At 45.9% G+C, this 51,921-nt stretch carries 47 protein-coding genes and 2 pseudogenes (1 of these 49 cut by a window edge); 11 read left to right on the top strand and 38 right to left on the bottom strand.

Translation table 11 applies throughout. The features are described 5' to 3' along the window. Positions 1-89 precede the first annotated feature (89 nt). From B5F77_RS05395 to B5F77_RS05305, 19 genes and pseudogenes are all read right to left on the bottom strand, one after another. A complete protein-coding gene (locus tag B5F77_RS05395) occupies positions 90-752 on the bottom strand; it encodes an outer membrane beta-barrel protein (RefSeq protein ID WP_162607958.1) in 663 nt (220 codons plus the stop codon). A 174-nt stretch (positions 753-926) separates the two neighbouring features. Beyond that, the gene (locus tag B5F77_RS15975) at positions 927-1,259 is read right to left on the bottom strand and encodes a DUF4469 domain-containing protein (protein WP_255377031.1); all 333 of its coding nucleotides are present in this window, start codon (positions 1,257-1,259) and stop codon (positions 927-929) included. A 12-nt stretch (positions 1,260-1,271) separates the two neighbouring features. Next, positions 1,272-1,679 (bottom strand): annotated as a pseudogene (locus B5F77_RS15970) (HU family DNA-binding protein); the annotation flags it as partial. Between the two features lie 164 nt (positions 1,680-1,843). Next, positions 1,844-2,272 carry a hypothetical protein gene (locus B5F77_RS05380; RefSeq protein WP_087328719.1) on the bottom strand — a complete coding sequence of 143 codons (429 nt, stop codon included), beginning with the start codon at positions 2,270-2,272 and terminating at the stop codon, positions 1,844-1,846. A 77-nt stretch (positions 2,273-2,349) separates the two neighbouring features. Then, positions 2,350-3,705 (bottom strand): Vps62-related protein, encoded by a 1,356-nt coding sequence (locus B5F77_RS05375; RefSeq protein ID WP_162607957.1) that lies wholly within the window; start codon positions 3,703-3,705, stop codon positions 2,350-2,352. Between the two features lie 187 nt (positions 3,706-3,892). Next, on the bottom strand, positions 3,893-4,216 hold the full coding sequence (locus tag B5F77_RS05370) for a hypothetical protein (protein ID WP_087328714.1): 324 nt from the start codon (positions 4,214-4,216) through the stop codon (positions 3,893-3,895). Then, positions 4,213-4,878, bottom strand: coding sequence for a hypothetical protein (locus tag B5F77_RS05365; RefSeq protein WP_087328712.1), 666 nt, complete (start codon positions 4,876-4,878; stop codon positions 4,213-4,215). Before B5F77_RS05365 ends, B5F77_RS05370 begins: the two co-directional genes overlap by 4 nt. 10 nt (positions 4,879-4,888) lie before the next feature. After that, on the bottom strand, positions 4,889-5,251 hold the full coding sequence (locus B5F77_RS05360; protein ID WP_087328710.1) for a DUF3244 domain-containing protein: 363 nt from the start codon (positions 5,249-5,251) through the stop codon (positions 4,889-4,891). Positions 5,252-5,399: 148 nt separating this feature from the next. Continuing rightward, entirely contained in the window at positions 5,400-6,947 is a 1,548-nt protein-coding gene (locus B5F77_RS05355; protein ID WP_162607956.1) for a tetratricopeptide repeat protein, read from the bottom strand. Between the two features lie 334 nt (positions 6,948-7,281). Continuing rightward, positions 7,282-8,175, bottom strand: coding sequence for a WD40 repeat domain-containing protein (locus tag B5F77_RS05350; RefSeq protein WP_087328706.1), 894 nt, complete (start codon positions 8,173-8,175; stop codon positions 7,282-7,284). A gap of 2 nt (positions 8,176-8,177) precedes the next feature. Then, positions 8,178-9,050 carry a 3-hydroxy-5-phosphonooxypentane-2,4-dione thiolase gene (gene lsrF, locus B5F77_RS05345; RefSeq protein WP_087328704.1) on the bottom strand — a complete coding sequence of 291 codons (873 nt, stop codon included), beginning with the start codon at positions 9,048-9,050 and terminating at the stop codon, positions 8,178-8,180. A gap of 30 nt (positions 9,051-9,080) precedes the next feature. Beyond that, positions 9,081-9,698 carry a DAK2 domain-containing protein gene (locus tag B5F77_RS05340; protein ID WP_087328703.1) on the bottom strand — a complete coding sequence of 206 codons (618 nt, stop codon included), beginning with the start codon at positions 9,696-9,698 and terminating at the stop codon, positions 9,081-9,083. Positions 9,699-9,701: 3 nt separating this feature from the next. After that, complete coding sequence (locus B5F77_RS05335) at positions 9,702-10,712, bottom strand: dihydroxyacetone kinase subunit DhaK (protein WP_087328738.1); 1,011 nt, start codon at positions 10,710-10,712, stop codon at positions 9,702-9,704. A gap of 22 nt (positions 10,713-10,734) precedes the next feature. Next, positions 10,735-11,052 carry a hypothetical protein gene (locus B5F77_RS05330; protein WP_087328701.1) on the bottom strand — a complete coding sequence of 106 codons (318 nt, stop codon included), beginning with the start codon at positions 11,050-11,052 and terminating at the stop codon, positions 10,735-10,737. A gap of 37 nt (positions 11,053-11,089) precedes the next feature. Then, positions 11,090-13,543, bottom strand: coding sequence for a cytochrome c biogenesis protein CcsA (gene ccsA / locus B5F77_RS05325; protein WP_087328699.1), 2,454 nt, complete (start codon positions 13,541-13,543; stop codon positions 11,090-11,092). Between the two features lie 402 nt (positions 13,544-13,945). Then, positions 13,946-17,947 (bottom strand): SUMF1/EgtB/PvdO family nonheme iron enzyme, encoded by a 4,002-nt coding sequence (locus B5F77_RS05320; RefSeq protein WP_087328697.1) that lies wholly within the window; start codon positions 17,945-17,947, stop codon positions 13,946-13,948. Between the two features lie 123 nt (positions 17,948-18,070). Continuing rightward, positions 18,071-18,784, bottom strand: a complete 714-nt coding sequence (locus tag B5F77_RS05315) for a hypothetical protein (protein ID WP_087328695.1) — start codon at positions 18,782-18,784, stop codon at positions 18,071-18,073. A 23-nt stretch (positions 18,785-18,807) separates the two neighbouring features. After that, a complete protein-coding gene (locus tag B5F77_RS05310; RefSeq protein WP_087328693.1) occupies positions 18,808-20,580 on the bottom strand; it encodes a YVTN family beta-propeller repeat-containing protein in 1,773 nt (590 codons plus the stop codon). Between the two features lie 10 nt (positions 20,581-20,590). Further along, the gene (locus B5F77_RS05305; protein WP_087328691.1) at positions 20,591-21,412 is read right to left on the bottom strand and encodes an IclR family transcriptional regulator; all 822 of its coding nucleotides are present in this window, start codon (positions 21,410-21,412) and stop codon (positions 20,591-20,593) included. 279 nt (positions 21,413-21,691) lie between these two features. Between B5F77_RS05305 and B5F77_RS05300 the strand changes: the two genes are divergently transcribed. Genes B5F77_RS05300 through B5F77_RS05285 form a run of 4 tightly spaced genes read left to right on the top strand, consistent with a single transcriptional unit; the run spans position 21,692 to position 25,396 of the window. Beyond that, a complete protein-coding gene (locus B5F77_RS05300; protein ID WP_087328689.1) occupies positions 21,692-22,075 on the top strand; it encodes a GntR family transcriptional regulator in 384 nt (127 codons plus the stop codon). Positions 22,076-22,077: 2 nt separating this feature from the next. Beyond that, positions 22,078-22,965: a slipin family protein gene (locus B5F77_RS05295; protein ID WP_087328687.1), complete on the top strand. Its 888-nt coding sequence runs from the start codon at positions 22,078-22,080 to the stop codon at positions 22,963-22,965. A gap of 33 nt (positions 22,966-22,998) precedes the next feature. Beyond that, the gene (locus tag B5F77_RS05290; protein ID WP_087328685.1) at positions 22,999-24,246 is read left to right on the top strand and encodes a DUF4934 domain-containing protein; all 1,248 of its coding nucleotides are present in this window, start codon (positions 22,999-23,001) and stop codon (positions 24,244-24,246) included. Positions 24,247-24,286: 40 nt separating this feature from the next. After that, entirely contained in the window at positions 24,287-25,396 is a 1,110-nt protein-coding gene (locus B5F77_RS05285; protein WP_087328684.1) for a hypothetical protein, read from the top strand. 94 nt (positions 25,397-25,490) lie between these two features. On the opposite strand, the gene B5F77_RS05280 is transcribed toward B5F77_RS05285, so the two are convergent. Then, complete coding sequence (locus B5F77_RS05280) at positions 25,491-26,045, bottom strand: hypothetical protein (RefSeq protein WP_140392817.1); 555 nt, start codon at positions 26,043-26,045, stop codon at positions 25,491-25,493. Positions 26,046-26,186: 141 nt separating this feature from the next. Here B5F77_RS05280 and B5F77_RS05275 point away from each other — a divergent pair, with 141 nt between their 5' ends. Beyond that, positions 26,187-27,017 carry a DUF6261 family protein gene (locus B5F77_RS05275; protein WP_087328680.1) on the top strand — a complete coding sequence of 277 codons (831 nt, stop codon included), beginning with the start codon at positions 26,187-26,189 and terminating at the stop codon, positions 27,015-27,017. Between the two features lie 239 nt (positions 27,018-27,256). On the opposite strand, the gene groL is transcribed toward B5F77_RS05275, so the two are convergent. The 8 genes from groL to B5F77_RS05230 all read right to left on the bottom strand — a co-directional run bounded on the left by groL (position 27,257) and on the right by B5F77_RS05230 (position 36,703). Beyond that, positions 27,257-28,894, bottom strand: a complete 1,638-nt coding sequence (gene groL, locus B5F77_RS05270) for a chaperonin GroEL (RefSeq protein ID WP_087328679.1) — start codon at positions 28,892-28,894, stop codon at positions 27,257-27,259. 50 nt (positions 28,895-28,944) lie between these two features. Then, on the bottom strand, positions 28,945-29,214 hold the full coding sequence (locus B5F77_RS05265; protein WP_087328678.1) for a co-chaperone GroES: 270 nt from the start codon (positions 29,212-29,214) through the stop codon (positions 28,945-28,947). A gap of 190 nt (positions 29,215-29,404) precedes the next feature. Then, positions 29,405-29,929, bottom strand: a complete 525-nt coding sequence (locus B5F77_RS05260; protein ID WP_087328676.1) for a nitroreductase — start codon at positions 29,927-29,929, stop codon at positions 29,405-29,407. 27 nt (positions 29,930-29,956) lie between these two features. After that, the gene (locus tag B5F77_RS05255) at positions 29,957-31,150 is read right to left on the bottom strand and encodes a sugar transporter (RefSeq protein ID WP_087328674.1); all 1,194 of its coding nucleotides are present in this window, start codon (positions 31,148-31,150) and stop codon (positions 29,957-29,959) included. Between the two features lie 16 nt (positions 31,151-31,166). Continuing rightward, positions 31,167-31,727 carry a crossover junction endodeoxyribonuclease RuvC gene (gene ruvC / locus B5F77_RS05250; RefSeq protein ID WP_087328671.1) on the bottom strand — a complete coding sequence of 187 codons (561 nt, stop codon included), beginning with the start codon at positions 31,725-31,727 and terminating at the stop codon, positions 31,167-31,169. Positions 31,728-31,956: 229 nt separating this feature from the next. Further along, positions 31,957-32,274, bottom strand: coding sequence for a DUF4286 family protein (locus tag B5F77_RS05240; RefSeq protein WP_087328667.1), 318 nt, complete (start codon positions 32,272-32,274; stop codon positions 31,957-31,959). A 102-nt stretch (positions 32,275-32,376) separates the two neighbouring features. Then, positions 32,377-34,938 (bottom strand): alpha-glucan family phosphorylase, encoded by a 2,562-nt coding sequence (gene glgP / locus B5F77_RS05235; RefSeq protein WP_087328665.1) that lies wholly within the window; start codon positions 34,936-34,938, stop codon positions 32,377-32,379. A gap of 103 nt (positions 34,939-35,041) precedes the next feature. Then, positions 35,042-36,703, bottom strand: a complete 1,662-nt coding sequence (locus B5F77_RS05230) for a glycosyltransferase (protein WP_087328663.1) — start codon at positions 36,701-36,703, stop codon at positions 35,042-35,044. Between the two features lie 128 nt (positions 36,704-36,831). Here B5F77_RS05230 and B5F77_RS05225 point away from each other — a divergent pair, with 128 nt between their 5' ends. From B5F77_RS05225 to B5F77_RS05210, 4 genes are all read left to right on the top strand, one after another. Further along, a complete protein-coding gene (locus tag B5F77_RS05225) occupies positions 36,832-37,116 on the top strand; it encodes a hypothetical protein (protein WP_087328661.1) in 285 nt (94 codons plus the stop codon). A 297-nt stretch (positions 37,117-37,413) separates the two neighbouring features. Then, complete coding sequence (locus tag B5F77_RS05220) at positions 37,414-37,956, top strand: 1-acyl-sn-glycerol-3-phosphate acyltransferase (protein ID WP_087328659.1); 543 nt, start codon at positions 37,414-37,416, stop codon at positions 37,954-37,956. Between the two features lie 29 nt (positions 37,957-37,985). Beyond that, positions 37,986-38,642, top strand: coding sequence for an N-acetyltransferase (locus tag B5F77_RS05215; RefSeq protein ID WP_239445737.1), 657 nt, complete (start codon positions 37,986-37,988; stop codon positions 38,640-38,642). A 16-nt stretch (positions 38,643-38,658) separates the two neighbouring features. Continuing rightward, positions 38,659-39,444, top strand: coding sequence for an amidohydrolase (locus B5F77_RS05210; RefSeq protein WP_087328654.1), 786 nt, complete (start codon positions 38,659-38,661; stop codon positions 39,442-39,444). Here the strand turns inward: B5F77_RS05210 and B5F77_RS05205 are convergent. Further along, positions 39,433-40,035: a ribonuclease HII gene (locus B5F77_RS05205; protein WP_087328652.1), complete on the bottom strand. Its 603-nt coding sequence runs from the start codon at positions 40,033-40,035 to the stop codon at positions 39,433-39,435. The two genes, B5F77_RS05210 and B5F77_RS05205, sit on opposite strands and share 12 nt — an antisense overlap. A 5-nt stretch (positions 40,036-40,040) precedes the next feature. Next, entirely contained in the window at positions 40,041-40,658 is a 618-nt protein-coding gene (locus B5F77_RS05200; protein WP_087328650.1) for a DUF4923 family protein, read from the bottom strand. Positions 40,659-40,882: 224 nt separating this feature from the next. Between B5F77_RS05200 and B5F77_RS05195 the strand changes: the two genes are divergently transcribed. Continuing rightward, complete coding sequence (locus tag B5F77_RS05195) at positions 40,883-42,298, top strand: alpha-L-fucosidase (RefSeq protein ID WP_087328648.1); 1,416 nt, start codon at positions 40,883-40,885, stop codon at positions 42,296-42,298. Positions 42,299-42,372: 74 nt separating this feature from the next. Here the strand turns inward: B5F77_RS05195 and B5F77_RS05190 are convergent, their stop codons facing one another. The 5 genes and pseudogenes from B5F77_RS05190 to B5F77_RS05170 form a co-directional block, all read right to left on the bottom strand. Next, a complete protein-coding gene (locus B5F77_RS05190; RefSeq protein WP_087328646.1) occupies positions 42,373-45,435 on the bottom strand; it encodes a ubiquitin-like protein in 3,063 nt (1,020 codons plus the stop codon). A 373-nt stretch (positions 45,436-45,808) separates the two neighbouring features. Then, positions 45,809-46,009, bottom strand: a pseudogene (locus B5F77_RS05185) (KilA-N domain-containing protein); the annotation flags it as partial. A 240-nt stretch (positions 46,010-46,249) separates the two neighbouring features. After that, positions 46,250-46,963, bottom strand: coding sequence for a DNA-binding domain-containing protein (locus tag B5F77_RS05180; protein ID WP_087328644.1), 714 nt, complete (start codon positions 46,961-46,963; stop codon positions 46,250-46,252). Positions 46,964-46,968: 5 nt separating this feature from the next. After that, the gene (locus B5F77_RS15690) at positions 46,969-47,154 is read right to left on the bottom strand and encodes a hypothetical protein (RefSeq protein WP_162607955.1); all 186 of its coding nucleotides are present in this window, start codon (positions 47,152-47,154) and stop codon (positions 46,969-46,971) included. Between the two features lie 222 nt (positions 47,155-47,376). Then, entirely contained in the window at positions 47,377-48,375 is a 999-nt protein-coding gene (locus tag B5F77_RS05170; RefSeq protein ID WP_087328640.1) for a class II fructose-bisphosphate aldolase, read from the bottom strand. 219 nt (positions 48,376-48,594) lie between these two features. On the opposite strand from B5F77_RS05170, the gene B5F77_RS05165 reads away from it, so the two are divergent. Then, on the top strand, positions 48,595-48,849 hold the full coding sequence (locus B5F77_RS05165; protein ID WP_087328638.1) for a type B 50S ribosomal protein L31: 255 nt from the start codon (positions 48,595-48,597) through the stop codon (positions 48,847-48,849). Between the two features lie 94 nt (positions 48,850-48,943). Here B5F77_RS05165 and B5F77_RS05160 read toward each other — a convergent pair whose 3' ends face one another. The 3 genes from B5F77_RS05160 to B5F77_RS05150 all read right to left on the bottom strand — a co-directional run. Further along, positions 48,944-50,230 (bottom strand): MFS transporter, encoded by a 1,287-nt coding sequence (locus B5F77_RS05160; protein WP_087328636.1) that lies wholly within the window; start codon positions 50,228-50,230, stop codon positions 48,944-48,946. Positions 50,231-50,237: 7 nt separating this feature from the next. Continuing rightward, positions 50,238-51,335: an aminoglycoside phosphotransferase family protein gene (locus B5F77_RS05155; RefSeq protein ID WP_087328634.1), complete on the bottom strand. Its 1,098-nt coding sequence runs from the start codon at positions 51,333-51,335 to the stop codon at positions 50,238-50,240. Between the two features lie 218 nt (positions 51,336-51,553). Beyond that, positions 51,554-51,921: the 3' portion of an HU family DNA-binding protein gene (locus B5F77_RS05150; protein WP_087328632.1), read on the bottom strand. It continues 226 nt past the right edge of the window; the window shows 368 of its 594 coding nt (coding positions 227-594); its start codon lies beyond the right edge, outside the window; its stop codon occupies positions 51,554-51,556.

Raw genomic sequence — 51,921 nt, 5'->3', positions numbered from 1 at the left:
GCAGTACTATACTGGCCAACATGTTCAAATAATCGTTTTCTATACTGCAAAATAAAGGTTTGTTCTTCAAACTAACAAATTTATCCCCACTAAATTTCTACTGAGCCCGACACTTGCTTCACTTGAAGCGAAAGGCGGCTCGTGAAGCCCCAGTCGAAACGCTCGTAATAATAGTTGTCGTATGGGTCACTCTTCAGGGTGCTCGTTTTTCCCTCCTCGTCTCCCTTTTCATAATCGGAGAACTGGGCATGATAACTGCCGCCCACGCCCACCGCCACATACAGGCCGGCTGCCGCCGAGAGGGCATAATCCTCGTTGATTTGCCATTTATATTTCGCCATCACAGGCAGTTGAAGGAAGTCCCGACGGATGTCGGCATCTACAAATTCTACCCCCTTCAAGTCCGTCAAATTCCCCATAGACGACATATAAGGATATTTCGGGAGAGGAAATGAGATCCAATCCTCCTTTCCGTCCTCGTTCTCGACCATCGCACTCCCATACGAATAGGATTCCCGCTTATAATAATAGTAGAGCCCGGAAGTAATCGCCCAGCCGTCCTCCTGTTTGTTAAAGAAATAGTCCACGCCCACGCCGAGCCGCGGAGAAACCGTCGCCCGCCGGTTTTCATATCCCTCTTTCATCATCGTAATACCCACCTCCGGCGTCACTTTGAACTGGGCTTGAGCCGCCGGAATCGCCCCAAACAGAGTGGACACAGCCACTGCCGATACACACAAAATCTTTCTCATATCACTTTTCATTTAAATGTTTCTGCCCCTAAGACACGAAACAAGGGAAAAACCCTTACTCGGGAGGAGGATTTTTTTCTATTTTTTCGAGAGATTGTGATTCACTCCATGCCACACAAAGGGCAGACCCGCAAGCCTGCCCTCTATTTTTCATTCTTAATTTTTCATTATTAATTAGACCAGCGTCACTTCCGGGCATTCTATCACGCGCGGCTCCTCGAGTGGCGTCTCCGTTCCGCTGTAGTAGGTAGTCAATGTCACCTGGTATTTGCCTTCCGTCAGGTCAATAGGAACTACAAAGACCACCTCTGTATCAGTATTATGTCCGAATATTGTGACCGTTTCTACGGACGTATCCGGCGAATCAGACTGGTAGAAGTCGATGGCTCCCGGGCTGGTTCCGTCCGAACCTACCAGGAGAAGTCCGTTGCCAGTGAACTTGGTTAGCTGACCGCGCGTCAGTGTTCCGTCCATTTTCTGCGTCTTCAGGTCCAAGACGCCCGTCACTTCAGATTCTACCTCCTCGGCTTCTGGAGTGATTCGAATCCATTCCAGCTGCTCGCTGTCCACGAGGGCACGGCTATACGTCCCGCTCGTAATCTTCTCCCGTTCAGGGATAAATTCGACGCGGACGGCCTGTACCTGTTTCTCGAAGTCGAAATCTTCGAGCTTCTTCACGCCCTTGGCGGTGAGCGTGTAGCGGAAATAGCCCAATCCTTTAATATGCACAGACTTGCCCATCGCCATACGTGCGTGCATCACGCCTGCAATGTCGCCCAGCACAGCCTGTACATCGGAATTACTCACTGTGGAAATCTTCGCCAAATCTTTGGCAATCGTTTCCGTCTCAACAGGTTTCCCCTGCACCACCGCACGAGGATAATACACCTCCTGCTGCTTGTTATACGCAATCTTGTAATACGGCATAACGATACTGTTTATATATTAATAATTCTGTTAATTTCTCGATACGGCGGAAAGAGCGTGTCAATACGCCGTATTGAGGATGTCTTTCCGCCGTATTGAGCGCGCCAATACGGCGGATTGAGAAAATACCTATTTTACTGCCTCCCGTAAACATCTCCTATGGATTAAAAACAAAAACGAACCGCCAACGCGGGTTGCTGCTCCATTTGCATCGGAGTGTGGATGATTTGGTTCGTCGCCCCAATCGCCAATGCTTTCCGTCTGTTCTTGTATGCGAAGACGAGAGTTGGGACGCTAGCAACGGTGAGAGCTCCACCGATGCAAGCCATCACTAAAAAACGATGATTTGTATCTGGGGTTTCCATATTATCCGCCACATAAGCAATAGAGCCTACTGTCATCAATGTACCTCCTATAGCAAATGCTGACCAACCACATGCACAGAGTGTTTTGAATTTCTGCCATTCTGGAGTTTGTTTGTAAAAGAACACATTTTCACTAACTGTGAATTTCCTTACTGCTATCGGATTTTCGCTTTGTACATCAAAAGGAAGAATAAGAAATATACATAAAATGATATATACTATTTTCATCTTTTGGAAAAAGTCTATTTTTCAATATATCTATATCATGGCACACTAAATAGTGCGCCATGAAGTAAAAAAAACATTTAGAATCCAGATTTATTAGGAAAGTCTAATCGTTTATACCAAGGACCTAGAGGGCCTGTGGTGTCTACAAACATACCAACTTCTCCCCATGCACCAGCATATTTGACCCATGGTTGAACAACCAAATGTTTGGCATTCTTTGTGATTTCCCACGTTTTACCATTTCCTGTAACATCATCAGCAACCCCTGTCTTATTAAAACTTCCAACTTTTTCATATGTTGCATGAGTTCCTTTTGCGCTATAAACTTTTAAAGTTTGAACACCATTAGATTTTGTCAATTCCAATTCACTAGCTTTATAGTATTTTGTAGTTCCATGTTGATCTAAATATGCACCAACAATTTCTCCCTCATAAATATCTAAAGTTACTCTTTCCCAATCACCTTGATGAGAAGCAATTCTTACTTTATTATAACCATAGAATAACCAATATTCTCTACGTTCTTTATGTAAACCATCTCTTTCATCGTCATAGTATGAAGAATAAACAAATGCTGCTACATTTCCCGTAGGATTGGCATCTCCTTTGACTTCTTCAGTTTGTGGTTGTAAAAAGACTTCAGATAAAGACGCATTGTGTTTAGGATCTCCGGGTCTTCGATTTAATATCATATCAGGTGAGTAAAACTCATTAATGACACTTACAGGAATATTGTAAAATTCATCCGCATGACTATCACTTCCTATAACAAAATCTCCTTCAATTTTACTGTAACCATCATCTTTATCCCCTTTATTATGCCGACGGAAGCGAGACTTTTCTATAAAATCTAATGGATCCATTGGAAAATATTCTTCGTCTGGATGCAAAGAAACAATCACCTTGATTTCTCTTATTGGTTCTTCCTTTGTTGTAATGATACCACTATAATAAGTAGTTGGCTGATTTTCGTCTCCACTATGACGACGACCTGTCATTACACGATTACCATCTGTCTTAAACCAAATACCTGCAGACTCTGTAATTGGATTAGACATAATGATATCTTCTACAAAAGTAGCTTGACCGTTGAATTTAACAGAAGCCGTAGCATATTGGGTATCCCCGTTTTCATCATCTTTATGCTGTCGACCTACAATCACACGGTTCGAAGGTACATTGAAATTACTGGAAGATTCCGCAACCGGACTACTCCATTGTACATCTTCAACCGTGATAGTTCCAGAAACCGCCTTTCCGTTCTCATCTACGGCTCTTAAAGTAGCATACTCATATTGAGTTTGACCATTTTCGTCGTCTTTATGATAACGACCCGTCATCACTGTGTTTGTAGGACATAAATAATAACTCTCGCTTTCTTTCATACTGGAAGAAAGACCTCTTACGTTTGGAATAATAATAATTTTTGCCATAATCATTAATTTATTTAATTAAACGAATTTCAAAATCTACATTTAATCGTATTTCTTTATTATTAGTAGAGACAGCATATATCCAGTTCCTTCCTTCTCCGTAACATTTGAAATGAAATATTGAATCATCTATCATATAGTAATCTATATTGCCAAAAGAAAAGTTACTATCTGAATTTGTACTTATTCATTTCAAACTATCATTTACAAATGTCATAGTCAAATCATCAAGCATGATCTTACTTTTTACAAAGTATCTATTTATATTCTCAACCTGGATTCTATACTCATTCAATTCAGGAAAACAAATAGCATTCCCCCAAAGAATGGTATCATTTTCAAATATCAAATTCTCAGTAGAATCACCCAATTGAGTGTATAAAGTAAACGTCGATCCACTTTTTATCTTCATTTGGCACGTTGAAGCAATATAATCTATTTTGCCGTCTGAACAAGATAACCCAATAGCTATTATACTAAGAAACAGACCATATTTATACAGAAATTTCATAACTCCAGTATATTTACATTCCATTTTAAATTTTCAGGATTACATGGATACCATATTTTCGGATCATCTGTATAGTCTAAAAAATAAACAAGATCGGTATACATTGAAAATTTTGATGGAGAAGTTGATGTTTCAGGAGTATAAAATCCATTATATCCTCTTGGGGCATTTACAAAATCATCTGTCCTCGGATTATCTAATAATAAACCACATTCTAATGATTCCGCACTACTAGGATGTTGGTTATTTTGAAGCTGGAATGTATATCCAACTTGTCCAATAGTTATAAAATAAGTTTTATGAGCTATCAGACCTAACTTATCTGCTGTTTGAAAATCCGAAAAATAAATTTCCAGATTCTCGCAATCTTCAAAAATCATAAACTTCTCTGTATAACCTACCTTAGTTACTGTAGTAATACTAGCATTGGGTATGGAGTATTTTGGGGTATAGTCTCTTTGCAAAGAATTCAAGTTTACCTTTTCTGCCAAAAAAGCATAAAAATCTTCCATAGACGAAATAATAGTGACATTTCTCATAGAATCTACAGAATTCATATTCAAACTTCTCGTAGATTCTATCCCAATGTTATTTAAAGCATCATTAGAACAAGAAAGAACTAATAAGGCAAATAACATTAAACTTAAAAATCCCTTATTCATAATGATAATTTCAAAGATTAATACTACCAAATACTAAATTCTCCCCATCCGTTATCGAAATCGTACCATCGTCAACATCCAAGCCATCTAAGGAAATAGTTACGCTTGGTGTCACATCTGTTTGTACCGATTCCTGATAAATAAGGTTACCACTCGCGTCCATAATAGAAACTATTACGTCGCCTAAGCCACATGGAAATTCGAATGTCAACGTCTTCGTCTTTTCATCTATATTACCACAAATAGATGTAAGAAGCTCCTCTGATGTTGGCAAAGAAAGCCATTCACCTTTCCAAAATATCTTCTCGCCAAAAGCGGGAAGAACTACCAATAGGGCAATTGCCACTGCAAACAATTTTACGACTCTCATCATAACTCTAAAAATTAAATTCTGAATGCAAAGGTATAGTCCTTCCAGAAAGCCTGCAAGAAAATATACCGTTTAGAACCGGACAAACTATTATTGTAAATCAACTATTTACATATCCAAAACCGGACAAGGTACATATAAAAGCGAAAATTCAATCACTCAAGCCTATTTCAGCCAAGCGTTGGGCAATTCTTTTGTCTGTAGCTTTTATTTCTAACTTGGTGCAGATACGAGTATAAGCCCGTGCAGGCGTATCACTGTTCACATGCATAAGAACAGATACATCTTTAGGTGAAAAACCAAATAAGGCAAGGTAGCAATATTGTTGTTCTTTCTCTGATAACTTGGCTTGCAAAAAACGGAAATGCAACCGAGGATAGATTATATCCATGAACGTATAAACTTCCTGCCAATCATCCGAAGATAAAGAATGTACTTCTTTCTTATCTGCTTTTTTATGCGTTGCTTTATATAAGTACTCCTGCATTTTCTGATAAATAGATGTTTTTTGTAACAGCAAAGTAATTTGTTTGATAAATTCCTCTCTCAGATTACTCATTTCCTTCCGAGCTTGCAAAGTTCGTTCGCTTAAACGTTGTTGCAAGTTCGTTATTTCATTCTCCTTACTTTTATATTTCTCCACAACCTTTGCCAAATAGGCTAAAAAATCTTTTTGCTGCGATTTTATTTGATTGGACTGAAATTGTAGCTCTTCGTTTTTTTCCGAGACCGATTTCTCTAACTTTTCTATTTGCTGCTCTTGCTGTTTATTTTTCGCTTTCTGCTTACCTATCTGATATTGATAGCATACGACAAATGTCAACAAAAGTACTATCGAACTTAATGCAATAATGGCTCTCCTATCCGCTTGGTGCTGTAAACGTGCGTTTTCTGTCACCATCCGTGTACGGTTGAATATTGCTTCAGCTTCGGCTAAATCTACCTGTCTTAGTTCCATTATATTATTATCCCATATATCCACATACTTTCTCATAGTATCCAATGCGGCCTTCAAATTTCCTTTTTTCTCTTCCAAAGTAGCATAATGATATAACAATTCCATATGTGTATAAGGATTTGAGCTCGGTTGCTTGGCCTCATTCAGGAAATATTCTGCTTTTTCCAGACTATCTTCTTTTAAATAAAGTCTTCCCAATGCAGAGCAAGTCGGTGCAGAATTATTCGGGTCAAAAGCGATAGACTTATATAAATAAGCTTTAGCCTTTGGCAAATTTCCCATCATGTGGTAGACATTACCTATACCATTATATATAATAGACATATCTGTAGAATCACCCAATTGACTAATAATAGAATCGGCTTGATACATACACTTCAAAGCCAAGTCTAATTTTCCTAATGCAGCATATTCTTTGCCCCAAAGTCTCCAAGTCAGTCCTAAATTTCGTTTATCATTTGTTTGTTGATAAAGTTTTACAGATTTTTCCATCCAGTTTCGAGCAGAATCATAGTCATCTTGCTCTTCGTATAAAATTCCTATTTCCTTACAAACACGCGCTGCCAAGTGCCAATCCTCCGCCTCGTGGCTTTGAGCTTCCGCTTCCAAGAAAGCATTCAATGCTGGGCGATGCAATCCCTCTTCCTGCAGCGCACGTCCCCAATAAAAACCCATGCGGGCTTGCTCTGTCAAATCGCCATGCTGCTCCATGTAATAAAGGGCACGCTCCAAATCATCCATATACGGAAGGGGAGACCCGATAGAATCCGCCAACTGGCACGCCAAGACGCAATAGCGCGTCAGCCACTCGTCCGACAACAATACCGGATATTCGACACTATCCAACCAAGCACGCGCCTCTTCGGGAGCAGCCGGCCATGCGGCTTCCGCCTGCTTTACCCACTGTTTGTACTCTGGTTTGTTGGGCATACACCCCACTAAATAGATGCTTAACAACAAAAATATAAAACTATGCTTCATTCTATTCTCTTTTTTATATGGTGCAAATATAATAAAAAAAGGGGCGCCCAGGCAAACACCCAGACAGCCCCTTCAGCGTATTCAGACAATTAACTTATTTCACGACTGAAATAGACGAAATCATGCCGAAGTTCTGATTATCGTTCACGTCCCATACGATTTTGCCGCTCTTATCTATTTCGATAAGTTGCGGGATGTGCTTGTCGGCCACCGTGGGGTCGTGTCCCTGCCAATTGCAGATATACAAGCCGCCGTCGGCCGTCGGGAGCAACTGCGCTACGAAGCAGAATTCCGTTCCTTCGATGTCGCCCGACTTCACAGTACGCAAGATTTCACCCGATTCGAGGTTGAACTCCACGTAGCAATGCGAATCGCCGCACGCCGCGAGGTAGTTTCCGTTCGGAAGCGGAATGACGCAATAGCCATTGCCCGGCAATTTCACCGTGCGCACGACTTCGCCCTTCGGACTAATCTCACGTATTTCCGCTGTTTGGAACAAAGGTATCATGTAATTACCCTGCGCATTCTTATAAATCTGGCGGAATTGCGCGTGCGGGTCTTCGATACCCGTCTCGTAGTTCAGCTCAAACAAGATATCGCCGGCTTGGTTCACCTCTAAAATACGGGTGGGATGCCCACAAGAAGCGACCAAGTAGTTGCCGTCTGGGAGCACGCGCGCCGTCTGGAACTCCGAACCTTCCGAAGCAGGGATATCCCAAAGGATGTTTCCATCCTGGTCCATCAAGCGGGCCCCTTTCTTATACGAGAAAAGAATTTTCCCGTCGGGAGTCCATACAGCCGAGTTGCATTCCCAACCCGCTTCCAAGGGATATTCCCATTGCACCTGTTTGGAAGCCTTGTCGATGATCACCATCTTGTTCCAACCCGAACCCGCCAGCAAAAGCTTCTCGGAAGCAGGCGACGAGCTACAAGCGGAAAAGAGGAAACCCACGATAGCCAACGCTACCGATAAAAACAATGTTTTCATCTTTATTTGCTCAAATCTTGATACATTTCATAACCTTGTTCCGCCGTGATACCGTCGTGAACAACCGCATGGACAGCCTGAATCATCGCAGCCGGATGCTCGCTCTGGAACACATTACGGCCCATATCCACACCGGCAGCCCCGTCTTGGATTGCGTTATAGCAAAGCTTAAGGGCATCCAGTTCGGGCACCTTCTTGCCGCCTGCAATCACGATAGGCACCGGACAAGTAGCTGCTACCCGTTCGAAACCTTCGCAATAGTAAGTCTTCACAATGCTGGCACCGTTCTCGGCACACATACGAGAAGCCAACGCGAAGTAACGCGCATCACGAGCCATCTGCTTGCCGACAGCCGTCACACCCATAACGGGAATGCCGTAACGATTGCCCAAATCGACCGCCTTCACCAAATTAGCTGCTGTAATCGCTTCACGTTCCTCGTCGCCTGCGGCAAACATAACCGCCATAGCCGACGCATTGTAACGGATAGCGTCCTCTACGTCGATAAGCACGTTGCGGTTCAACTCCGTCAAGATAGACGAACCTGCATCCGAACGCAAACAAACTGGCTTGTTTGTAGCCGCAGGGATAGACGATTGCAGAATCCCGCGCGTACACATCAAGCAATCCGCATATTCAAGCAACGGAACGATACTCAAATCAATGCGTTCAAGACCGGAAGTCGGTCCCATAATAAAACCATGGTCGAACGCAAGCAATACCGCTTTTCCCGACTTGGGGTTAAAAATACGAGACAAACGGTCTTTCATTCCCCATGGGAGATTGGACGCACCTTTCACATGAAAATTATCCACCGCTTGCGCTTGACCTAATCCAAAGTTATTGGCTTCTCTGAAGCCTTCCATATCTGGCATATTATTCAAAAATTAAAAGTTAAACATATCTTATTTCAACGCTTCGGCGAAAGAAGCAAACAGGCAACTCCAAGAAGCCGCACCGCTATCCATATAACCTACCGAACGCTCGCCATAATTGCGCGCACGGCCAAAGTTCGCCTTCATCGGAATAGTAGCTTCCGCACCGGCTAAAGCAGCCTTGGCTCCCGCTTCCAGGATTTCCCGAATGTCTGAAGAAGCACAAGCCTTCATCGCTTCGACTGCCGGAACCAACGCATCCATCATCGTCTTGTCGCCCACTTTGGCAGCCGTCTGTTGTTGCACATTGGCCAAGCCGCCGGCAAACATCTTCCGAACGCCGTCGGCATCCAATTCCGTTCCTTCCGCACAATCACTCATGCCCAAGAACAAAGCGCCCAGCAACGTACTTGTCGAGCCGCTCACTTCCAGCATCACATTCATGCCCATATCGCTCAACATCGATTTAAATTCAGTTCCCTGCTGAGCCGAACGAACTACACACGACAAGGCCGTAACGATAGCCGTACCATGATCGCCATCTCCTATAACAGCATCCAACTTAGAGAATTCCTCCTCTTTGGCTTTGATATTCTTCAAAGCCATGTCGAGCATGGCTTTGAAATCAGCAATTGTCAATTTATCCATAGCTTATCCTATTGTTGCCCAATACGGAGCGTTAGACATCTTGTTCAAATAAGCAATATGGTCATCATCCAAGACAGCCATAATCATCTGGAATCCGGCCTGTTCCTGAACCGTCAGAATCTCCTGAATGCGGCTGCAAGCCACTTCAAGACCGCGCGCCTTCAATTCCATATACGCTTTGCGGAAGACGATATTCAACTCCATGTGAGTAGTCGCGCCGACGCCATTGATAATCAACAGCATCTTGCTCCCTGCTGCGGGCTTTAATTGCTGGCAAAGCAAATCAACCATCTCGGCAGCCGTATCATCGGCCGATACAAGCGGTTTCTGGCCGCCACCGCCTTCGCCATGCTGACCCATACCGATTTCCATAATGCCTTCAGGCAGGTCGGAAATCGTTTCGCCATTCTGCGGATGCGTGCAAGAACGCATAGCCACGGCCAACGTCGCGCAATGCTTCGTATAACGTTCGCCGATTTCTACCAATTCGTCCAAGCTCTTGCCCTCTTCCGAAGCGGCGCCCAAAATCTTGAACAAAGGCACGCAACCCGCCAAACCGCGGCGGTCCTTATCGTCTGCGCCAATACCCGCGCTGATATCATCATGCGTCAAGATTTGCTTTACTTTGATGCCTACACGAGCCGCCAACTGACAAGCCATGTTCGCGCTCATCACGTCGCCCGAGTGATTCAATACCACTAACAAGATGCCGGCTTCACGCTTCATCAATTGCAACGCCTGGAATACACGCTGCGCACCCGGAGCGGCAAAGATATCGCCTACTACGGAGCAATCCAACATACCTTCGCCCACGAAGCCACTCAAAGCAGGTTCATGCCCCGAGCCGCCCAAAGTCACAATAGCCACTTTGTCTTCGCTCTTCGGGTTGGCACGTACGACAATGTTTTCACCACCCAATTTCACCTGATTCGGATACGCCAATACATATCCTTCCAATAATTCCGGCGTAATATGTTGCGGATCGTTGATAAATTTTGTTTTTACTTCAGCCATAATTTCTACCATTTAAAAGTTATTACTTGATTTCCATTAATTCGAGGGCAATACCTTCTTCTTCGATGAAGGCAATCGTCAGATGTTCATCGCACACAGCTGGCCCGAAGATAACCTTCTGCCCCTTCAAGGCTTCTTCCAAAGAGGGCACTTGATACGCGATATGGGCGGTTTTCAATACCAATTCAGGCAATGGGCTTTCGCCGCCTTCCCAATAAATAAACTCGATGCGGTTCGCACTTTTGCTATAGTCCGTCAACCAGACATTCAACCCTGCATTGTACATTGCTCCTTCCGGTTTATAGTTTACCGGAATGCCAAAATGATTCAATGTTCTCATAGCATTACTACTTTTTTATATTTATAAATGAAACAAATTATATCTCTAATTCTGCTGTTTTATGCCTATATTTCCATCGCGCCATAATACCCAATGCCACTACGACGACGATGCTTCCGATCAGATACGCAAAGATAGCATGAATTTGGTCATTCTCGCCATACGAATGCATCCCGCTTAGGAAATAATTTACCCCAAAGAAGGTCATCAGTACGGAACTAAAGGCCAATACGGACAAAAAATTGAACGACCAAAGGCTATACCATTTCCGCATCAGGCGGAGATGCGCCACCAAGGCATAGACCACCATCGTGATCAACGCCCACGTCTCTTTCGGGTCCCAGCCCCAATAGCGGCCCCACGATTCGTTCGCCCAAATCGCGCCCAAGAACGTCCCGATGCTCATCAGCGCCAGGCCTAACAGGAGCGCCATTTCGTTTACGACGGTCAGCTCCTCCATCCGCGTCGTCAGCATCGCCCGGTTCTTGGGCGTCACGAACGACATGATGGCCAAATTGGTAATGCCCAGCAAACCGCAAATGCCGAAGAAACCATAGGCCGCCACAATAACCGCGACATGGAACATCAACCAAGGCGACTTCAACACCGGCACCAAGGGACTTATCTGCGGATCCATCCAGCTCAAACCAGAAACAAACAGGATGATGCCGCCAAACAATGCCGCCAACGCCAACGTAATCCGGCTTCCCTTCACAAAGAGGAAACCCGCCAAGACCGTCGCCCACGAAACATACACCATCGTCTCATACGAATTGCTCCAGGGCGCATAACCTCCGATATACCAACGCATCCCCATCCCATACGTGTGGAAAAGGAACACGGCCAAAGCGCCCGCTATCAATAGCCACGACACATACCGTAATCCTGAAACAGGATAAAACATACGCAGGAAAGAAACAATAAGCAGCAATCCGCCCAACACCAGATAACCCACCTTGCATTGACCGAACACATTCATTTCATTGTAACGAATCTCTGCCTGCATTTTCTTCGGGCTGATGTCGACGCCTTTCGCTTTAGCTTGCTGGTAAGTACTGATCATGCCCAATACTTCGTCCGCCTTGCTCCAATCTTGGCTCTGCAAAGCCGTTTGCACTTCGCCTATATACCAAAGGAATACATGCGAGACAAACATCGAATCCTTCCCGCTATAAACCGACAGGTCGTCGCCCGGCGCATACCAACGATGGTTGGCATCATTTTCATCCGGGAAGATGCGGACCAATTGGTAATTAAACAAAAGATGCAGGATATTCACCTGCTCGTCCAGCTTCATCAAATCCTTATCAAAGCGCGTACGTTCGTTGGGTACTTTTCCATACGCCTCTTCTACTTGGGCTTGGAATTTATAATTCCCCGCTTCGTCGAACACTTGCAAATAGGCGCATGCCTTTTCGGGCAAACCAAACTTCTGCGCGATTTCTTCGTCGGAATAACTAATCAACGGGACGCGCATCCACATGTCGGGCATCGAAAACAACCCCAGCAGGAATTGGTCCGAATTCAAATCGCCCAGCTTGTCTTCTTTATGTATTTTACGCAAGATTTCCGACGAGAACGTATTCAATGGCACCATGCGCCCATTTTCCAATTGCACAGGCAAAGCGCCAAACTTCGCCGCATGGGCTTTATCCACGGCATATTTTTGCACGATAGCCTGCAGGTCGGCAGGCATCTCGTCCGCCTTCATATTCATAGGAAATAAGAAAGAAAAGAGGACAAGCGCCGCCACCTTTTCGGCCGCATGAATCTGCTTTAACCGGCGCTTCAAGTACATGAAACGCGAATGCTTGTCCACCAAACTCAGGATAAATCCGACCAACAGGAGGAAATACCCCGTATACGTTATATTCCGCCCAGCCACATCGCGATTGACGGACAAAACCGAGCCCAGCTCGTCCGGGTCATACGATGCCTGGTAGAAACGATACCCCTTTACATCCAATACATTATTCATGAAAATAAGCGCCTCCTCCGTCCGGCCATCTACATAAACCTTTATCTTGCTTTCAAACGACGACGGACTCATCGAACCCGGATAACGCTTCAAAATAAAATCCTCCAACTCTACTTCAAACGGCAACGTGTGGAACGCCATCTTGTCCCCATCCAGGCGGATGGCTATCTGATTGCTCTTCTCTCCCTCTCTCAGGTGCAAAATCCCCTCCTCGCTAAAGAGATGCGAACAAAACGCTCCTGCCAAAATCACGATAAAGGCCGCATGCAATACCAATACACTCCATTTCCCTTGGCTTACCAACTTTTTCCGCCATGCAATCACAACGAAATTCACCACCATCAGGAATTGCCACAAAAAAAACAGCGGCGCATGGTACACCCAAGCCTTGGCCGCCGGCGTCCCAGCTTGTTTCTCTATCCAAGTAGCCGCCGCCAGACAAATGGCATATACCAGCATCAACACAAAGGTTGTCCGATACGAAGAAAATAGTTTCAACAGGACCGATTTCATGTATTTATCAATACGCTTTTAGTCTCAATTCATTTTATAGTCGCCAAAAGAGACTTGCCGACAGGCTGAAAATCGAATTTAGACTCTAAATTAGGCTTTCCTTCTGAGCGAAAATCGAATTTAGACTCTAAATTAGGCTCTCCTTCTGACCGAAAATCAAATTTAGACCCTGAATTTAACTTTCCTTCTAACAAGAAGGCAAATTCAGATGCTGTATTTAACTTTCATTTTGACGGAGAACCGAATTTAGACTCTGTATTTAACACTCATTTTGAATGAGAGCCAAATTTAGACTCTAAACGGCATTTTCCGCCCTCATCCAAGCCCGGCATTTTTCCTTTTTTAACCAATCGGCCTTCCGACGGCTACTTAGAGCCGCCGGAAAACCCATCAGTTCAAATCTCAATCTTCAATGATTACGCGGAAACCGACATTGAATACCGGTTGCCACGGATAGTAAGCCTTGCGGCTATAAGCCGTCGAGAACTTCGGACGTTCAACCCATGAACCACCACGTACCACCTTATATTCAGAAGTTTCCTTCGAATTCTCCTTATACGGATAAGGCAGATAATCCGAACGAGTCCATTCCGCTACGTTTCCGTGCATGTTATACAAACCAAACGGATTCGCTTCGTACTTCTTGCCTGCAATCTGAATCAAGCTGCCATCGTTGACGCTTTCCACCTTCGGCAAGAATGTATAATACTTATACCAGAAGCTGGTCTTAGGCATTGGCTGCGGATCGATACCACTTACTGCCAACAAATTGGTTGTTTCATCCGCCAAGTTCTCCATCTTACCGAAGTCTGCATTCAGGTTGCCAAACCAGAAGTCCTCGTCGCTACCTGCGCGGCAAGCCCATTCCCATTGAGCCTCGGTCGGCAACGTCACATGCAAGCCCGTCTTTTCGCTCAACTGCTTGCAGAATTCCATTGCGTCGTTATAGCTTACGCGGATAACCGGTTGATCCGGGTCGTTTGCCACATAACCCTGGTGCACGTGGTCTTTCCACTGCTGATCCATGTGGCGACTGTCATGTTTCGGGAAGAAGACATTGTATTGTTGATTAGTAACCTCCAATTCGCCCATCCAGAACGATTTGTCAATCTTCACCTTGGCCGTCGGACGCGCATCCGATTCGCCATGATAACTACCCATCACGAATTGTCCAGCCGGGATACGGACAAACGTCATCTTCACGCCCGGAGCCAATTCGATTTCCATACGTGTTTCCTTCTCGTCAGCCAGCTTCTCCTTGATAGCTTCCGCATCAAAAGGCCATCCTTTCACCTTCAGGTTCTTTACCTTCACCGGTTTTTCCGGTTCCGGCATAACCGGGGTAATCGGGCCTTTCTTTTCCAAATAAGCTGCATAATCAGAGATTTCCTTCTTCCAATCAACGCCTGAACCACCTGCATACTTGTTGTTCAATTCGATACGACGCTGAATCTGGTCGAAGCCCTGGTACGGAATAATCTCTTTGCCCAAGACATTGGCATTGAAATACCCCTTATCCGGCGCATTGTAATCAATCCAGTTGTACAAGGTCTTCCATTCCTCTTCCGTCAGTTTCACATTGTGGTGTCCCTTCTTCAAGAGGCGAACCAACTCGCTCGTGTTCTGATAATATTCATACGGATAAAGTACCAACATATCGCCTTCGCCACCCTGACGGTGTACATACGGATGCAAATTCAAATAAGAAGTACCATACCCTAACTTATCCTTCTTACCACCCCGCAAGTCGAATGCCTTGCCTTCGCCGTTATGGCAAGCAATACAAGCGCGATCCAAGATAGGCTGGATTTCCAAATCGAATGTAAACGAACGCGTGCCTCCTTCCGGAGCTTTCAACGGAGTAGCCGCCTTCTGAGAAGCAATCACACGTTTCGGAATAGCAATCTCGTTTTGGTCTTCATGGCAACCTACGCAAGATACGACCTCGCCCGGCTGGCCTGTCAACCAACTACGCATCCACTGAATAGCCGCTCCATCCTTGTCTATCGGCTGGATAGAAATAGGCGTATTAGCCGGAATCTTGAAAATAACAGAACCATCTTCTTCAACCGGAACCGTACCCAACAGACGCTTGATATCCCAACCGCTCTGGATACCATGCCAGTTATGGTCTGATTGAGTCTTTACATACGCATATTCGTAAGCATGAATACGCAACTCTTTCACCGTACCACGCGGTACACCCTGCAAACCTTCACCTGTATAAATATCCTGGATAAAGACTGTAGCCTCTTTGTCGTTCAACTTCACACGGTCTGGAATAGCCGGAGGAGTTGTTGTCTTACGAACCAATATCGGACTAATATAACCTTCACCTTCTGCTTTATAAATACAAGTCACATTATCAAATACATCCACCAAATAAAGTCCCCACAAATCATCTGGGCTCAATTTAGCAGACACTAAGTAATATTTATCGTTCAACGGCATCGGCTTTACGAACTGCGGCCATACGCCATCCACCAACTGGTCTTTAATTTCTTCTACAATAGGACGATCGTGGTATGGAATCTCTTGTGTCATACCTGCCGCACCCTTGCGAGCTTTCGAAGGATCGAATAAAATCAAACGACCGGAACGAGCTACGCCATGATGGCCGGAAATAATACCTACGAAAGCAGACGGATGTCCCGGAAGAGGTTGTACATCAAACGTACTATTCGGGAACATCGAACCACTACCATAAAGCGCCTTCTGCTCTGTACCATCCGGGTTCATGTGCATCACAATACGAGAATAATAGTGCGTCAAATCCGTATATTCCCAACGCGTGTACATTACCTTACCATTAGCCATAATGGTCGGATTCCAGTTGGCATCTTGGTCGAATGTAATACGACGCATGCTTTGGTCTTTCGGATTATAAAGCACCATATTACCAACTGGGTCATCACCACTTACACAAGGCACACCCTGATAACCAATATTTGAGATGGCGATGATACGTCCATCGGGCAAATAGGTTCCATCATAGAACTCCAAATCCGGTTCCTTCATTTCCATCATGGGATGATAACCCGTTCCATCCAATTTCACTTCATGGATATTCCAACGCTTATCTGGCATCATTTGAGTGAACATCACGCGGTCTCCATCCCAATGCAACTTCAAATCTGCAATAGAAGAGCCATACTTAGCCTTATAAACCTGGCGCATCTGAACCGTATCGCCCCGCAAATTGGAAAGTTCCACAATCTCCGCATCAAATCCGCCACGACGAGCCGACTCCTGATTACTCCAGTTATTTGCTTGTGTACCCAAATCTGGTGCCATTGCCTGACGAGCCTTTACACCCAATTTAAAACGAGTAGCAACAATCTTATCTTTATCAAGAAGCGTATTACCCATCAAAATAGCCCGCTTATTAGCCAATGCTTTCCGGGCATCGGCCATGGCTTGCTCATCGCCTTTATAGATTCCGTCAAACCCTTTCTTATTTAAAGCGAGCAATTCATCCAACATAGGACCATACTTGGCCGTATCGTATCCTTTCCGCTTCTTCATATCATCATAAGCTTTCTGGATGGCATCTACATTCAACCAAGCCAATTCATCTTGGATGGTAGCTACGTTTTGTATTTGTTCTAATAACTCCAGGTACTTATGTATCTGAGTATTTACATCCGTCTCACTTTCTATTTGCTTTGCTAAACCCGCAAAATAAGTTTTATCCTTCAAATGAGACAACGCTTTCTCGACAGCCTGCTTTTCCACAGATGCATCCGCTGTAATCAACCACGAATCCAATCCATCGAGCACAGAACCCAACATAGATATCTCATTCGGATACTTGGCATTCAAAGCTTCGCCAACTTTACCTGGCATTACATTCAATGCCTGGAAGAAAACACTTCCGCCCGAAGATGAATCGTCGATGCCTACTTCTGCTTCAAAACGTACATATTCCCCATTCAATGGATAAACCAATGTTCCATTCGCATGACAGAATACGCCATGTTTATATTCTTTTCCATCAATAATAATCTCATGGTCGTAAGCATTCGTGTTCATTTTGGGTTTTGCCCAGCCAGCCACACCATATTCATACGGAATTTCATCAAGCCATACTTCCGTTCCATCTGCTTTAATTAAGCGAGCATTTGCCCACACAGCTTGGTCATAATCAGTTCCATCTGGACCTCCAGCTGTAACCAACACCAATTTTTCTAATCCCTTTACATCTACGCTAAACGGCTGCGCTTTTTGTTTATGCTTCACCCACTGAGAAATAACCGGCATTCCAGCCTCTTTCAATTTGGCTAGCAACTCACTCTTTGCCTTAACAGAAGCGTCAATCCACGATTCTGTATCTTGCTTTGGAGCCGCCCATAGCACTGTAGAAGTAGATAAAAGGACAGATGCTAATATCTGAAATCTATTCATACTCAAAATCCTGTTATATGTTTTTTAATGGTATTGCCCCATAGGGGGCTTTCATAACATTTACCGGGCAAGGCGGTCATCAGCTTTTGATAAACGCCTTGTCCGGATCAACACAAAAGAAAATTACAACGCAGCCTTGCTATTTGTGAAGCGCAAGCCATCATTATCGTGGTAGCAAGCCCATTCATCTACAATAGCACCTTCTGGACCAGCCATCATGAAGTGGAACGATTCCAACTTCTTCAAGCGCAATACGTCACCCACTTTCTGGACAGTGCAATTTACGCTCTTGATCGGACCGTGAGTCGCAGGGATTTCAGGCATGTTGTTTGTCGGGTCACCAATTTCTGAGCAATTGTAAACCCATCCTTTTTCAACCATCCAAGATTCATGCTTTGCCGGATATTTTGTCTTCATGTGCGCATGTTCAGGTATCATCTGGCCAGGCAACAAATAGATTGCATGAGCAAAGTAACCATATTCCGGATCATTTACCCAGAAAATACCACCCATACCTACATGTTCGAAATCACCCAAACCGAAGTCTGTTACCCACATGTCTTTTGCCATCAAATCGGTAAAAGGTACGCCATAGAAAGCAAACATATCCTTCATTGCCTCCATAGCAACATCTTGTTGAAATTTGCCGTCTTTATAAAAATCGGCATTCGTGTACTTTTTTGAATAAACCATTGCTTTATCCTCCTTTACGTTAGATTGATTTTCTGTTGTTGCATTCTCTGTTGAAGTCGCATTAGCCGACTTGTTCGTACAAGCCACTAAAGAGCACAGCCCTAAAGCGACTACCATTGTTTCAAACATTCTTCTTTTTTTCATTGCTCTATTTGTTTAATTATTTGTTATAATGAATTCACATATTCGGTTAGTGCCTCAATTTCTTCATCTGACACTTTTTGGTCAATGCCATGCTTGTAAACGCTGAACACCTCCTTCATGGTAGGAGCGATTCCGTTGAACAAGTAAGGAGCCGTACGCCATACTTCGCGCAATGTCGGCGTATCCCATCCTTCCTCGAACTCTACATTTTCTCCTATCACATGCAATTTCTGATCCGTATAATAAGGACCACTATGGCATTCTCCGCATTTCAATTTATCGAATACTTTACGCCCTTCTTTTGCTTTTTCGCTCAGTTCTCCATTCACTAAATAAGGACTTGGTACCGGTTTCAATGCTTTTAAATACTTATCTACACATACAGCCATTTCCTCTTCCGGTTCATAAAATTGAATATATCGAAAACCAGCCCGTACCGCAAGTTCTGCTGACTCACGAATACCCGATATCATACAACGAGGAGTCACATGACTAAACAACAAGCTCTTGCAATTTTTAGGATTTCCGATTCCATCATTCATCAAATCCCAATTCATGCCGTCTGTCCGCCCATCACCCGGATGGCAACCATTACAACTCTGCCAATTCTGGAAGCAATGAGTAGCATCATTAAAGTACTTTTCACCCTTTTGCTCATCGGTTTCTTCACGGTCAGGGTTCAAAGCAACAGATGTCACTTCTAAAGTTTCTTTGTCTACTACATTTAATACATCCGCAAAATAAGTAGGAATAATGAGCTTATCTTCGGTCGTTATCATACAGCGCGGTCCGTTTCCTCCCAAAGGAATGCGTTGTCTTAACCCATACAAAAATGTCAAATCATAATCCAATTTTGACTTATCTGGATAGTTCGCCAACTTTTCCAGCATGGCTTGATGATCAATAACACTGACTTCATGCGTACCGCTATGCGTAATATAGATTTGATTCTCATCACAGTCAATGCTCCAAATGCCTGCGGCTCCCCTATCCGGTTCATCCACAATTACGACACCTGCGAATTCCTGTTTCTCTACATCTATAATACTAAATGCGCTCGTATTCATCCATCCTTGCTGCAATTGAGACGTGGGTACAGCAAAACGTCCTAAATTGTGAGACACATATACATATTTACCATCTGGCGTAATGCAACATCCTCGTAACGCATTACTTCCGTTCGCCAACTGAATATCTTTAATGCGTTTAAAACTTTTCATGTCGATGACAGACACACATGCTGCTACAATATCTATATCAGCTCGTTGTAAAGGCAAAAAATTGGCTACAAACATGTATTTTCCATCTTTGCTCAGGACTGCCGACCTTGGTTCACGCAAAACGTCTACTTCTCTTACAACCTTATTCGTCGCAAGGTCTACTTCCATCACTGTATTGGAAAATTGATTGCATACATAAAGCAATTTACCATCCGCGCTCAGGAAAGGATGGCAAGCACCCGACCCCATGGGAATGGAAGCCTCAATCTTTCCCGTCGGTAAATCCAAAATTTCAAGACTACCTTTCGTCTCAAATGTAGTTATATATGCTTTATTTTTCAGTAATAAAATCCCGGTAGGTATTTCATTCACCGGATAGGATTGTAATAACTCTCCTTCTGGCGAAAAAACATCTACGCATTTTTTCCCCTTTTCCGTCATCCACATTTGTCCTTTTTCATCCAACTTCAAATCGGTCGTAAAAAAGGGAGGCGTCCCTGCTTCCGCATTCCATAAGCAACAGAACGTAAAACCTACTACCAGTATTTCTCTCAATGTCCGTTTATTTATTTTCATGGCTCTATATTTATTTTACTACATTCATCTTTGAAGTCAAACTATAACCCAATTCTTTGGATATTTGTTTTGCCACTTGCATCACAGCCTTGGCCGAAGTTTGCATTATCTCTTTGGGTAATCGGTCTTTCGGACCTAACATCCAAATCGCTCCACAAGGATATCCTGTATAATCCAAAATGGCGGCACCTATGCAAATAACCCCCGTCATCTCTTCTTCATTATCTAATGCATAGCCCAATTTACGCACCTTTTCCAACTCTTCCAAATAAACATCCTTCTCAGTAATTGTGTGCGAATTATACCGCTCAAAGTGCATATATGATAAATACCTATCTCTTACAGTATTCGGCAAATAAGCCATAATGGCTTTTCCCGGTGCGGAGCAATGTAATTCAAAAGATTTACCAGGTGATAATACGAAATGGAATGTATGCAATCCCTGCGCTTGCTCAATGAATATGCCCTTTTCATTACCCAATACACCAAAACAAACGGTCTCCTTCACTTCGTCCCGCAATGCCTGCAGACGAGGAAGAACCACTTCCAGCATATTATGTTCCTTCAGCGAACGAAAACCAAGCGTCAAAAGTTTACGTGAAACTTTATATCGCTTAGCGCCTTCTTCATAAAACAGATATCCTAACCGCAACAACGTATTCAAAATACGATAGGTAGTCGTTTGCGAGAGTTCAAGCGCTTGCTTTATCTCTTGCAACGTCTTCCCTTGCGAGTAAAAGGAGAGATATTCCAATACGGCTATCCCTTTCTCCAAATTCGGCACCTTGTAATTTTCGTCTTCTTTTTTCATATTTGGCAGAAATATTTCCATATTTGAAATATTATTCCTGATTTGAACCAAATTTACACTTTCATCAGGAAACAGGTTCGCTTATAGGTTAAAAAGAAGTTAATTATGTTGTAGAACATATTGTAGACCTCTAAAACGACTATTTTTTCGAACCTGCCCTTTTATATCGGCAAAATTAAGTCCTTTTTTCGGACATTTTTCAAAAAAAATGGACGAAAATAATTGCATATCTAAGATATTCTTCTCACCTTTGCATTGTCATATAACAATAGTACAACATATCTTTAAAACAAGAGAGACATGATTAAATTCGTATTGGATTATTCGAGTGGCGTACCTATCTATCGCCAAATTATTGACCAAATTCGTTATGGCATTGCGTCTGGTCAGCTTCGTCTGGGCGAACAGCTTCCTACGGTTCGCGCCCTCGCGGTTGAATTGAAGGTTAATTTAAACACGGTCTCTAAGGCTTATAAAGAATTAGAAATCAAAGAGATTTTATCGACACAACAAGGTTCGGGCACCTATATTAACAAATCTGAGGTAATGTTATCGGAAAAGGAAAGGACTGATAAACTTCGTGAAATTTGTACTCAGTTTTCTTCAAAGGCTCTCAGCTACGGATTCACCTTTGATGAGATTATTCAGGCATTGCAAATGTTATCAACTTCTAAAATAAAATAGTTATGACGACTTATGTTATTCAAAAGGGATGGTTTAACTCCATCTCGGTATCGGTATGGGTGGTGTTGCTGGGAATCTCGGCAGCTTTGTATGTATTGCGGGTGGTGAATCTTCCGGTCGCGCTGGTCTTGGTGTTGGTTTCGTCGCTGATTTCGTCGTCGATACGGGTGGCGGATCAATGGGAACGGGCTGTCGTGCTCCGCATGGGGAAATTTGCAGATCTCAAGGGACCGGGTCCCTTCCTGATTATTCCTATCCTTGAGAGCGTATCGACCTACATCGATCAGCGGGTACGGGTATCGGCATTTAAGGCAGAACAAACCCTTACGAAAGATACGGTACCGGTCAATGTGGATGCGGTAGTATACTGGACGGTCTGGGATGTCGAGAAAGCTGCGCTCGAGGTGCAGGATTACCAAACGGCTATCGAACACATCGCGCAAACGGGCCTCCGCGATACCATCGGTAAGCACGAACTCTCCACGCTCTTGCAAGAACGGGACCGAATCGCAGAGGACTTGCAGCAGGTATTGGACCACAATACGAACCCGTGGGGCATCACGTGCCAGACGGTCGGCATCAAAGACATTGCTATCCCGCAAGACCTCGCGGAAGCGATGAGTAAAGAGGCTCAGGCCGAACGCGAACGCCGGGCGCGCGTCATTCTTGGAACGGCCGAGACCGAGATTGCAGAGAAGTTTGCCCAGGCCAGCTCCCAGTATCGCGATAACCCCGTCGCCCTGCATCTGCGCGGTATGAACATGCTCTTCGAGGGCCTAAAGGAGAAGGGATCGATGGTGATTGTACCCAGCTCCGCACTCGACACGATGAATCTCGGTTCTATCGCCGGCCTCTCCTCCTTGGCGAAAGAATCGAGACCGGAAGCGTAACGTTTTTTTCCTATACATTATATAATAGATAGCATGAAAACATATCTCTTTTACGCCTTTTTGGCAGGCATTCTTTTCGTTTTTTCCGCCTGCAAAGAGGAATCTCAAACGATAGGTCTGGAGGTCATCGACGTGGAAACGGCTTACCGGCATCCGTCGGAAATCCGTGCTTCCGACTATTTTTCGCACATTCGATATGTTCCTTTAGAGACTTCCGATAGTGTTTTGATAGGAAAATCGCCGTCGCTCTTTGCGACAGGAGATAAATTGGTTATTACCTCCGAGCAGCACCCCTGTTTTGCCTTCGACAAAGAAAACGGGGCATTCCGCAACGTTATCGGGCATATCGGCAACGATCCGACTGGAAGCGTACGGTCAGACGGCTGGTTTAACGAAAAAAATGCCTGTATGTACTTTCCGGCAGGAAATTTTCGCTCAGTGGTTTATGATTTGAACAATAACTTCAAAGGTTATTTCCACGACATTGAAAGATACTACGGTTTTTATGGCGCTTATTGCTATACATGGTTGGATTCCACGACGCTTGCGGCCCATTTTCCGGCAAACGACAAGCTACCGGACCGCGTCATCCTCTTTCGTGATACGACGCGTCTCGCCACGATTGCCGTGCCCCATAGCACGATAAGCCTCATCCCTTCCACTACGGAAGAAATGGAAACATTCCAGGTTTTCCAGAAGCTGATATGTGGGCACGACGTTTTGTATCTTCATTTCAAGAATCAACTCGTTTTGCCAGTCATTCCTGCGGTCGACCCCTTCTGGCATGCGGGCGATAAGCTCTATTTCAAAGAATTGTATAACGATACCATTTACCGGGTTTCGCAAACGGATTTGCTTCCAGAACGGGTGTTCGACTTCGGTTCGATGCGCTACGCCTTCGAAGACCGGTATAAGGAGCATAAAGACCACGCGATTTTCCCGTTAGATATCTATGAGAATCAAACCGTTTTATGGATGCGTTTCGCGGTGGACATTCTTCATCCCAAAGCATGCAAAAACTATAATCTGCTTTACAATAAACAGAAGCAAAAGGCACAAGTGGCTCCTTTCCAGGAGGGAATTAGCAATGACCTGACCCATTTCCTCTCCCTGCAGCCTTCGTATGCCAACGCTGAGGGCGAATTTTTCCAGTTGCTTTCGGCGGAGGAAATCGCGGATTGGTTCGATTCCCATCCGGAGGTAGCGAACCTCCCGCCCGAGGTGGAACAGTTGCGCCACTTGACGCCGGATGACAACCCCGTGGTGGTGATTATGAAATAAAATTTCGACAAGAATCCAATTATCTAAATATCAATACATCATGAAACGAACAGTTTGCATTTTTGCCGCGCTTCTCCTACTCCTCTCCTGCGGTAATAAGAAAGAAGAGGCAGTTGTGGTGAATTTTTCGCGGGAAGAGATTCCCGAACAGCAGGAATTGCGCGATGCGGAGCCGGTCGTGCTGGAAGATACCTACAATAATCCGCTCTATTATTGGGTATTGCAAGACTCTATCGTACTGGCAAATAACCAATCGGGTTGTGAATATTTCCTGGAGTTCTTCTCGCTTCGGACTCGCCAGCGGTTGCTCAGCGTGGGGACGCATGGAAATGGTCCGGGTGAGTTCCTCAATCTGATAGCCTTTGTGCCGAACTGCCAGGCGGAAACCTTTTTGGCCATCGACCTCAATCGGAGTCTCTATTTTGAAATCGATTGGAAAAAGACCTTGGAAAATAAAAAGTTGGAGATTATCCGGAGCTTCCGCTATAGCTCGCAAACCCATCCCCAAATCCCGCCCTGCGTTCTGACCGACAGCACGTACCTCGCTTACAATTTCTGGTATTCGCCAGACTCGGCGCATCCCAACAATGTCCCTGAATTTCAAATCCGGCCGATGGAAGCGCCTGACACGATCAAGACCGAATTCCTGACCCTTCATCCCGATATGGAATATTTCCCGGCCGAAGTGAATGGGGCATACCTGTTTCGTCCGTTTGGAAAAGAAATCTGGGCGGCCGACTTCCATCTTCCTCGCCTCCGCCTCTACGACGATTCGCTCCACCTCGTGAAGGAAATTAAGGGTCCGGACCTGTATGAACCGGAATATGAGGTGGCGAAGGCAAACATCCCAATATGGTACTTGAATTTTGCAAATAGCCAGACGCGCCTTTCCTACTATAATTGGTGCGTCACGCGCGCACGCGTGTACCTTATATATATGGGCTACGACGGCACCCACATGCTGGATGAAACCATTCCGCCAGTGGAAGTGTATGCGTTCGACCCTATGGGAATACCCACGGCCTGCTACCGGCTCGACCGCTTCTGTACCAACCTGTCGCTGGATGAAAAAAACGGCTTCTTGTATGCCTCCACAAAGAAAAATGTGGGAGATAACATCGAGTTGGTACGCTATTTATTAAAAAACTGATATTTTTTTAATCGAAAATTTGGTCAATTCAAAAAGATTATCGAACTTTATAGCGCCATAGAAATTTTGGGTTAAGAGTACTGGCAGTAACTCGTTATTCCATTGTATTTGTTTCATTGATTTTCAAACGAAAGTGCTGCCAGTTTTTTTTAGTTGTTTGGCTTCCTATCGAAAGACACGGAAGCATTGTCTTTGAAAAATTTTTATCGCCGAACACTTCGAATATTATCCTGCTGAAAAAAGATGCCTTGCGAACATTACGAAAGTAATCCCGCGAGAAAAGGATTGTTATCGAAAACTGCGAAAGCAATCCCGCCGGAAAAAGATAGCTGGCGAACGGTGCGAAAGCAATCCCGTGAGAAAAGAATTGGATGCGAAGCCTGCGCAAGTAATCCCGCCGAGGAAAAACAGCTGGCGAACGGTGCGAAAACAATCCCGTGAGAAAAAAATTGAGTGCGAACGTTGCGAAATCAATTCCGCCAGCAAAGAACTCTGAGCGAACAGTGCGCCAGCAAAAGAAATTAAAAAGGATAGCGAGCGAATGGTGCGCTTTTAATAACTCCATCCAGTTATTAAAAGCGAAAAGTGCGAAAGCAATCCTTTTTAAAAAAGATTCCAAGCGAACACTTCGCACATAATTCCATTTCAAAAGGATTCCTTTCGAACGCTTCGACGAGAATAATTTTAAAAACTCACTGTAATCGAAAGCTTCGATTAAAAAAGAATGCTCCTTTCTTTAAAGGAGAAAAAAGCGAAATGAATCGTATTAATTTACTAAAATAAAAAGCGTATGAATACAGCAGTAAAAGTAAAAGGCAGCCTGGTGGGAAAATTTCCCAACTCATTGCATTTAGGATTTCATGAGAGCGTCGTAAAAGTATTAACTCCTATTGCGTCGTTCACGTTAGAACCCACGTGGCAAGATATCAAAGACAGATATGAAGCCAAGGTAGAAACGCTGGTGGACTACAATACGGTCAGCACGACCTATGCGGAGACACCGAAACTGGTCGAACTGGATGCGGAACGCAATCGCCTCCTTTCCCTCCTATTCCTGATGATAGACAATGCCCTGCTGTCGAAAAACACCACTACACTGGAAGCTGCACGGGCTGTGAGTGCCAAGATTTCGACCTACAAAGGCATACAGGCCCTGCCGTATGATGCGAAGACATCCAAAATACACGGGCTATTACTGGATTTGAATAAATCCATATTGGAAGAGCATTTGGCTACCTTGCACCTGGATGTCTTGGTATCGCCGCTCGAAAAGGCGAATGACGACTATGAAGAACTGAGGGACAAAAAGCGGGCGATTAAGACCGACCGCCAAAATTCCCCCAAGACGAAAGAAATCCGCCAAGAGGTAGATGATATGTTTAATGATATTTGCAACCTGCTCGTAGCGTTGCAGATTTTAGGAGGAGAAGCAGACCGGCATAATGCCGAACTGCTGGTGGTAGATATCAACGGCGTAGTGGACCACTACCGGCAGACGTACAACCAAATGCAGGGACAAAAAACAGACGCGGAAGAGCCCGGACAGGAAGAGGAATCCGGCGGCACGCAATTCGAACCCATCACGCCGGAAGGGGAAGAAACAGCCCCGAAAGAAGCTTAATCCCATCAGAAGCATGAAGGTGTTTCATAATGGGTATATGGCACACTAATAACACAGATGCGACAAGATGACCGCAGATTTATTTAATTATAAATCAATAAAAAAGAATCTGTGATCATCTGTTAAATCTGTGTCCTCTGCGTGCCATTTTCTATTTTGACACAGCCCCAAAAGAAAAAGGGGCCGCCCTCCATACGGAGAGTCAGCCCCTGCCACTAGACGTAAACAAAAAATTCTTATTACATCATGCCGCCCATGCCGCCCATACCCGGGTTCATAGCCGGAGCAGCCGGTGTTTCTTCCTTCTTGTCAGCGATGACACATTCTGTCGTCAGGAACATACCTGCGATAGAAGCCGCGTTTTCAAGTGCTACGCGTGTCACCTTAGCCGGGTCGATAACGCCTACCGCACACAGGTTCTCGAACGTATCAGTACGTGCGTTGTAACCAAAATCACCTGTACCTTCCTTTACCTTCTGTACGATGACTGCGCCCTCTTTACCCGCATTCGCTACAATCTGGCGGAGCGGCTCTTCGATGGCACGTTTTACAATCTCGATACCCGTTGTTTCATCTTCGTTGTCGCCTTTCATACCTTCCAAGGCAGCGATTGCACGGATGTAAGCTACGCCACCACCCGGAACAGTACCCTCTTCGATGGCCGCACGGGTTGCGTGAAGGGCGTCGTCTACGCGGTCTTTCTTCTCCTTCATTTCCACTTCCGACGGAGCACCCACGTAAAGAACAGCTACGCCACCAGCCAATTTAGCCAGACGCTCCTGCAGTTTCTCTTTATCGTAGTCCGACGTCGTATTTTCCATCTGCGACTTAATCTGCGCGATGCGGTCGTGGATAGCCTTCTTGTCGCCAGCGCCGTTTACAATCGTCGTGTTATCCTTATTCACTACGATCTTTTCAGCCGTACCCAACATATCCATCGTAGCACCTTCCAGCTTCATGCCCTTTTCCTCGGAGATAACGATACCGCCCGTCAGGATCGCAATATCTTCCAACATCGCTTTGCGACGGTCTCCAAAGCCCGGAGCCTTTACAGCGCAAACTTTCAACGAACCACGCAAACGGTTTACCACCAACGTAGCCAAAGCCTCGCTATCGATATCTTCGGCGATAATCAAAAGCGGACGACCGCTCTGGACTGTCGGTTCGAGGATAGGCAACAGGTCTTTGAGGACAGAGATCTTCTTGTCGTAGATAAGCACGTACGGATTCTCCATCTGGCACTCCATCTTCTCGGTATCCGTTACGAAATAGGGAGAGATATATCCGCGGTCGAACTGCATACCTTCTACCACGTCTACCGTTGTTTCCGTACCCTTGGCTTCCTCTACCGTGATGACGCCTTCCTTCTTTACCTTCTGCATAGCCTCAGCAATCAGCTTACCGATTTCCTCGTCGCCATTTGCCGAAATCTTCGCTACATGTTCAACCTTCTCGAACTTGTCACCTACTTCTTCAGCCTGCTCCTTGATACTTGCGACCACCTTAGCGACAGCCTTATCGATACCACGCTTCAAGTCCATCGGGTTGGCACCCGCTGTGACATTCTTCAAACCTACGCCGATAATCGATTGCGCCAAAACCGTAGCGGTTGTGGTACCATCACCTGCATTGTCGTTCGTTTTGGAAGCCACTTCCTTTACGAGCTGAGCACCCATATTCTCGAACGGATTCGCCAACTCTACCTCTTTGGCTACCGTGACGCCATCCTTCGTAATGTGGGGTGCACCAAACTTCTTCTCTACAATGACATTGCGACCTTTCGGGCCGAGCGTAACCTTCACTGCATTTGCCAACTCGTCCACACCTTTCTTCAAAAGGTCGCGGGCTTCCATATCATATTTAATTTCCTTTGCCATAATTTCTCGATTAATTTAAGTAGTTACTCTGTTTTTTTGTAATGTTATGATTAAATGATTGCCAAAATATCAGACTGACGCATAATCAGGTACTTTTCACCCTCCAATTCGATTTCCGTACCTGCGTACTTACCATAAAGCACGTTATCGCCTACTTTGACTACCATCTCTTCGTCTTTTGTTCCGTTGCCTACTGCTTTGACTTCACCTTTTAAGGGTTTCTCTTTTGCGGAATCCGGAATAATGATTCCGCCTACAGTTTTTTCTTCTGCCGCAGCGGGCTTAATTAAAACACGATCTGCTAACGGTTTAATATTCATGACTTCTTATAATTTAAAGTTTATACTATTTATTTCAATCCTTGCGAGCCTTAGCGACTCACGCCAATTACCTTGCGAATACTGTGCCAAAACAAAAACGGCGGTCCAGGACTGCCATTTTTTCGGATTTGTCAGATAGAAAAAGAAAGACACAAGAAGCGGCTGCCAATCTGGCAGCCGCTATTCCTTCCTATCGCAAAATCCGGATGTAATCAGACTTCCGGGGCTTCGGAGCCGCCGGTTCTGCTGCCGGATAGCCTACCGAAATGGCGCCAATGCCCACCGTCCCGTCGGGCAAGCCCCATTCCTTCAGGAGCTGACGGCCTTCATCTGTGGCAAACATCTCCCGCTCGCGGTTAATCCAGCAACTGCCCAGCCCCAATGCGTGCGCGGCAAGCATCATGTTCTCCAGCACGCAGGAACCATCCTGTACGGCAAAGGGACAATCCGCCGACGAAAATACCAATATATACGTCGGGGCATCGTAATAAGGATTGCCACTCATCCCCCGGACCGCTGCGTTCATTCGTGCCAACCGGTCCTTTAACGCCTCATCCTGCACCGCCACAATAAAAGGCGATTGCAACCCCATGCCCGTTGGCGCATACGTCCCGGCTTCGAGGATGGCATTCAACGCTTCGTCTGGAATTTGCTCCGGACGATATTTGCGGCAGCTACGCCGCGTTTTGATAACATGCAACAAATTATTTTCCATACCTTTTATTTTTTTATTGGGTAATACCTATTTGCTTTTATTCTTTTGCAACAAAGGTACTAATTTTCGGGCACAATAGAAACAGGCGACAAGCGCAATCGCTCCCCCGACGTACCCCACTTCGGCTATCGACAAATGCGTGCAGATGACGCCTCCTATCAGAGCGCCGCTCCCAATCCCTACGTTGTAAATGCCGGAATAGACAGACATCGCGATGGCCGTTGCTTGCGGAGCCACTTGAATAATCTCCGATTGAAACGTCAAATTGAAAATCGTAATCGCCAAGCCCCAACAGAGGCAAAGCGCGATGACGCTGTATGCATGACAAGCCGCCGGACGCAAGAGGAGCAAGAACGCAGCTAACCCAAAAACGCCCAAGCGAACGAATGTAAATGGATGCCGATCGTAATAGCGCGAGAAAAGCACGCTCCCTAAAATCCCAATCAGCCCGAATGCCGTCAGCACCCACGTGATTTGCGCATCTTCCAATCCAGCCACTTGCCCCAAGAACGGCTCGATATAACTGTAACTCGTAAAGTGCGCCGTGATGGCTATTACCGTCAAAATATACACCGCCAAAAGAACCGGGGCCTTGAGCAAACCTGGTAATTTTTGGAGCGAAACGCTGTTGCGACTCGGCACTTTAGGGAATATCAGCCCCAAAAGAAGCATCACTACGCAAGCCGCCACTGCCACATAGAAAAACGTCATTCGCCAGCCTACATGCAATCCAATCGTACGCCCTAACGGCAACCCGACAATCATAGCGATAGAGGTTCCCGTAGCAATCAAGCTAATCGCCACCGAGCGGAACCCCTCAGGGGCAACCCGTACGGCCAGCGGCGTCACGATAGACCAGAAAATAGCATGCGAACACGCCACGCCTATACGCGAAGCCATCAACATCGAATACCCTGAAGAAAAAGAGGAGATGAGATGGCTGCCAATAAACAAAACCAATACACTCAGCAAGAGACGCCGGTTCTCGACCCGCGAAACCATCAACATCAATGGCAACGAAGCTATCGCCACCACCCACGCGTACACGGTAATGAGCAACCCCGCATGCGCCTCGGTCGTCTGAAAATCAGTCGCAATGTCGGTCAACAAACCAATGGGAATATATTCTGAGGTGTTAAAAACAAAAGCAGCCAGCGTCAATCCGACCACGGGGAGCCATTCCTTCAGTCGCTTTCCTCCCCGATTTTGAATCCTATCCATTGTCTTCTACACAAACTTATTTTTTCCGGACTTTATCCGGATTTTTGGCTATGAAGTCTTTCCAATCGCTATATTTCTTCTCTACCGTAGGACGGCTGGACTGGAAAAAATGACAGACCGCCGCCGCCAATCCGTCGGTAGCATCCAATTGCGGAAGCATCGACTCCTGCGGGATGTGAAGGTATTTCTGCAAGACGCCTGCTACCTGCTCCTTCGACGCATTACCGTTTCCCGTGATAGACATCTTTATCTTCAACGGCGCATACTCGAAAATCGGAATGTCGCGCTCCAAGGCAGCCGCCATCGCCACGCCCTGCGCCCGTCCCAACTTCAACATACTCTGCACGTTCTTTCCGTAAAAAGGAGCTTCGATAGCGAGCTCGTCGGGATGATACGTATCAATCAGCCCTAAGACGCGCTCAAAGATTTTCTTCAGCCGGAGGTAATAATCTACATACTTTCCCAGCTGGATGACGCCCAACGCCTCGAGCTTGGGTTTGTTATCCAACACCAGCAGGATACCATATCCCATAATGATGGAACCCGGGTCGATACCCAAAATAACACGCTCCTTCATCCGAAAACCTCCTCTGAAACCCCGCAACCTTCCCCGGAGCCTTGCAGAGTGCTCTGATTTCTTCCCCACGACGTGGCGACGTTTGCAGAGCACTCCGATTTCTTCCCCACGGCGTGGGCGCGTTTGCAGAGTACTCCGATTTCTTCCCCACGGCGTGGGCGCGTTTGCAGAGCGCTCTGATTTCTTCCCCACGACGTGGCGACGTTTGCAGAAATATAGGTTCCGTATCTCATTTTTCCAAATCGATTTCTTCCAGCACCGTCGTGAAGCCCACCACTTTCGAACCGTAGCGTTCCACCACGCGACGAGCGAGCGCCCGTCCCTCCTGTTCTATCCAAAAATTCAACCTATCCGCATTCTTGACCCGAAACTGGACCGCATAACTACATCCTTCCTCCTCTTCCGCGTGCGGCAAAACCCGGTGCAAAAGCGGAGAATGGACAAAACCACGTTGCGTAGCCTGCGGAACATATTCCTCTTTCAAAAAGCGGAGGAAATCGGCCTGCATCTCCCCTTCCACGTGAAAAGTAATATTGTAAACAAGCATAGCCAAAACTTTTACCTGATAACCTAAATACGACAACTTCCGCAGGGAATGAGCGCCCTTGCGGGTGATTCCTACGGAAGTTGCACAATCTTTTATACTAAATTATAATTGAATCCAACGGATGAACGCGAAGTCCATACGGTGAGGCAGATCCGGATTCTTCGGATAAATACGGAAGCCCATCTGCTGATTTCCAGCTTCCGACGGAGTCGCCTTCAAGCGGAAGAACATCTTCGTGCCTTCCTCCTTCTTCAGTTCGAAGTCATTCTTCGTCACAATCACAGGAATATGCTTTTCGGGGTCATCTTTTGTAATGACCATCTCCACGCCTATAGCTCCTTGCAGTTCGTGGCGGTCGATAACCAAATCGAATGTAACTTCTTTTCCTACTTCCGGTCCGTTTGCCGCAAAATCCGCATCGCTGGTGAACGAGCAAACCTCCAGACAATCCCAATGAGCAGCCACCTCTTCCTTCCAAGCGGCAATCTCTTTCGCTTTTGCATAATTGTCTTTCACCAAAACCGCCGACCGCGTAGCCAACTTCGAATAGAAACGGTCGATGTAATCATCCAACATACGCTTCATCGTATAATCGTAGGCAATTTGCGACATGGAGTTCTTGATATACTGAATCCATTCCGGCGAATATCCCTTCGTGCTACGCGCATAATAAGTCGGGATGATTTCCGATTCCAACATCTGATAAATCGTAGCCGCATCAAGCTGGTCTTGATATTGTTGGTTCTCGTAAGTACGCTTGTCGGTCAATGCCCAACCGGCACCTTCACGATACCCTTCGTACCACCAACCATCCAACACAGAGAAGTTCAATACACCGTTCATCTCAGCCTTCTCACCCGATGTACCGGAAGCCTCCAGCGGACGTGTCGGCGTATTCAACCAAACATCCACGCCGGCAATCAAATGACGCGCCAAACGCATATCATAATTTTCCAAGAAGATAATCTTTCCCTCAAATTCCGGACGGCGAGAAATCTCGATGATATGCTTAATCAATCCCTGACCACCGCCATCAGCCGGGTGAGCCTTGCCCGAGAACACGAATTGCACCGGATATTGCTCGTTGTTGACAATCTTAGCCAAACGATTCAAATCCGTAAACAAGAGGTGCGCACGTTTATACGTCGCAAAACGACGCGCGAAACCAATCAGCAATGCATTCGGATTAATCTTTTCCAAGATAGACACCACCTTGGCGGGGTCGCCCTGGTTCTTGAGCCAAGTTGTCTTGTATTCGTTTTTGATGTATTTGATTAACTTGTTCTTCAATGTCTGACGGATGGTCCAAATCTCTTCATCCGGCATGCTTTGAATAGCTTCCCAATATTTCTGGTTCGATTGGTCTTGATAGAAATTCTTGTGGAAACGTTTATAGAAAAACTCTTTCCATTCCGTAGCGGCCCAAGTCGGCATGTGTACACCATTAGTTACATACCCAACATGCAGCTCTTCCGGGAAATAACCTTTCCAAATCGGGGCAAACATACGTTGCGATACTTTGCCATGCAACCAGCTCACACCGTTGGCTTCCTGACACGTATTCAAAGCGAACGTACTCATGCAGAACTTCTCGTTCGAACCCGGATTCACACGACCCATATCGATAAACTCTTGCCAGCTGATACCCAACTTACCAGGGAATGCACCCATATAACGGCCAAACAAATCTTCATCGAAATAATCATGTCCTGCCGGCACCGGCGTATGTACGGTATACAAAGAAGAAGCACGTACCACTTCCAATGCTTGGTCAAACGACAAACCATCCTTCTGGATATAATCCACCAAACGTTGTACATTAATCAAAGCCGCATGTCCTTCGTTGCAATGGTAAACCTGCTTCTTAATACCCAGCTTATTCAACATCAAAATACCGCCAATACCCAACAGGTACTCTTGCTTCATACGGTTTTCCCAATCACCGCCATAAAGCTGATGCGTAATCGAACGGTCCCATTCACTATTCTGAGGGATATCCGTATCCATCAAATAAAGAGGAATACGGCCTACATTCACTTTCCAAACGTTAGCATATACCGTACGCCCAGGATAAGGAACCTCCAGAATCACGGGTTCGCCATTTTCTTCCATTACCTGTGTAATAGGCAGAGAGCTGAAGTTTTGCGCTTCATAATTTGCGATTTGCTGTCCATCCATCGACAAAGTCTGCGTGAAATAACCGTAACGGTATAAGAAACCTACGGCACACATATCGATGTTGTTATCGCTCGCTTCTTTCAAATAGTCGCCAGCTAAAATACCCAGACCTCCGGAATAAATCTTCAATACATTGGTTAAACCATATTCCATGCTGAAGTAAGCTACAGACGGCTTCGTTGCGTCTGGCTTTACATCCATATATTTTCTAAAATCGCTGTAAACCTTCTTGATTTCAGCCATTAACTCTTCATTAGCTAAGATTTCCTCAATGCGTTGGAAAGAAAGATTCTGTAACAACTGAACAGGATTTCCTTCCGTTTTTTTCCAAAGAACTGGATCAATCTTTCCGAATAGCTTAGCGCCTTCGTGATTCCATACCCACCATAAGTTAGTGGACATTTCTTTCAAAACTTCCAAAGAACTCGGAAGCTTGGATTGAGAATAGACCTCTTTCCAAATCGGATCATTTGATTTGATTTTCATATAGTGAAGTTTAATGTATATTCTACTTTTCTTTGCTTTTATGCCTATGTTTAATTGACCGGGTACAAAGGTACAACTATTTTTTTGATTAATAGCTACTTTTTCATTTATTCCTTTCAGCTGCTTTTGTTAAAGCTATCGAGAAGGCTTCTTGATAATAAGAAATGAACCTGCTCCATTCTGCTTTTTGTGCCAGTGCAAAGCAATGATTACGAATCGCCAACCGCCCTTTTTCGTCTGTATTCGAGAGGTCTATGATTTGTTCTTTGATTGCTTCTGCCACATCAAAATAGTTGAAATCTGTACGTTCGATTACCGAAACGCCTTCGTGGATATCTTTACCCGATACGCCCGCCTTCAATGCCCAAAGTCCGAAACCAGCCAAGTTGGTGGTAATCGTAGGTATTCCAAATGCAACACTTTCAAGCGGCGTATATCCCCAAGGTTCGTAATAAGACGGATAAACCGTAGCGTCCATACCTATTAATATATCATAGTAGGATTTGTTCAAGATGCCGTCTTTACCATCCAAATAGCACGGGATAAAAATAATCTTCATTTTCGAGGATTGCGAATTGCGGAATCCGGCATTCCCTATGTAATTAATCACCCGGTCGTTTTGCATTTCATTCAACCAATGGGTAATGTAAGGACATTGCAACGCTTCGTGCGTCTCATAATTATGCTCAATGACCCACTTCAAATCGCTTCTTGCCTCGCGCACCCAAGCCGGGACAAGAACAAAAGCAATAGCTTCTTGTTGTAATTCGCCACAAGTACGTACACGATTCATAGCTGTGATGAACACATCGATGCCTTTATTTCGATACTCATATCGCCCGCTCGTCGAAATCAAGAGGGCATTCGGGTCGATAGGATATCCCAAAAGCTTCTCAGCCATATTGATGAGCACCTTCCGCGCCTCTTGCCTCTTAGCCGTATAAAGGGGTTCAGAGGGCACAAAGTTAGGTTCAAACCCATTCGGAGTCACAATATCCGGCGCTTTATCCAACAACTGGCGGCATTCGCGGGCAGTAATATCGCTCACGGTCGTAAAGCAATCTACCTGATGAGCCGTTTGCTTCTCGATAGAATGCTTGGCTTCCATATTCAATTCGTAAGCCATCTGGTCGCCATTGTATCCATCCATATAGGCATACAGCGCTTTGTTGTTTCCCGCAATCGAACGTCCGATGGAAGTCGCATGTGTAGTAAAGAGCGTTGCTACCTTCGGCAAAGTCATCTTGACATACAAAGCACCCATGCCCAGCATCCATTCATTGAAAAGAGCTGCTACCCGTTTATCCTCTAATTTATAATAATGGTAGAAGCTTTCTATTACCTTACCCACCGCATACGCGAATATACAAGATTCGTCATAATCACCATACGCATGGAGCGAGTTTACTTGATAACGCTCCCACATGGTATAAAAAAGGGTATCCCGCTCGCCTAAGAAAGGTTTGAAATCGACCAAGACTACCGGAGGCTGGCCTGGCACGTCCCAACGCCCTACTTTTACATGCAACCCCTCTTGGGCTTCCGCATGAGCACGCCATGCGCCAAACAGGGAATTATCTTCGATGAAGTCCGCCGGTTGCGTTTTATTCCAGATATCCGGACCTATAAAAATAATTTTATCGTGCAACATCTGCTGCAACGTATGCGCCTTAGTGGAAAGAACCGTATAGATTCCCCCAACCTTATTACATACCTCCCAACTGCTTTCGAAGATATACTCTGGCGTAATCTCTATGTTCGTCATTCTAGCTAATTATTAATGTAAGTCTTCCGAGGTGCAAAGATAACACTTTTTGCGCTTTTATCTAAGATGCGACTTGATTTAATCGCAAATATTTGTAGCTTTGTAGATATTCTTAAAAAATTACGATTATGGCAAACAAGAGAATTTTGAAGAAAGAGATTAGTCGCACGGCTGGGAGTTTGTTCTCAGAAGCTTTATTTTGTGCGTTGTATATCCCTGGCACGGACAAGGAAAAGGCGGATAAACTGATGACTCGCATCCTCGACATGCAAGACGATTTCATCTGCAGGGTAGGAAAAACGGATGGAAAAGAGAATCCTGCATTAGTTAAATCCTACTATAAGAAGTTAAAAGCCGAACTACAGGCGGAAATAAACGATATTGCCAAAGCAATCAGTGAATTGAACCAGTAAACCGGCAGAGGCGAACGGATTTTCCGCTCACCGCCTTCCGAAAGTCCAAACGATAGGGAGAAAAACTTCTTTTCCTAACGAGCAATTCTATAAATATCGACGATATTTGTACACGTATCGTCGATATTTGTGTATCTTTAGCCTAAAGATATAAAAATATCGTCGATACGCGAAGAAAGGCTGCCTATCGCGGGAACTTTCCATAGGCATACGCGAAACTTTCCCTGCCTATGTATTCAACTTTTTCAAAGGGTATTTTTTCATACCTATATAATAATGTATAGACAAAGAAAATAAATGATACAGACGATAAGCAAATTCTTGATGCGGAAGGCAGGCTGGAAGACGGCTTCCCTCGAAGGCTTTGAGTTGGAAAAATGCGTAATTTGCGTAGCGCCCCATACGAGCAATTGGGACTTTATCGTGGGCAAATTATTTTATACCTCCTTAGGACTGACCGCCGGCTTCTTGATGAAGAAATCGTGGTTCTTCTTTCCTCTCGGACTGATATGGAAGGCCATGGGTGGCATTCCGGTGGAAAGGAAAGCGCATACGTCGCTGACCGACCAGGTGGCCGACCTATTCCGCCGACATAAGCGCTTCCAAGTGGCCATTACGCCCGAAGGCACGCGCCAACGCGTAGCCGAATGGAAAAAAGGATTCTACTTTATTGCCCTAAAGGCGCACGTACCCATCTTGCTCGCCTATATTGATTACGCCCGGAAAGAGATAGGGACGCTTGGTGTTTTCTACCCGACGGGCGACGCCGAACGGGACATTGCCCAAATCCAAATGCGTTATAAAGACATCAGAGGATACCATCCGGAGAATTTTTCATAACTAAAACAACAAAAAGAAATATGCAACACATGGAAGGAAAATGGCAACCCACGTTCAGACCTACGCAAGCGGCTGATTTCCCAGCAACGGAATGGCTCATGCGAGAAGCTTTTTGGAATTACTACTCGCCGGGATGCAGCGAACATTACCTCCTGCACCTCATGAGAAAATGCCCTGACTTTGTGCAAGAACTCGACTACGCAGCATACGACGGTCAACGGATTGTAGGAAATGTAGTCTATATGAAATCGCATATTATTACAGACCAAGGAGAGACACACTCGGTATTGAGTCTGGGTCCGATCGCAGTCCTCCCTGAATACCAAGGAAAAGGAATCGGGCAAAAACTTATCGCACATACGCGTGACATGGCGCGAGAAATGGGTTTCCGGGCGATTCTTTTATGCGGTGACCCGGAATATTATACGCGCGCAGGATTCGTCCCGGCCGAAAGATTTGGCATCCGGACCTCCGAAAACACCTATTTTATCGCGCTTCATGCCTGCGAATTATATGAAGGCGCCTTGACCGAATCGAAAGGACGCTATTTCGAACATCCTATATATAATGTAGATGAAACCGCTACAGCGGAATTCGACAAGGCATTCCCTCCTAAGCCCATCTTGCAAGATACACCTACGCAACGCCGGTTCCAAGAAATAATAGCCATGCAACGAAAAGAATAATCCTAAAAAAACAGCTATGCGAAACGATATTCGAATAACCCTTGTCCAATCCCCTATTGCATGGGAAGATAAATCAACGAATTGGAAAGCGTATGAAAACCGGTTGGCTTCGTTAAAAGGAACAACAGACATCGCTCTTCTCCCTGAGATGTTCACGACCGGCTTCAGTATGGAAGCCGCAAAGTGGGCCGAAACAAACGACGGAGAAACCATTCGCCGCGTGAAGACTTGGGCATCCCGCTTCGATATGGCCATCGCTGGAAGCTTCATCGCTACCGAAGGAGGTTGTTTCTTCAACCGGGCATTCTTCGCAGAACCGTCCGGCTTAATTACCTTTTACGACAAACGCCACCTCTTTCGCATGGCTGGCGAAGACCAAGTATATACACAGGGAAAGAATCTGCGCATCATCTCCTATCGAGGATGGAATATCTGCCTGCAAATATGCTACGACCTACGTTTCCCCGTCTGGAGCCGGAACCAAGCAAAGGCTTACGACCTTTTACTCTATATGGCCAACTGGCCGGAAGCACGTGCCTCGGTATGGCAACCGCTGCTCATGGCCCGGGCGATAGAGAACCAAGCTTACGTCTGCGGCGTGAACCGGACAGGCACGGACGGGAAGGGATTCCACTATCGGGGCGAATCCGTCCTCTTCTCGCCCAAAGGAAAGAAATTGCTGGACGCCTCCGATGCGGAGGAATGCCTTCTCACCGGTATGCTTTCGGCCTCCGAACAGGAACGTTTCCGCGAGAAATTCCCCGTTTGGCAGGATGCAGATACATTTCGTTTAGAAATCTAACGTCAGCTGCGGCCCGTCTAAAAGATGGAACGACATCCGGTGATAAGGCGTCGTACCTTGCCGGGCGATAGCTTCGCGATGTTTGCGGGTTGGATATCCTTTATTGTGTCTCCAATCGTACGCCGGATATTCGGCATCCAGTTGAATCATATAATCGTCCCGATACGTTTTAGCCAAAATAGAAGCGGCGGCGATGGACAGGTATTTCCCGTCGCCTTTCACAATCGTCGTATGCGGAATACCGGGATAAGGATGGAAGCGGTTTCCATCTATCAATAAATGTTCGGGGCGCACTTTTAGCTGGTCGATAGCGCGATGCATAGCCCGAAAAGAGGCATTCAGGATATTGATTTGGTCAATCTCTTCCGGCGAAACAACGCCTACGGCCCATGCCACGGCTTCCCGCTCGATAACATCTCGCAAGGCATAACGCTGTTTCTCGGTCAGCTGCTTCGAATCATTCAATCGCTCGTCTTGGAAACCGGACGGAAGGATAACTGCCGCCGCATAGACCGCACCAGCCAGACACCCCCGCCCCGCTTCATCGCAACCAGCCTCTATTTTCCCTTCGTGCAAACAGGATAGCAACATGCCGATCAACGTTTTAATTCGAACCCGACCTTCACGCCGTCGTATTGTTCCGCCAAGCTATTGACCGCCTTGAGCGTCGCGCTTCCCGAGATGGAAGAGAGTGTGCCGATGAAATCCAACAATTTGTCGGCCGGGAAGAGCAATGCCAGCTGGTCGTTCGTTAGCACCACTTGGGCCGACTGCTTAAGCAACTGTAACTTTTCCAATTTACCGAAGTTCAATTGAATCGTTTTGTTCTCTTTATCCAACGAATAGGTGCCGCTCAGCTTCTTTCCTTTAAAAAGGCAGGTAAACGTGTTGTCATTATTGAATGTATAGCTGAACGTTCCCTGCTTAATGCCTACTTTATCGCAATAGGTCTGCAATTTTTTCTCGATTTCGCCCGACGCGGCACTGGCGGCTACGTTCTTCAGGGCATTATCGCCTTCCAACACAACAGCAGGATTTACGTACTCCCACGTCCCGACCAGATTCTCAGACGTCAGTTCCTTTCCTCCCGTAAGCGAGGTCACGGCATCCTTCACTACGGCCGATTTCAAAATATCCTTCAACGATTGCGCTTCTACGCTCGTGGATAAACCTGCCAAGGCCAGTAATCCGGCACAAACCATCCATTTTTTCATCTTACTTTTCCTTTCTATCTTTATCATTTTCTTAAAAAATATCTATATTTCGTCTCCCCAATAGTTATGAAGCGAGAAAACAGCTATTTTTATGCCCTGCAAGCCCTTGCGAGCCGCCTACATACCTTTTTTCGTGTTTCACACATCATTTAATCGTAAAACAAGGCGAAAGTAATCATTTTTATGATTAGTTTTGCACGATGTAAAACGAAATCTAACCAAACATGAGACAAAAACAGACATGGGGTGCAGCCAAGTGGGTACTTGGGCTGGCCATTGCAGGTTGCTCGTTCTCCGTTCAAGCACAGGAGCAACCTAAAGTACAAGGATTTGTGCATGAACAATCGAGCGAAAACGATTATATCTGGCCTACGGATTCGCTGGTATTAAAGAAACTCGACGCATGGCAGGACTTGAAGTTCGGCGTGCTCTTCCATTGGGGATTATATTCAGTGCCAGGTATCGTAGAGTCGTGGTCCATCTGCTCGGAAGACGTAGATTGGATTTCGCGCGATACGACCAAAACGTACGACGAGTACAAAAAGTGGTATTGGGGACTGAAAGACGTGTTCAACCCAACGGACTTCAACCCCGAGCAATGGGCGGACGTAATGGAAGATGCTGGCATGAAGTACATGGTCTTCACCACGAAACACCACGACGGTTTCTGCATGTTCGACTCGAAAGAAACGGATTTCTCTATCGCGCATGGCGCCTTCAAAGACAATCCTCGGCGAGATGTTGCCCGCTACGTGTTTGATGCCTTCCGCGCGAAAAATTTTATGATTGGCGCGTACTTCTCGAAGCCGGATTGGCATTGTCCCTACTATTGGTGGCCCCACTTTGCGACAGCCAACCGCAATGTGAACTATAAGATTGCCAACCATCCGGAACGCTGGAAGAAATACCAAGAATTTACTTACAACCAAATCGGCGAATTGATGCACGACTATGGTCATTTCGACATCCTCTGGCTGGACGGCGGTTGGGTTGGCGGCAAGAGCCAAGACATCAAGATGGACGAAATCGTCGACATGGCACGCGAAGCGCAACCCGGCTTGATTACTGTAGACCGCAGCATGCGCAACAAACACGAGAACTACCAAACACCCGAACGCGGCATCCCCGAAAAGCAACTCAACTATCCGTGGGAAAGCTGCATCACGCTGAGCAACGACTGGGGCTGGACGCCGAACGCGCCCTATAAGTCGTCGACCAAAGTTATCGACTTACTCGCTGAAACCACGGCCAAAGGTGGTTGTTTGCTTCTGGGCGTAGGACCCACGCCGAAAGGTATCATCGAACAACCGGCCGTCGACATCCTGCATCAAGTGGGCGAATGGCTCCGCGCCAACGGCCAAGCCATCTACAACACCGAAACGACTCCGTACTACCAGGAAGGTAACGTATGGTTCACTGCCGACAAAGACGGCAAGACCCTCTACGCCATCTATGCCCTGCCCGACAAGGAGACATTGCCCGAAACCATCGAATGGACCGTCAATATCCCCAAAGGCAAGATGACCATCTTGGCCAATGGCAAACGGGCGAAATACGAAGTTGAGGGCGACAAGGTGAAAGTCACCCTGCCCAAAGGATTGAAGAATGAACCAGTGGCGCTGAAGTTTGTGAAGAAGTAATTTCCCATCCGGTCTATATAAAAAAGAACGTCTTCCCTATCATGGGAAAGACGTTCTTTTTTATGGCGAGATTCTCAAAGCCTTACCTTCATCCGCTCCTCGCCTATACCTATAATATAGATACCTTTCGGCAAGGAATAGGACCGCCATCCCTCCTGCCGTTCACGCTTGACAATGGCGCCATTCATCGTGATGATTGTAATCTCTTGCGGTTGTGAAGTGTAGACGTAAAGGTTGCCATCTTGCGCATAAACTTTCACGCCTTCGATATCTTCCAAGCCGGTCGGTTCTTCTATCTTCTCCGCGCCTTCAACTTTCACGTAGATGTCGCTATACACATTATAAATAATGTACTCGCCGGATTGCACGCCTTCCTCGACCTCTTCCCAATAGCCATACAAGCTGCGCTTAAAGGAGACCTTCAGGTTCTCGGCATCATAACCCTCTTCCACCTCTACATAAACACTGACTTGGTTGCCCTCCTTCACGACTCCTCTGCTCAACGAGGCTTCTACTCCTTCACAGACATCATCCAAGTAGATGTTGTAGTAGATGGGGTCCGGGTCGGGTTGCGGCGTGGGGTCGGGAATTGGGTCAGGTTCTTCGGGTTTCACTACAGTTAGAGTATATTCCACTTCACCGGAATAGTTCGTACCGTCTGTATAAGTAGCGGTGATAGTCGCTGTACCTGTTCCTACAAGCGTAACGGTTGCTGTACTGCGACTGGTGAACGACCGGGTATGTATTTCCTTTACTGTTGCCACCTTTTCATCGCTGCTTATCCACTTCCATGTGCCACCTTTCAAATAATCCTCACCAGTTACTATGGCGGTTAGAGTCGTGCCCTCTGCATCCAAACTAAAGGAGATATTCGTTTCACCTTCTGGTTTAATTTGTTTACTATTTAATGTGACTTTCTCAACACACACTGTGATATTCACATTAGTTGCAGAGGCATACTCATTATCTCCTGCAAAGCTGGCTTTAAAGGTATTTGTACCAACATCACCTACTGATTGCGTATCATTATCCCACGTCCAACCATCTGGTAATTCTACGTCAGCTAATGTTTGCCCATAAGTGGCTATAAGACCCGTTGGAGGTATAGGCTGTGGCTTTGCGGTAAAGACTGCCGAAACTATCACGTCCGAAGCGGGCATCGTGAAGGTGTTATTTGTCACAGTTACCGTGTTGCCCTCTCCATACGTCACGCTCCACGATGAAAAGACATAATTAGCGTTAGGTGTAGCGGTGAGGGTAATCCCGTCACCCATGTTTGCAGTTTCTGCACTGACGGAGATAGTGCCACCTGTTGGTGGTGTTACCGTAATATTGTAAGTCGAGAGTTTGAAGGTAGCAGTTACCGTCACGTTGGCGGCAGGCATCTCGAAGGTGTTGTCCGTCACAGTTACAGGAGTATTCTCATCTCCATATGTCACGCTCCATGCTTCCAGCTCGAAGCCTTCATCAGGGGTGGCGATGAGGGTAATCTCGTCGCCTACGTGAGCAGTTTTCTTATCGTCTGCTACGACGATAGTACCTCCTTCGGTCGGTTGTGTTACCTCAATGCTGTAATCTATGGTGGCAAAGGTAGCGGTTACCGCCACGTCGGCAGCGGGCATCTCGAAGGTGTTGTCTTCCGTTACCGTAACCACTACTGTTTCCTCTCCATTTTTGTAAGTCACGTTCCATTCATCCAGCTCATACCCTTCATCTGGGGTGGCAGTCAGAGTAACCGTTTCACCTTCTGCGGCTTCTTCCATATTGGCGGAGATAGAGCCACCGGCGAGATCCGTTGAAAGCGTTACTTTATAGAAGGTCAAAAGGTCCTTTAGAGATATGCTGATTGCTGTACCAAACGTTGGCAGCGTGATGGTTCTGCTTGTCGCATCATAACTTGCCTCGCCTTTCCACAAATCACCGCTCGCGTCATCACTAAACAAATGCGTATTCATCGCGTCAACCAACGCGGATGCCGACAGGGGCGAAGATGTACCGCTTCCGTTATTGTACCCTATTCCCTCCATATCCCCGTTCACACCTGCCAAGAAATCACTATTTGAGATAGACATACGATAATTTAAACCAATCACACAACCAACATTTATAATACCGCTTACATTTCCCGTGTTGTAACAACCTGATACGGTAGAAGATGTAGAAGATGATAAAGCATACCCGACTACACCACCCACATAATCTCTTTCTCCTGTCACCGTTCCCGTATTGTAACAACCAGAAACAGAAGAAGAGTCAGCATACCCGACTACACCACCCACAGAATCATCTCCACTCACCGTACCCATATTGTAACAACCTGATACGATAGAAGAAATAGCAAACCCAGCTACACCACCCACATTATTACTATCTCTTTCTCCTGTCACCATACCCATATTGTAACAACCGGATACGGTAGAACATCCAGCACACCCGACTACACCACCCACATTCATATGCCCTTTCACGTAGCTATCCACCACACCGACATTTTGAACTTTACCGTTATTCACATACCCAAAAAGTCCTTGACCATCACTGCCTGCTTCGTCGATATACACCCCGCTTATGGTATGACCTCCGCCATCAAAATTACCGGCAAACCAGTTTTGTTCTGTCCCTATCGCCGTCCATTCATGGAAAGTACCTTCGTTCAACGTCCCGTCCTCGTTTAGGACACCCTCGTTCAGGACGATGTCGTCGGTTAGGGTGATGGTTTTGCCGCTGAAATCATTACCACCGTTTACCAGCTGTGCCAACCCTGCAAGTTGGGCGGCGGTGGAGATACTATACGATGCATCGCTTTCATGCCCGGTGTACCATTGGGTATCTGTTGTTCCATCCCATATTTTAAATTTCAAGTGCAACGTTGAATCTTTCTGGATAGAATAATCCTGAAGGGTATGACCATCCTCTAATTCTTTTCCTGCGAAAATCAATATTTGTTGTTCTGATGGAATTCCTTCTTGCTCTTGAATCTTGCTTTTTACATCTTCAATTCTATCGGTAGGCTCTACTTCTAATTCGATATGTTTCTCGGTTAATATTTTGACAAATATCTGCATTGCCGATGCCGTTGTCGGAAGGAATATCCATAATGTGAGTATCCATAAAATACAAGTAAAAATCTTCCGCATTTGTTTTCGTTGTGTTTAAATCGTTATACAAGATGAAACCCGGAAACGGTAATGCGGAAGATTCTTTAAACAGGAGGATGTGTCGGAGCAATGGACAATGGAGAATTGACAATTCATCCATCCTGTCATTCTGAAATGGTAGGGGCGCAAAGCTTGCGTCCTGTCTCTTCTCGGTTGATATTCAGGCGGATTCAATCCGCCCCTACAAACATTTCCGACAGGATGACGTAAGAATCCGTTCCATCGGATTTCCGAATCCTGATACTCAATACCTGCGGATAGCATATCCACAGGAACTGAAATTATTACTTCCCGCAGCATTTCTAATTGTATCGAATTCGGTACAATTAGAACTCTACTGGTTCCTAATTATGGCGAATTCGCCATAATTAAAACCCGGATTATAAAGCTTTTCCCAGATTCCCAAATACTCCAATGTATTCCGATTCCTCAGCCAATCAGAGATAAAGAAATCGCCGTCTTTGGCTTTTAGCATATCCGTCAGGCAGATATAATCCTCATGGTGGATTGTTACGACGTTAATGTCTGTGGATAATACCGTTATCTTCGTCATAGTTATTGTTTTTAAATGTTTCACTGCAACAAAGGTAACCATATTATTCCGTATTTCCAACACACCCATCCTTTCAAAGACCGCCTTCACGTCCGGGTTTCGGTTTATTTATTCGTTGTTATTTAAAGTGACCCGTACCCCACGCTTAGGGCGGATGCCGCCCTAGCGTAAGGCGAGGGACGCCCAAGGATTAGGGCGACATTCGCCCTACACGTAGGGCGCACGTCGCCCTGCATGGAATCATACCAATTTCACGGGTATTTCCAGACTGCGCGGTTCTTTCAGCAAACGGGTACCGCCGCCTCCGAACTGCGTCGTGATGCGCAGCGTATAGTTCCCTTCCGTCAAATCCGTAGGAACATGGAAATGGATTTCCGACGGGTTGTTGACCGAAATCCGGTTGGCCGGAATCTTTTCCTCCGTTTCCAAGGAAGAGATCAAATAAAGGCCGACCTGCTCGTCGTCTCCCACAATCTTGAGGTTCTTGCCTTTGCAAATCACCGTATAATCGCGCGTCAACGTGCCGTCTTTCGCACCCGAACCCATGTCGTAAATATCGGTCACCTGCATAGCGGCCGCCTTCTCGCCCAGAATTTCGACCGAAGTCTTGGTGATTTCCTCGCGCAGCGTCTTACCCGTCTGGAAATTGACCACAATCGAGTTCTTCTCCGGGTTCCAGACGTTATCTTCGATAATGCCTTTGAAGCTCGGCGAAGCATAGAAAAGCCCCGTATTGACCGGATGCCCGCTGAGGAGGCTTTCGGTGATGATACGGTTGTAGAGTTCTACCGCGTGGTTCAACGTCTCACGCTTCAGACCTGTGATTTCCTTCAACATCAGGTCCACAATCTCCTTGTTCGTGTACCCCTCTTTGGAGTGCACCTCCAAAATCTTGTCGCTGGTATCATCCGTCGTGACGGTGTTCGGAACCAGCCATCCTTCCAATGTTGCCATAATTTTTATGTATTTATGTTAGACAATAAACGCAGAAAGCCCGTGCGCAGAGCTTCATGCTCCGCACACGGGCTTTTCGCATCAAAAATTCGATGTTTAGAGATTCTTGCTTGCTTGCTTGCTTGCTTGCTTGCTTGCTTGCTTGCTTGCTTGCTTGCTAACATATTATCGCCTTTTACCAAGCGATTCATGGTAAAAGATGTTAACGGGTAATATGTTTCGCAAGTACTTATCATTTTATGCTTTGTTTAACTCATGCCAAAGGTACGACTTGTTTCTTATTTTACAAAACTAAATGGAACTTTTTTAGTGTTAGGCAAAGAAATATTTCCTTCCCGCATAAACACTCACAAGTACATATAAAAAAGGCTGCCCCAGCGGAGCAGCCTTTCCTTGCTTTATACGTTTTGAATTTACAACTTATCGTTTGAACCCAATACGTTAAGAATTTTGTGCTTGTAAAGCTTTTCCATTTCATCACGAGCCGGTCCCAAGTACTTGCGCGGGTCGAATTCAGCCGGTTTTTCAGCAAATACTTTGCGAACAGCAGCGGTCATAGCCAAACGAGAATCTGAATCGATGTTAATCTTGCAAACAGCCGACTTAGCCGCCTTACGCAATTCTTCTTCCGGAATACCGATAGCAGCTTCGAGCTTGCCACCATACTGGTTGATCATATCTACATATTCCTGAGGAACAGAAGAAGAACCATGAAGCACGATAGGGAATCCAGGCAATTTCTCCATTACTGCATCCAATACGTCGAATGCCAAAGGAGGAGGAACCAAACGACCCGTAGCAGGATCTACGTGGCACTGTTCCGGTTTGAACTTATAAGCTCCATGAGAAGTACCAATAGAGATAGCCAACGAATCACAACCCGTACGTGTAGCAAAATCGATTACTTCTTCCGGATTCGTATAAGTGTGATGTTCAGCTGATACTTCGTCTTCTACACCAGCCAATACGCCCAACTCACCTTCTACAGTTACGTCATATTGATGCGCATAATCTACTACTTTCTTTGTCAAAGCGACGTTTTCTTCGTAAGGAAGATGAGAACCATCAATCATGACTGAAGAGAAGCCCATATCTACGCAGCTCTTGCACAACTCGAAGCTGTCACCATGGTCCAAATGGAGCACGATTTGAGGATTCGGGCAACCTAATTCCTTTGCATATTCAACGGCACCTTCTGCCATATAGCGCAACAATGTCTGGTTTGCATAATTACGTGCACCCTTCGAAACCTGCAAGATAACCGGAGATTTCGTTTCTACTGCTGCTTTCACGATAGCCTGCAATTGCTCCATGTTGTTGAAGTTGAATGCAGGAATAGCATAACCACCTTTGATAGCCTTGGCGAACATTTCCTTGGTGTTGACCAGGCCTAATTCTTTGTAACTTACCATAATTATTACGTATTATGTTTATGATTAAAAATCTGCACAAAGATATAATATTCCTTCGGAAATCGGAAAGCTTAAAGATATAAAATAAGCCAAAAAACACGTCGCTGCAAAAAAACAGGCGAAATCCTTTTTTTATTCGCAAGTTATTCATACTTTTGCAACCCAAAATATACCGGTTACCAAATTAAACAGAGTATAAATTAAAAAGAAGATAAGACAATGAAAAAAGGTATTCATCCTGAGAACTATCGTCCTGTTGTATTCAAGGACATGTCAAACGATGATATGTTTATCACTCGTTCAACTATTAATGCAAAAGACACTATCGAAATCGACGGTGTAACATATCCGTTGGTAAAGGTGGAAATTTCTAACACTTCGCACCCGTTCTATACAGGTAAGGCTAAGTTAGTCGACACAGCAGGACGTGTAGATAAGTTCATGAGCCGTTACGGTAACCGTAAGAAGAAGTAAGAAATTCATTTTCTCCTCCTAATAAAGGCTATCCAATTAGTTTTTAAACTATGCGGATAGCCTTTTTCTTTATACCTTATTTAATATAGTCTCTTCACTTTTTCCGTTTCTCCGGGTCTGGATAGGTGAAAGGAAGGAAATGAACCAAGATAAGTACCGGGATAGCCGCAAAAAGCGCCACGATAAAGAAGAGATCGTACCCTAACCAATCGCTCAGGAATCCGCTTATCATACCGGGAATCATTACACCCAGGTTCATAATGCCGGAAGCGAACGCATAATGCGCCATCTGATGTTTACCAGGAGCTACTTGTTGCATCATGAAGAGCGTCAGGCCTACGAACCCGAATCCATACCCGAAATATTCAAACGTAATGCCTCCACCTATCAAGCAAGCACTATCGGGCTGGAAATGTGCCAAGAGCGGATAGACGGCAAAAGGAAAGTTGAACACGCAGCAAAGGAAGAACAACGTCTTGCGCAAGCCGAAGTGCGAGATAAAATAACCTGCCAAGAACGACCCCAACACGAAGGCTGCCGCGCCAAACGTCCCGTAATAGAATCCTATCTCTTGTTCCGTCAGTCCCAATCCTCCGTCGCCTATCGGTGCTTTCAGGAAGAGAGGTACAATCTTCATCACCAATCCTTCTGCGAAACGATAGAGGATAATGAACAAGATGTAGAGCGCGATATACTTCTTTTGGAAGAAAGTGAGGATGACCTCCTTCAGGGCTTCCCATGTCGCACGAAGACTCGTTACTGCATGACGCTCTTCCGTCTGGTCGCTAGGGAGCATCTTCCAATGATAGAGTGCCAAGAGGAGCATGATGGCACCGCAGCACCCCATGATGGTCATCCAAGCATGTACCACACCAATGTGTTCTATCAGGTAGCCGGCTAAGTACACCAAACCTCCCGTGGCAGCGAGCTTCGCTACATTATAGAATGCACCTTGCCATCCAATGTATTTCGCCTGGTCCTCTTTTGAAAGGACGGCCATGTAGACGCCATCCGTCGCCACGTCATGGGTCGCCCCACTAAAGGCAATGACACCCAAGAGGGCAATCGATATGGCAAAGAAGTGAGGCAGTTGCAGCGACAAGGCTACCAATCCGAAGAATACACCCGAACAGAACTGCGTCAAGACGACGAAATACTTCTTCGTCTTGAACATTTCCAGGAAGGGACTCCACAAAGGCTTTATCGTCCAGGGGAACATGATGATGGACGTCCAAAAGGCGATTTGTGCGTCTGATATTCCCAGTCCCTTAAACATCAACGCCGTCACCATGTTCAGTACCACGAAGGGCATTCCCATGGCAAAATAGACGGTCGGCACCCACGCAATGGGCGAAATGTGGCGTTTAATCGTCTCTGTCATAACTGTATTATAACCATTGATTCATAAATCCATCCATCTCTGCCGCATGTGCTTCGAGGCTCTGCAAGAGCTTGAACTGGGCTTTCGTGCGCACCAGGTTATGCTCCGGATAGTGTATCTTGTAGTAGGTATCGCCGTTGAGGTAGTCTGTCAGGAAGCGTACCGTCTGCATATAGGTCAGGAGACGTCCGCCGTAGGGCAAGAGCTTGATTTCCGTGGGCGTCAGGAACGCCTGGGCCTTTTCCATATAGCCGCGTGTATAGGCTTCGAAGATGGGGATGTTCACGCCTACGCGGTCGAGGTTCTCATCATCTTCGACACCGGTATTACCTGCCGTGCGGATGAAATCGCCTATGTCGGAAAGGACGAACCCGGGCATCACCGTGTCGAGGTCGATCACGCACAGCACCTCGTCCGTATCCGCATCGAAGAGCATATTGTTCACCTTCGTGTCGCAATGGTTCGTACGTTTCTTCAGCTTGCCTTCGCGGTACAGGCGTTCTTGGATGCACATCGCGTCGGCCCGTTGTTCTATTTCATCGATGAGCTGCCGGACCGCCCCTACCCGTCCGGCTGCATCGGCTGCTACAGCCTCGCGGAACTGTTGCAGGCGGAACTCCATGTTGTGGAAATTAGGAATGGTCTCTCCCAGTGTTCCTTCCGGCAAGTCGGAGAGCATAGTCTGAAAATCACCAAATGCGCGCCCGGCTTCGTAGGAAAGCTCCGGCGTCACCTCTTCGTAGCTCTTCGAACGGGGAATAAAAAGGCTCACGCGCCAATAGTTCTCCCCATCGAAATAGTAGTTTTTCCCGTCTTTGGTAGGGAAAAAGGTCAGTACCCGGCGGTCGATGTCTGCCGTCCCGGCGGCTTCGAGCTTCTCGCGGATGTGAGTCGTCACGATGCGGATATTCTCCTGGAGCATGTCCACGTTGGTAAAAATGAGATGGTTGATGCGTTGCAATACATATTTGATGTCACCGCCTTCGGTCGTTACCTTCAGCGTATCATTGATATGCCCGTTTCCAAACGGTTCTGCACTTACTACCTTGTCTTTCAAATCGAACTGGCTCAATATAGCCAAATAATCATCTTTCGTTTTCGCCATGATATTGATTGTTTAATTATTTATTTCCGGCAAAGGTAATTAATAAAATGGAAAAAAGGATATAGGATGGGGGTAAAATCGCATTTTACCCCTGGTTCTTTCATTTAACTGTAGGGGCAGACCTGTGTGTCTGCCTTGATGTGGAACCAACGTATCAGGCGGACACATGGGTCCGCCCCTAACAGGGTTACCGTTTTTAAAAGAAAGAGCCGTGCATTTTACTCCTCTTGGGCGGGTGAATAAAGCCAAACGTTCCCGAACCGCTTGCGCGTCAGCTTTCCTTCGCGCAGCATCCGGCGAAGGTCGGCCGCGGATTTGCTGGCACGGCACTCGTTGAGCGCGGCATACGTCTTGCCTGTTATATACGGATGCGTTTCCAGATAAGCCAACGTGCGTTGCTCGCGCTCCTCGTCGGTCAGGACAGAAGGTTCTTCGCTCTCTACGCGGCTGAACGTCATCCCGGCCAACCGGTTGCGCAACTGGCTGCACGAACGGAACGTCACATCACGGAAACGTATCGACTCGGCCCGTATCTTCGCCTTGTCTTCAATCGGGCGATGCTTCAACACCACGCTAAACGTCCCGA

This window comes from Parabacteroides sp. An277, assembly GCF_002159645.1.
In the GTDB taxonomy this organism is placed as follows: domain Bacteria; phylum Bacteroidota; class Bacteroidia; order Bacteroidales; family Tannerellaceae; genus Parabacteroides.
The sequence above is the reverse complement of the archived record's forward strand: the minus strand, read 5'-3'. Positions and strand labels throughout refer to the sequence as shown.

What these genes read in the sequence shown, in the direction of transcription:
- B5F77_RS05395 (WP_162607958.1), bottom strand. Translation starts at nt 752, where the DNA reads ATGAGAAAGATTTTGTGTGTATCGGCAGTGGCTGTGTCCACTCTGTTT.
- B5F77_RS05380 (WP_087328719.1), bottom strand. Translation starts at nt 2,272, where the DNA reads ATGAAAATAGTATATATCATTTTATGTATATTTCTTATTCTTCCTTTT.
- B5F77_RS05375 (WP_162607957.1), bottom strand. Translation starts at nt 3,705, where the DNA reads ATGGCAAAAATTATTATTATTCCAAACGTAAGAGGTCTTTCTTCCAGT.
- B5F77_RS05370 (WP_087328714.1), bottom strand. Translation starts at nt 4,216, where the DNA reads ATGAAATTTCTGTATAAATATGGTCTGTTTCTTAGTATAATAGCTATT.
- B5F77_RS05365 (WP_087328712.1), bottom strand. Translation starts at nt 4,878, where the DNA reads ATGAATAAGGGATTTTTAAGTTTAATGTTATTTGCCTTATTAGTTCTT.
- B5F77_RS05360 (WP_087328710.1), bottom strand. Translation starts at nt 5,251, where the DNA reads ATGATGAGAGTCGTAAAATTGTTTGCAGTGGCAATTGCCCTATTGGTA.
- B5F77_RS05355 (WP_162607956.1), bottom strand. Translation starts at nt 6,947, where the DNA reads ATGGATGATTTGGAGCGTGCCCTTTATTACATGGAGCAGCATGGCGAT.
- B5F77_RS05350 (WP_087328706.1), bottom strand. Translation starts at nt 8,175, where the DNA reads ATGAAAACATTGTTTTTATCGGTAGCGTTGGCTATCGTGGGTTTCCTC.
- lsrF (WP_087328704.1), bottom strand. Translation starts at nt 9,050, where the DNA reads ATGCCAGATATGGAAGGCTTCAGAGAAGCCAATAACTTTGGATTAGGT.
- B5F77_RS05340 (WP_087328703.1), bottom strand. Translation starts at nt 9,698, where the DNA reads ATGGATAAATTGACAATTGCTGATTTCAAAGCCATGCTCGACATGGCT.
- B5F77_RS05335 (WP_087328738.1), bottom strand. Translation starts at nt 10,712, where the DNA reads ATGGCTGAAGTAAAAACAAAATTTATCAACGATCCGCAACATATTACG.
- B5F77_RS05330 (WP_087328701.1), bottom strand. Translation starts at nt 11,052, where the DNA reads ATGAGAACATTGAATCATTTTGGCATTCCGGTAAACTATAAACCGGAA.
- ccsA (WP_087328699.1), bottom strand. Translation starts at nt 13,543, where the DNA reads ATGAAATCGGTCCTGTTGAAACTATTTTCTTCGTATCGGACAACCTTT.
- B5F77_RS05320 (WP_087328697.1), bottom strand. Translation starts at nt 17,947, where the DNA reads ATGAATAGATTTCAGATATTAGCATCTGTCCTTTTATCTACTTCTACA.
- B5F77_RS05315 (WP_087328695.1), bottom strand. Translation starts at nt 18,784, where the DNA reads ATGAAAAAAAGAAGAATGTTTGAAACAATGGTAGTCGCTTTAGGGCTG.
- B5F77_RS05310 (WP_087328693.1), bottom strand. Translation starts at nt 20,580, where the DNA reads ATGAAAATAAATAAACGGACATTGAGAGAAATACTGGTAGTAGGTTTT.
- B5F77_RS05305 (WP_087328691.1), bottom strand. Translation starts at nt 21,412, where the DNA reads ATGGAAATATTTCTGCCAAATATGAAAAAAGAAGACGAAAATTACAAG.
- B5F77_RS05300 (WP_087328689.1), top strand. Translation starts at nt 21,692, where the DNA reads ATGATTAAATTCGTATTGGATTATTCGAGTGGCGTACCTATCTATCGC.
- B5F77_RS05295 (WP_087328687.1), top strand. Translation starts at nt 22,078, where the DNA reads ATGACGACTTATGTTATTCAAAAGGGATGGTTTAACTCCATCTCGGTA.
- B5F77_RS05290 (WP_087328685.1), top strand. Translation starts at nt 22,999, where the DNA reads ATGAAAACATATCTCTTTTACGCCTTTTTGGCAGGCATTCTTTTCGTT.
- B5F77_RS05285 (WP_087328684.1), top strand. Translation starts at nt 24,287, where the DNA reads ATGAAACGAACAGTTTGCATTTTTGCCGCGCTTCTCCTACTCCTCTCC.
- B5F77_RS05275 (WP_087328680.1), top strand. Translation starts at nt 26,187, where the DNA reads ATGAATACAGCAGTAAAAGTAAAAGGCAGCCTGGTGGGAAAATTTCCC.
- groL (WP_087328679.1), bottom strand. Translation starts at nt 28,894, where the DNA reads ATGGCAAAGGAAATTAAATATGATATGGAAGCCCGCGACCTTTTGAAG.
- B5F77_RS05265 (WP_087328678.1), bottom strand. Translation starts at nt 29,214, where the DNA reads ATGAATATTAAACCGTTAGCAGATCGTGTTTTAATTAAGCCCGCTGCG.
- B5F77_RS05260 (WP_087328676.1), bottom strand. Translation starts at nt 29,929, where the DNA reads ATGGAAAATAATTTGTTGCATGTTATCAAAACGCGGCGTAGCTGCCGC.
- B5F77_RS05255 (WP_087328674.1), bottom strand. Translation starts at nt 31,150, where the DNA reads ATGGATAGGATTCAAAATCGGGGAGGAAAGCGACTGAAGGAATGGCTC.
- ruvC (WP_087328671.1), bottom strand. Translation starts at nt 31,727, where the DNA reads ATGAAGGAGCGTGTTATTTTGGGTATCGACCCGGGTTCCATCATTATG.
- B5F77_RS05240 (WP_087328667.1), bottom strand. Translation starts at nt 32,274, where the DNA reads ATGCTTGTTTACAATATTACTTTTCACGTGGAAGGGGAGATGCAGGCC.
- glgP (WP_087328665.1), bottom strand. Translation starts at nt 34,938, where the DNA reads ATGAAAATCAAATCAAATGATCCGATTTGGAAAGAGGTCTATTCTCAA.
- B5F77_RS05230 (WP_087328663.1), bottom strand. Translation starts at nt 36,703, where the DNA reads ATGACGAACATAGAGATTACGCCAGAGTATATCTTCGAAAGCAGTTGG.
- B5F77_RS05225 (WP_087328661.1), top strand. Translation starts at nt 36,832, where the DNA reads ATGGCAAACAAGAGAATTTTGAAGAAAGAGATTAGTCGCACGGCTGGG.
- B5F77_RS05220 (WP_087328659.1), top strand. Translation starts at nt 37,414, where the DNA reads ATGATACAGACGATAAGCAAATTCTTGATGCGGAAGGCAGGCTGGAAG.
- B5F77_RS05215 (WP_239445737.1), top strand. Translation starts at nt 37,986, where the DNA reads ATGGAAGGAAAATGGCAACCCACGTTCAGACCTACGCAAGCGGCTGAT.
- B5F77_RS05210 (WP_087328654.1), top strand. Translation starts at nt 38,659, where the DNA reads ATGCGAAACGATATTCGAATAACCCTTGTCCAATCCCCTATTGCATGG.
- B5F77_RS05205 (WP_087328652.1), bottom strand. Translation starts at nt 40,035, where the DNA reads ATGTTGCTATCCTGTTTGCACGAAGGGAAAATAGAGGCTGGTTGCGAT.
- B5F77_RS05200 (WP_087328650.1), bottom strand. Translation starts at nt 40,658, where the DNA reads ATGAAAAAATGGATGGTTTGTGCCGGATTACTGGCCTTGGCAGGTTTA.
- B5F77_RS05195 (WP_087328648.1), top strand. Translation starts at nt 40,883, where the DNA reads ATGAGACAAAAACAGACATGGGGTGCAGCCAAGTGGGTACTTGGGCTG.
- B5F77_RS05190 (WP_087328646.1), bottom strand. Translation starts at nt 45,435, where the DNA reads ATGCGGAAGATTTTTACTTGTATTTTATGGATACTCACATTATGGATA.
- B5F77_RS05180 (WP_087328644.1), bottom strand. Translation starts at nt 46,963, where the DNA reads ATGGCAACATTGGAAGGATGGCTGGTTCCGAACACCGTCACGACGGAT.
- B5F77_RS15690 (WP_162607955.1), bottom strand. Translation starts at nt 47,154, where the DNA reads ATGAATCGCTTGGTAAAAGGCGATAATATGTTAGCAAGCAAGCAAGCA.
- B5F77_RS05170 (WP_087328640.1), bottom strand. Translation starts at nt 48,375, where the DNA reads ATGGTAAGTTACAAAGAATTAGGCCTGGTCAACACCAAGGAAATGTTC.
- B5F77_RS05165 (WP_087328638.1), top strand. Translation starts at nt 48,595, where the DNA reads ATGAAAAAAGGTATTCATCCTGAGAACTATCGTCCTGTTGTATTCAAG.
- B5F77_RS05160 (WP_087328636.1), bottom strand. Translation starts at nt 50,230, where the DNA reads ATGACAGAGACGATTAAACGCCACATTTCGCCCATTGCGTGGGTGCCG.
- B5F77_RS05155 (WP_087328634.1), bottom strand. Translation starts at nt 51,335, where the DNA reads ATGGCGAAAACGAAAGATGATTATTTGGCTATATTGAGCCAGTTCGAT.